Raw genomic sequence first — 57111 nt, 5'->3', positions numbered from 1 at the left:
AAACGCCCGGTTACATTCCGAACCCGGAAGCTAAGCCTTACAGCGCCGATGGTACTGCAGGGGGGACCCTGTGGGAGAGTAGGACGCCGCCGAACAATCATTCAAAAGGGTTGGACCCCGAACTTCGGTTCCGGGTCCAACCCTTTTTTGTTCTGCGTCACTTGACGTTCACGTTGCGCAACGAGCATCCACTGCATGAGTACTGCTGCACTGCTCAGGGCCGCTGGTGTCGGAGTGGGCGACGAGGTCGTCGTACCGGCCTTTGGGAACGTGGAAGTCGCCGAAGCCGTGGCGATGGCAGGGGCGCTGCCGGTGTTCGCCGACATAGATCCGGCGACGTACTGCCTGGAGCCGGCCGCGGTGGAGGCGGCTGTAACTCCGCGGACGGCAGCCGTCGTTGTCGTACACCGCTTCGGAAGGCCCGCCGACGTCGGGCGGTTGCACGCGCTCGGCCGCCGGCACGGGCTGTTGGTGCTGGAGCACGGGGAATCCGAGGCTCCGTACGACGAGATGGCTCGGCGGCGGGAGCGGGCGGCGTTCCTCGATGCCAAGTTGAGGGGCGTGCGGACGCCCGAGAGCGGAGTCGGGCACACCTATCAGCAGTACGTCGTGCGGGTGCCGGGGAACGGCAGGCCCGACCGGGACGCCTTCGCACGCGCCATACGGGGCAAGGGCGTTGAGTGCCGCGTACCGGTGAAGACCCCCGTGCACCGGATGCCCGAGTTCCGGCGCTGCGTGTCCCTGCCCGAGACCGAGCGGGCCGCCGACGAGACGCTCGCGCTTCCCGTGGACGCGTCGCTGACCAGACGGGACATGCAGCGGATCGCGGCGGCGTGCAACGCGCTGGGCGGGCTGCTCCAGCCGACCGGCTGAGCGGCGGTTGGGAGCACGGGCACGTTCGGGGTATGATCTATTCCGTTGGCGAGCGGAAAACCCCGCACACGGCAACAGGCCCCTATAGCTCAGTCGGTAGAGCGTCTCCATGGTAAGGAGAAGGTCAACGGTTCGATTCCGTTTGGGGGCTCGGACAGAAAGGCCCCGCCCATTCGGGCGGGGCCTTTCTCATGCCCTGTGGGGAGTGCCCTCCCCGTAGGGCAACTCACGCTAATCCGTGTGCAGGCCCGGTACGCGCATGGCGAGGATCGCCATGTCGTCGGACGGGGGTTCGGAGGCGAAGCGTTCCACCGCGCGCATGATGCGGGCCGCGACCGCGCCGGCCGTCAGTCCGGTGCAGGTGGTCAGAACGTCGGCGAGGCCGTCGTCGCCCAGCATGCGGGGACCCTCGCGGCGTTCGGTGACACCGTCGGTGACGCAGAGGAGCACGTCGCCGGGATCGAGGGTGACCGTCTGCTCGTACAGCTCCAGGTCCTCGATGACGCCGAGGAGGGGCTGCGGCTCCGCCGCCGGTTCGACCGTGCCGTCCTGGCGCAGACGGAGCGGGAGGGGGTGACCGGCGCAGACCACCTTCAGTTCCGCGCTGCCGTCGTCCTGCGGGCGCATCTCGCCGTAGAGGAGGGTGAGGAAGCGGCTGCGGGCGCCCTCGTCGAGGATCGCGGAGTTGAGGCGCTCCAGGACCGCCGGGCCGCTGAGGCCCTCGCGGGCCAGCAGTCGGAGCGCGTGCCGGGCGAGACCGGTCACGGCCGCCGCGTTGGGGCCGGTGCCGCAGACGTCGCCGATGGCGAAGCCGTACGCGCCGTCACTGATCGGGAAGAGGTCGTAGAAGTCGCCGCCGACCTCGTTGCCCTCGCCGGCCGCGCGGTAGATGACCTCGACCTCGACGCCGTCGATCGTCGGCAGCTCCGGCGGCAGGAGACTGCGCTGGAGGGACTGGCTGATGGCCGTGCGCTCCGAGTAGAGGCGGGCGTTGTCCAGCGCCAGGGCGGCTCGCCGGGAAAGATCCTCGGCGAGCTCCAGGATCTCCTGGCGGAAGTGCTCGTCGGTCGGCTTGCCGAGCGTCAGCATGCCGATGACCCGGTTGCGGGCGACCAGCGGCAGGACCACCGTCTCGCCGCCGACCGCGGCGGCCGTCGCGAGGGTCGGGCCGATGCCCGGGGTGACCTGACGGGTCGGACTGCCACTGAGGCCGAGGCTGCGCATGGAGGTGCGCAGGGCCGCCTGGTGGGCGACCTCCGCGGGGGCGGACCAGACGCGGGCGCCGGGCGTGGGGACCGGGTCGGGCGGGGCGATCTTCGACAGCAGGGACTTGATGCCGTCGATCAGCTCCTCGTCCTCGTGCAGCACGTAGGAGAGGTACGGCTCGGAGGCCTGGTCGGCGATCGTGTACACGGCGCACCAGGTGGCGAGGGTCGGCACCGTCATCTGGGCCATCAGGGCCAGGGTCTGGTCCCGGTCCAGGGTGCCGGCCAGCAGGTCGGAGGCCTCGACGAGGAAGCTGAGCGAGCCGCGGCGCAGGCGCTCCAGTTCGCCCAGACGGGCCGACTCGACGGCGAGCGCGATGCGGTCCGCCGCGAACTGCAGGCGCAGCGCCTCTTCGTTGGAGTATCTGCCGGGTGCCTCGGCGGCGACACCGAGGGAGCCGGTGAGACGGCCCTCCACCTTCAGCGGGACGGTGACGACCGAGCGCATGCCGGTGCTGTTGAGGAGCGGCACCGCGCCGGGGACGGCGGCCAGGTCCTCGTGGACGGCCGGCATGCGGGCGGAGCCGTAGCGGCCGGGGCCGGCCTCGACGGGGACGCGGGCGAAGCGCTGGCGGGCCGAGGGCAGGCCGGTGGAGGCGCGGACCTCCAGTTCCGTTTCGTCGTCGGTGGCGAGGAGCAGGAAGGCGGAGTCGCCGTCGAGCATGTCGCGGGCGCGTTCCACCGTGCGCTGGAGCAGCCCGTCGAGGTCGTCCGGGGCCGGGGAGCCGATGAAGACCTCGAAGGGGTCGGTGTTCTGGCCCTCGGAGGTGCCGGACTTGTCGGACGCGGGGCCGCGCAGCGGGGTCTGCAGAACCGCCCGTTCGTGGTCCCGTACGAGGAGGCAGACCGTTGACGGTTCGCCGTCGGTGTCCCGTACTCGCAGGTGGGAGGCGTACACGGGGATCACCCGGCCGTGGGCGCCCCTGATGCCGTAGCTGCCCTCCCAGCGGGAGAGCTGGAGCGCGTCGGCGATGCCGGTGCCGGTGCCCGGGGTGTGCGGCCAGGCCGCGAAGTCGGTCAGCGGCTTGCCGGTGACCTGCTCGGCGGAGTAGCCGAAGAGTTCCTCGGCGTCCTCGTTCCAGGCGCTGACGGAGCCGGTCCGGTCGATCTGGACGACGGCGACGCGGACCCGGGTGTCGGCGAGCGGGAGGAGGTGGGCCGGCAGGGAGGGGCCGGCGGACCGGGCGCCGACGGGACGCTCGGGAAGGTCGAGCTGGAACCACACGGTCTTGTGGGTGGGTGTGTAGTCCACGCCCCAGTGGCCGGCCAGGGCCGCGCAGAGCTGGAGCCCCCGGCCTCCCTCGCGGTCGGGGTTGCCCATGGTGATGGCGGAGCCCTGGAGCGGGATCTCCCGCTCCGGATACCGGTCGGCCACCTCGATCCGTACGCCGTCGTCGCTGCGCAGACAGAGCAGGTCGGCGGAGGTGCCGGCGTGGACCACGGCGTTGGTCACCAGTTCGCTGGTGAGGACCACGGCGTCGTCGACGATGTCGGCGAAGCCCCAGCCCTGCAGGGTGTCGCGGACGAAGGACCGGGCGCTCGCGACCGATCGCCCCACGGGCTCGAAGCTGGCGGCCGCGCGCGCGGTGATCACAGAACTCCTCGACCGGTTCTCGACGGGCATGGCTCCCTGGCCGGCGGGCTCGTGCCGCTGCTGCGGCAGGCCGTCAGCCGGCCGTGGGTCCGGGGGCTGCTCCCCCGGGATCAGTCCGGTGGTCATGTGTGCGGCCGCCCTCCGATGCCCGCTCGTTCCCGTGCCACCGCCCAGGCCGGGCGGACCGGCGTGGCTGGACAGCCGGATGCAAGGTTACTTACCTTCACGGTCCGAGCGAATGCCGGTCTGCTGTGTTTCCGTCGGGAGGTGTTCTCCGTCCGGCGGGTGTGCGGACGATGTGCGAAGCTGCCGGTCTGTTATGGCCTGGTTCGGCGAGGGTGAAACACTGGGCAGGCTTGTGGTGGAGGTCCGGGCGGGCCGTGTGCCTTCCGCCCCGGGTGGGCAGCAGCCCCCTTGGCGGCGCCTTTGGAACGTCGGGCAGGACATCGCGGTAGTACGGGAAGAGCACAGGAACATCGGGAACGCCCCTGGCGGTGTGCCCGGGCACAGCGGTAACGGTCGACCCCTGCGGGAGGGACACAGTGGAGTCTGGCGCAGCGACGCGGGGCACGAAGACGACGCGCGCGAAAGGCGGACAGTCCCTGAGCAAGCCGGGAAGGGCGCGGGGCGGGACCACGACCGTGGACACGGCGGCCCTGAACCGGTTGATGACGGCGCTGGTGGCGATGCGGGACGGGAACTTCCGCAAGCGGCTCACGGTGTCCGGCGACGGCGTGATGGCGGAGATCGCGGCGGTCTTCAACGAGGTGGCCGACCGCAATCTCCACCTGACGGGTGAGCTGGCGCGGGTGCGCCGCATGGTCGGGCGTGAGGGAAAGCTCACGGAGCGGCTGGAGACGGGGGCCTGCGAGGGTTCCTGGGCGGTCGCGATCGACAACTCCAACGCGCTGGTGGACGACCTGGTGCGGCCCGTCTCCGAGGTGAGCCGGGTGCTGTCGGCGGTGGCGGAGGGCGATCTGTCACCGCGCATGGAGCTGCGGACGCAGGCGGCACCGGAAGGGGCCGGGCATCCGCTGCGGGGCGAGTTCCTGAAGGTCGCGCGGACGGTGAACAACCTGGTCGACCAGTTGTCGACGTTCACCGACGAGGTCACGCGCGTGGCCAGCGAGGTGGGCACCGAGGGCAAGTTGGGCGGTCAGGCCCAGGTGCGCGGCATGTCCGGCTCCTGGAAGGACCTGACGGACTCCGTCAACACGATGGCGGAGCGGCTGACGGCGCAGGTGCGCGACATCGCGCTGGTGACGACGGCCGTCGCGCGCGGTGACCTGTCCCGCAAGGTCACCGTGCACGTCGAGGGCGAGATGCTGGAGCTGAAGAACACCGTCAACACGATGGTGGACCAGCTCTCCGCGTTCTCCTCGGAGGTGACACGCGTCGCGCGCGAGGTGGGCACCGAGGGCGCTCTGGGCGGCCAGGCGCAGGTGCCCGGGGTGGACGGGGTGTGGAAGGAGCTCACCGACTCCGTCAACACCATGGCCGGGAACCTCACCGCGCAGGTGCGCGGGATCGCCGAGGTGACGACCGCGGTCGCCAACGGCGACCTGTCGCGGAAGGTGACGGTGCCGGCGCGCGGCGAGGTCGCGCAGCTCGCCGAGACGATCAACCAGATGACCGAGACGCTGCGGATCTTCGCGGACGAGGTCACGCGGGTCGCCAACGAGGTCGGGGCCGAGGGACGGCTGGGCGGTCAGGCGAACGTGCCGGGGGCGGCGGGGACGTGGAAGGACCTGACGGACTCCGTCAACACGGTGTTCCGGAACCTGACCACTCAGGTGCGGGACATCGCGGCGGTGACGACGGCGGTCGCCAACGGTGACCTGTCGCAGAAGGTCACGGTGGACGTGGCCGGCGAGATGCTGGAGCTGAAGAACACCGTCAACACGATGGTGGACCAGCTGTCGTCCTTCGGCGCCGAGGTCACGCGCGTGGCGCGCGAGATCGGCGTCGAGGGTGAGCTGGGCGGCCAGGCGCAGGTGCCGGGGGCGGCGGGGACGTGGAAGGACCTGACGGACTCCGTCAACACGGCGTTCCGCAACCTCACCGGACAGGTGAGGAACATCGCCCAGGTGACGACGGCGGTCGCCAACGGTGACCTGTCGCAGAAGGTCACGGTGGACGTCTCCGGCGAGATGCTCCAGCTGAAGAACACCGTGAACACGATGGTGGACCAGCTGTCGAGCTTCGCCGACCAGGTGACGCGGATGGCCCGGGACGTGGGCACGGAGGGCCGGCTGGGCGGTCAGGCGCGCGTGGACGGCGTGTCGGGCACCTGGAAGGAGCTCACCGACTCCGTCAACTCGATGGCGTCCAACCTGACGGGACAGGTGCGCAACATCGCGCAGGTGACGACGGCCGTCGCGCGGGGTGACCTGTCGCAGAAGATCGACGTCGACGCGCGCGGGGAGATCCTCGAGCTGAAGAACACCATCAACACGATGGTGGACCAGCTGTCGTCGTTCGCCGACCAGGTGACGCGGGTGGCCCGGGACGTGGGCACGGAGGGCCGGCTGGGCGGTCAGGCGCAGGTGCCCGGGGTCGCCGGTGTGTGGCGGGACCTGACGGACTCCGTGAACGGCATGGCGGGCAATCTCACCGCGCAGGTCCGCAACATCGCCCAGGTGGCGACGGCGGTGGCGCGCGGTGACCTGTCGCAGAAGATCACCGTGGACGCGCGCGGGGAGATCCTGGAGCTCAAGAACACGCTGAACACGATGGTGGACCAGCTGTCGTCGTTCGCCCAGGAGGTCACGCGGGTGGCCCGTGAGGTGGGTACGGAGGGCATCCTCGGCGGTCAGGCCGAGGTGCAGGGTGTCTCCGGCACCTGGAAGGACCTCACGCAGTCGGTGAACGGCATGGCGAACAACCTGACCCTCCAGGTGCGCAACATCGCCGAGGTCACCACGGCGGTCGCCAAGGGCGACCTGTCGAAGAAGATCACCGTCGACGCCAAGGGCGAGATCCTGGAGCTGGTGACCACCGTCAACACGATGGTGGACCAGCTGTCGTCGTTCGCCGAGCAGGTGACCCGGGTGGCCCGTGAGGTGGGCACGGAGGGCATCCTGGGCGGCCAGGCGCACGTGCCGGGTGTCACGGGCATCTGGAAGGACCTGAGCGACAACGTCAACCTGATGGCGAAGAACCTGACCACCCAGGTGCGGAACATCTCCCAGGTGTCCGCGGCCGTCGCCAACGGCGACCTGACGCGGCAGGTCAGCATCGAGGCGCGCGGCGAGGTGGCGCAGCTCGCCGACACCATCAACATCATGGTGAAGACGCTGAGCGCGTTCGCCGAGCAGGTCACGAAGGTGGCCCGCGAGGTGGGCACGGACGGCATCCTCGGCGGGCAGGCGCACGTGCCGGGTGTGGCGGGGACCTGGAAGGACCTCACCGAGTCGGTGAACCAGATGGCGTCCAACCTGACCGGTCAGGTGCGCAACATCGCCATGGTGACGACGGCCATCGCCAAGGGTGACCTGACGAAGAAGATCGACATCGACGCGCGCGGGGAGATCCTCGAGCTGAAGACCACCATCAACACGATGGTCGACCAGCTGTCGTCGTTCGCCGAGGAGGTCACGCGGGTGGCCCGCGAGGTGGGCACCGAGGGGCAGCTCGGCGGCCAGGCACGCGTGCGGGACGTGGACGGCACCTGGCGGGACCTGACCGAGTCCGTGAACGAGATGGCCGGGAACCTGACCCGGCAGGTGCGTGCCATCGCGCGGGTGGCGACCGCGGTGACCCGCGGTGACCTGAACCTGAAGATCGACGTGGACGCGTCCGGGGAGATCCAGGAACTCCAGGACTACATCAACAAGATGATCGCCAACCTGCGCGACACCACGATCGCCAACAAGGAGCAGGACTGGCTCAAGGGCAATCTCGCCCGCATCTCCGCGCTGATGCAGGGCCGCCGCGACCTGGAGGACGTGGCCTCGCTGATCATGAGCGAGCTGACGCCGGTGGTGTCCGCGCAGCACGGCGCGTTCTTCCTCGCGATGCCGCTGGTCGACGGCGAGGACCTGAACGCCGCGGACGACGACCAGTTCGAGCTGCGCATGCTCGGCTCGTACGGCTACTCCATGGGGTCCATGCCGACGTCGTTCCGGCCCGGTGAGGGGCTCATCGGGACGGCCGCCGTGGAGAAGCGCACGATCCTCGTGCAGGACGCGCCCAGCGGCTACCTGAAGATCTCCTCGGGACTCGGGGAGGCACCGCCGGCACAGGTGATCGTGCTGCCGGTGCTGTTCGAGGGGAAGGTGCTCGGCGTCATCGAGCTGGCCTCGTTCACGCCGTTCACGCACATCCAGAAGGACTTCCTCAACCAGATCGCCGAGATGATCGCGACGAGTGTCAACACCATCTCGGTCAACACCAAGACCGAGCGGCTGCTCTCGCAGTCCCAGGAACTGACCGAGCAACTGCGCGAGCGGTCGGCGGAGTTGGAGCAGCGGCAGAAGGCGCTCCAGGCGTCCAACGCCGAACTGGAGGAGAAGGCCGAGCTGCTGGCCCGGCAGAACCGGGACATCGAGGTGAAGAACACCGAGATCGAGGAGGCGCGGCAGGTCCTGGAGGAGCGCGCCGAACAGCTCGCGGTCTCCATGCGCTACAAGAGCGAGTTCCTCGCCAACATGTCGCACGAGCTGCGGACGCCGCTCAACTCGCTGCTGATCCTGGCGAAGCTGCTCGCCGACAACGCGGAGGGGAACCTCTCCCCGAAGCAGGTCGAGTTCGCCGAGACCATCCACGGTGCCGGGTCCGACCTGCTGCAGCTCATCAACGACATCCTCGACCTGTCGAAGGTCGAGGCGGGCAAGATGGACGTCTCCCCGACGCGCATCGCGCTGGTCCAGCTCGTGGACTACGTGGAGGCCACCTTCCGGCCGCTGACCGCGGAGAAGGGCCTGGACCTGTCGGTGCGGGTGTCGCCGGAGCTGCCGGCCACGCTGCACACCGACGAGCAGCGGCTGCTCCAGGTGCTGCGCAACCTGCTGTCCAACGCGGTGAAGTTCACCGACTCCGGGTCGGTCGAGCTGGTCATCCGGCCCGCCCGGGACGAGGTTCCGCAGGCCATCCGGGAGCAGTTGCTGGAGGCCGGTTCGCTGACCGACCCGGACGCGGACCTGATCGCGTTCTCGGTGAGCGACACGGGCATCGGCATCGCGGCCGGCAAGATGCGGGTGATCTTCGAGGCGTTCAAGCAGGCCGACGGCACCACCAGCCGCAAGTACGGCGGTACGGGTCTGGGGCTGTCCATCTCGCGGGAGATCGCGCAGCTCCTCGGCGGCGAGATCCACGCGCAGAGCGAGCCGGGCCGCGGCTCGACGTTCACGCTGTACCTGCCGCTGCACCCGAGCGAGCTGCCCCCGAACGGCTACCAGCAGCCCATGCCCGCGCTGGAGGCCGGTGACCTGGTGGCCTCGGCCGAGCTGACCGGGCCGCAGGCCGAGACGCCGGCCGAGGTGAAGTCGTACCGGGACACCCAGAACGGTCCGGCCGCGCTGTTCCGGCGCCGCCGCAGGATCACGCTGGAGCAGCGGCCCGCTCCGGAGGCCGAGCAGTGGTCGGACGTGGAGCAGCAGGAGCCGGCTCCCCGGCCGTCGAGCCGCGGCATCCGTTTCGGCGGGCAGAAGGTGCTGATCGTCGACGACGACATCCGCAACGTCTTCGCGCTCACCAGCGTCCTGGAGCAGCACGGCCTGTCCGTGCTGTACGCGGAGAACGGCCGCGAGGGCATCGAGGTGCTGGAGCAGCACGACGACGTGGCGGTCGTCCTGATGGACATCATGATGCCCGAGATGGACGGGTACGCCACGACCACGGCGATCCGCCGGATGCCGCAGTTCGCCGGGCTCCCGATCATCGCGCTCACCGCGAAGGCGATGAAGGGCGACCGCGAGAAGGCGATCGAGTCGGGTGCCTCCGACTACGTGACCAAGCCGGTCGACCCCGATCACCTGCTGTCGGTGATGGAGCAGTGGATGCGGGGGGAGTGAGACCGGCGCCCGGAGGGGGCGCGAAGGTGACGGGAAGCTCCGGTCTTCACATGAAGTTGCTGACGCGGTGTGCGCGAAGTCGTGTAGAAGTACGGGAATCGGGGAACCTTCTGGTCTCCCGCTGCGTTTCTGCTACGTGCACAGTGACATCGCGGTGACAGGGTGTGGCGACGGGCGGGGTGCGGCTACGATGACCGGCACAAGGACGGGCGGCGCAAGGGAGTCGTCCCCTGGAGCGGTACCCACCGGTACGGCCCCAGGTCCTGCGGACAGGGGAGGCCCCAAGCCGGGGCGAGGAGGGCGGGCCATGGTGCAGAAGGCCAAGATCCTCCTGGTCGATGACCGGCCGGAGAATCTGCTCGCGCTGGAGGCGATCCTCTCGGCGCTCGATCAGACGCTGGTGCGGGCATCGTCCGGGGAGGAAGCGCTCAAGGCACTGCTCACGGACGATTTCGCGGTCATTCTGCTGGACGTCCAGATGCCGGGCATGGACGGTTTCGAGACCGCCGCGCACATCAAGCGGCGGGAGCGGACCCGGGACATCCCGATCATCTTCCTCACCGCGATCAACCACGGCCCGCACCACACCTTCCGGGGGTACGCGGCGGGGGCGGTCGACTACATCTCCAAGCCGTTCGACCCGTGGGTGCTGCGCGCGAAGGTCTCGGTCTTCGTCGAGCTGTACATGAAGAACTGCCAGCTGCGGGAGCAGGCGGCGCTGCTGCGGCTCCAGCTGGAGGGCGGCGAGAAGGACACGGCCGATTCCAAGGAGACGGCGGGGCTGCTCGCGGAGCTCTCGGCGCGGCTCGCGGCCGTCGAGGAGCAGGCCGAGGCGCTCACCAAGCAGCTCAACGACGAGTCGACCGACGCTGCCGCGGTGGCCACAGCCGCCCATCTGGAGCGCAAGCTCACGGGGTTGCGGCGGGCGCTGGACGCCCTGGAGCCCGGGACCGGCAGCGCGTCGTCGGTGCCGTCGCAGAACTGACGCCGAGGACAGGGGCGTTGGCCGGGCATCCGATGCGCCGTGGAGGTGAGACCGCGTCAACCGCGCGTCAATGTCACGCCTCGACAAGAGCGACACGAACGGGTGAAGCGTCCGCCACGCGTGTTCCCAACCGTCTCCCCCGGTAACCTCACCCCCATGGCCTCACGTCCCTCCGCAGCCAAGAAGCCGCCCGCGAAGAAGGCGCCCGCTTCCGCGAAGGCTCCGGCGAAGAAGGCCGCTGCCAAGAAGGTCCCGGCGAAGAAGGCTCCCGCCAGGAAGGCCGCGGCGAAGAAGCCCGCGCCCGCACCGGCCGCCCCGAATCCGACCAGCGGCGTCTACCGGCTCGTACGCGCCCTGTGGCTGGGCCTCGCGCACGCGGTGGGCGCCGTCTTCCGCGGCATAGGGCAGGGCGCCAAGAACCTCGACCCCGCGCACCGCAAGGACGGCCTGGCGCTGCTGCTGCTCGCCGTCGCCCTGATCGTCGCCGCCGGCACCTGGGCCGATCTGAAGGGTCCCGTGGGTGACCTCGTGGAGATCCTGGTCGCCGGGGCCTTCGGCCGGCTCGACCTGCTGGTGCCGATCCTGGTCGCCGTCATCGCCGTACGGCTCATCCGGCACCCGGAGAAGCCGGAGGCCAACGGACGGATCGTGATCGGTCTGTCCGCGCTCGTCATCGGCGTGCTCGGGCAGATCCACATCGGCTGCGGCTCGCCCGCGCGCGGCGACGGCATGCAGGCCATAAGGGACGCCGGCGGGCTCATCGGCTGGGGCGCGGCCACACCGCTGTCGGCGACCATGACCGACGTCCTCGCCGTGCCGCTGCTGGTGCTGCTCACCGTCTTCGGCCTGCTGGTCGTCACCGCCACCCCGGTCAACGCCATCCCGCAGCGCCTGCGGCAGCTCGGCGTGCGGCTCGGACTCGTCCGCGAACCCGAGCCGGAGGAGTTCGGCGAGGACGACGAGCGCTACGAGCAGCAGTGGCGCGAGTCGCTGCCCGCGAGCCGCCGCGGACGGCGGCCGGTGCCCGAGGAGTACGACCCGGACAGGGCGGAGCAGGAGGCGCTGTCCCGGCGCCGGGGCCGGCCCCGGCGGTCCGCGGTGCCGAGGCCCGCCATGGACCGGCCCATGGACGCCGTGGACGTGGCCGCCGCCGCTGCCGCCGCGCTGGACGGTGCCGTGCTGCACGGGATGCCGCCCTCGCCGATCGTCGCCGACCTGACCCAGGGCGTGAGCACCGGGGACCGGGAGCCGACCACACCGACGCCGGTGCCGGCCGCCCGCCCGCAGCGGGAGAAGCCGAAGACGGACAGGTCTCAGAGCGGGCCTCAGGACGGGCCTCAGGACGGGCCGAAGCGGGACAAGCCGCCGGCCGGCGTCCTGGACATGACCAAGGAGCCGCCGCGCGAACCCCGTGATCTGCCCGCCCGCGCGGAGCAGCTCCAGCTCTCCGGCGACATCACCTACTCGCTGCCCTCCCTCGACCTGCTCGAGCGCGGTGGCCCCAGCAAGACCCGCAGCGCCGCCAACGACGCCATCGTCGACGCGCTGCGGAAGGTCTTCACGGAGTTCAAGGTGGACGCCGCCGTCACCGGCTTCACCCGCGGCCCGACGGTCACCCGCTACGTCGTGGAACTCGGCCCGGCCGTGAAGGTCGAGCGGGTGACCGCGCTGACCAAGAACATCGCGTACGCCGTCGCCAGCCCGGACGTGCGGATCATCAGCCCGATCCCCGGCAAGTCCGCGGTGGGCATCGAGATCCCGAACACCGACCGGGAGATGGTCAACCTCGGCGACGTACTGCGACTCGCGGAGTCCGCCGAGGACGACGACCCGATGCTGGTCGCCTTCGGCAAGGACGTCGAGGGCGGCTACGTCATGGACTCCCTGGCGAAGATGCCGCACATGCTGGTCGCCGGCGCCACCGGCTCCGGAAAGTCGTCCTGCATCAACTGCCTGATCACCTCGATCATGATGCGGGCGACCCCGGAGGACGTCCGGATGATCCTGGTCGACCCCAAGCGCGTGGAGCTGACGGCGTACGAGGGCATCCCGCACCTGATCACGCCGATCATCACCAACCCCAAGCGGGCCGCCGAGGCGCTCCAGTGGGTCGTGCGCGAGATGGACCTGCGCTACGACGACCTCGCGGCCTACGGCTACCGGCACATTGACGACTTCAACCGCGCGGTGCGCGAGGGCAAGGTCAAGCCGCCCGAGGGCAGTGAGCGCGAGCTGCAGCCGTACCCGTACCTGCTGGTGATCGTCGACGAGCTGGCCGACCTGATGATGGTCGCCCCGCGCGACGTCGAGGACTCCATCGTGCGCATCACGCAGCTCGCGCGGGCGGCCGGAATCCACCTGGTGCTCGCCACACAGCGGCCGTCCGTCGACGTGGTCACCGGTCTGATCAAGGCGAACGTGCCGTCCCGGCTGGCGTTCGCCACCTCCTCGCTCGCGGACTCACGGGTCATCCTCGACCAGCCCGGCGCCGAGAAGCTGATCGGCAAGGGCGACGGGCTGTTCCTGCCGATGGGCGCGAACAAGCCGACGCGTCTGCAGGGCGCGTTCGTGACCGAGGAGGAGGTCGCGGCCGTCGTCCGGCACTGCAAGGAGCAGATGGCGCCCGTCTTCCGGGACGACGTCACGGTCGGGAGCAAGCAGAAGAAGGAGATCGACGAGGACATCGGCGACGACCTGGACCTGCTGTGCCAGGCGGCCGAGCTGGTCGTCTCCACCCAGTTCGGGTCGACGTCCATGCTCCAGCGCAAGCTGCGCGTCGGCTTCGCCAAGGCGGGCCGGCTGATGGACCTCATGGAGTCGCGGAACATCGTCGGACCGAGCGAGGGTTCGAAGGCCCGTGACGTTCTTGTGAAGCCTGATGAACTGGATGGCGTGCTGGCGCTGATCCGGGGGGAGTCTGAAGGGTAGGCGAACGGGAGGCGGTCGTCGCCTCCGGGCACCCGGGCGGTCGATCGTGACCCACCCGTTAGGGATCACCGGGCAACTGTTTCCCTTCGGTGTACGTCAAGTTGAGCGAAGCGACAAACCGCAGTCCCATCATCGGAATGTCGGGCCATTCCGATGGCGTACAAAGTCCTACCGCCCGGTTGCCCCATCCTCTTGTACCCCTCCTAGACTGAACCTCCAGCACAGGCGGCTACACGCTCGAAAGGCGCCCCCGTGTCCATCGGCAACTCCCCTGAAGACGAGCGTCCGTTCGAAGACGTTTCCGAGGAAGCCCGCCCTTCCGTCTCCGTCGGCCGAGCGCTGCGGCAGGCGCGCATCGCCGCCGGGCTCACCGTCGACGACGTCAGTACCGCCACCCGGGTCCGCATCGCCATCGTGCACGCCATCGAGGCGGACGACTTCGCCCCCTGCGGCGGCGACGTCTACGCGCGCGGGCACATCCGGACCCTGGCCAGGGCCGTGGACCTCGACCCTGCCCCGCTGATCGCCCAGTACGAGGCCGAGCACGGCGGCGGCCGTCCGGCCCCGACCCCGGCCGCCCCGCTGTTCGAGGCGGAACGGATCCGTCCGGAGCGGCGCGGACCCAACTGGACCGCGGCCATGGTCGCCGCGATCGTCGTCGTGATCGGCTTCGTCGGATTCACGATGGTCAAGGGCGACGACGACGGCGGCAAGGCGAACGTCGCCGACGGCGCCACGCCCAGCAAGCCGGCCGCCTCACCCACCCCGAAGTCCGAGAAGCCCGTCGCACCCGAGCCGGAACCGTCGGACAGCGCCATCGCCGCCGCGCCGCAGGACAAGGTGACGGTCCAGGTCAGCGCCGCCGACGGACGCAGCTGGATCTCCGCCAAGGACCACAACGGCCGGCAGTTGTTCGACGGACTGCTCAAGCAGGGCGATTCCAAGACCTTCCAGGACAGCACCAAGATCAATCTGGTCCTCGGTGACGCCGGCGCGATCGACCTGTTCGTGAACGGCAAGAAGATCGAGGACGACTGGCAGCCGGGCGCCGTCGAGCGCCTCACCTACACCAAGGGCGACCCACAGGCCGGATGACCCGGCACAAAGGGTGCTTCGTCGACGGGGTTGGCCATGATCGGCCAACCCCGTCGACGTGGGGCGTCAGCGGGACGAAGTAGTCTTGAGCCCATGCCTGAACGCCGTACCGTCGCACTCGTCACCCTTGGCTGCGCCCGTAACGAGGTGGACTCGGAGGAGCTCGCAGGCCGTTTGGAGGCGGACGGCTGGCAGCTCGTGGAGGACGCCGAGGAAGCGGACGTCGCCGTCGTCAACACCTGTGGCTTCGTCGAGGCCGCCAAGAAGGACTCCGTCGACGCCCTCCTGGAGGCCAACGACCTCAAGGGACACGGAAGAACCCAGGCCGTCGTCGCGGTGGGCTGCATGGCCGAGCGGTACGGCAAGGAACTCGCCGAGGCCCTCCCCGAAGCCGACGGCGTGCTCGGCTTCGACGACTACGCCGACATCTCCGACCGCCTCCAGACCATCCTGAACGGCGGCATCCACGCCTCCCACACCCCGCGCGACCGCCGCAAGCTGCTGCCGATCAGCCCGGCCGAGCGGCAGGACTCCGCCGCCGCCGTCGCCCTCCCGGGACACGGCCCGGCGGACCTGCCCGACGGCCTCGCCCCGGCCTCCGGCCCCCGCGCGCCGCTGCGCCGCCGGCTGGACGGCTCCCCGGTCGCCTCGGTGAAGCTCGCCTCCGGCTGCGACCGGCGCTGCTCCTTCTGCGCCATCCCGTCCTTCCGCGGCTCCTTCATCTCGCGCCGCCCCAGCGACGTGCTGAACGAGACGCGCTGGCTGGCCGAACAGGGCGTGAAGGAGATCATGCTGGTCTCCGAGAACAACACCTCCTACGGCAAGGACCTCGGCGACATCCGCCTGCTGGAGTCCCTGCTGCCCGAGCTGGCCGAGGTCGACGGCCTGGAGCGGGTGCGCGTCAGCTACCTCCAGCCGGCCGAGATGCGGCCCGGCCTGATCGACGTGCTGACCTCCACCCCGAAGGTCGCCCCCTACTTCGACCTGTCCTTCCAGCACTCCGCGCCCGACGTGCTGCGCGCGATGCGCCGCTTCGGCGACACCGACCGGTTCCTGGAACTGCTCGACACCATCCGGAGCAAGGCGCCCCAGGCCGGTGTGCGCTCCAACTTCATCGTCGGCTTCCCCGGCGAGTCCGCGGCCGACCTCGCCGAGCTGGAGCGCTTCCTGAACCACGCGCGGCTGGACGCCGTCGGCGTCTTCGGCTACTCCGACGAGGAGGGCACCGAGGCCGCGACGTACGACCGCAAGCTGGACGAGGACGTCGTCGCCGAGCGGCTGGCCCGGGTCTCCCGGCTGGCCGAGGAACTGGTCTCGCAGCGCGCCGAGGAACGGGTCGGCGAGACCGTGCACGTGCTGGTGGAGTCCGTCGGCGAGACGGAGGGCGTGTACGGCCGGGCGGCGCACCAGGCCCCCGAGACGGACGGCCAGGTGCTGCTCACGAGCGGCGAGGGGCTGGCCGTCGGCCGTATGGTCGAGGCGAAGGTGATCGGCACGGAGGGTGTCGACCTGGTGGCCGAGCCGCTGTTCCAGGGTTCGCCCGCGTGGAGTGAGGAGGCGGGCAGATGACGGGTGTCCCGGCATCGGCGGCGGGAGGCCCCTCCGGCGCGAGGAGGACGGCGGGCGCCGCCCCCGGAGGCCTGCCGGCGAGCGGCCGCACGGTCGCGCGGGAGGCACGGGGCACGGCTCCGGGATCGTCCGGCGGCGGACCGGCCCGGCGCGGTGCGTCCGGCCGTGGCCCGGCCGGCGCCCGGACGCACGGCGGCGAGGCGGCATCGGCCACCGCGTCCCGTGACGGCGCCGACGCCGGGGACGGGACCAGGCCCGCGCGCGGCGCGAAGGTCGTGGCGGCGGCCGTGAACCAGGCCAGCGTCTGGAACATCGCCAACCTGCTGACCATGCTCCGGCTGCTCCTGGTGCCGGCGTTCGTCATGCTGATGCTCGCTGAGGGCGGGTACGACCCGGCGTGGCGGTCGTTCGCCTGGGCGGCCTTCGCCATCGCCATGATCACCGACCTGTTCGACGGTCATCTGGCGCGCACCTACGACCTCGTCACCGACTTCGGGAAGATCGCCGACCCCATCGCCGACAAGGCGATCATGGGAGCGGCGCTGATCTGTCTCTCCTCGCTGGGCGATCTCCCGTGGTGGGTCACCGGGGTCATCCTCGGCCGGGAACTCGGCGTCACCCTGCTGCGTTTCCTGGTCATTCGCTACGGAGTGATCCCGGCCAGCCGAGGGGGCAAGCTCAAGACGCTCACCCAGGGCATCGCCGTCGGTATGTACGTACTGGCGCTGACGGGGTGGCTGGCCACGCTGCGGTGGTGGGTGATGGCCGCGGCGGTCGTGCTGACCGTGGCGACCGGAGTCGACTATGTGAAACAGGCCATTGTGCTGCGCAGGCGGGGAATCGCCGAGCGCGAGGCGGCGTTGGAGGAGACGGAAGCGTGAGTTCCGAGGCCACCGAGGTGGTGCGACTACTCACTGTGAACGGTGGAACGCTCGCCGTCGCCGAGTCGCTGACCGGTGGTCTGGTGGCGGCCGAGATCACTTCGGTGCCCGGGGCGTCCAAGGTCTTCCGGGGCTCGGTGACGGCGTACGCCACCGAACTCAAGCAGCGACTGCTCGGGGTGGACGCCACCCTGCTGGCGGAGCGCGGAGCGGTGGATCCGCAGGTGGCGGCCCAGATGGCGGCCGGCGTCCGCGAGGCGCTGGGCGCCGACTGGGGCATCGCCACCACCGGCGTCGCCGGTCCGGATCCCCAGGACGGCCAGGCCGTCGGCACGGTTTTCGTCGCCGTGGACGGCCCCTCGGGCACGGGAACGGGTTCCGCCCGCGGCGGAAAAGTGCGGCATCTGCGGTTGAACGGCGACCGCGCGGAAATTCGTATGGAGAGTGTACGGAGCGTACTCGCACTGCTTCTGAGGGAGCTTGCGGGCGAACAGACCGGGAATGAGCGGGCACAGGATACGGAACGGAACGGGGGGTTTTGATGTTTGCAGCCCTGAGTGAACACGACATCGCTCCCCGCACGGCCGCGGCGCAAGGCGGTACGGTGGGGCGAGAAGGATGCGGCTACGCGGTCCGAGGAGGGAGCCACCGATGATTCTGCTCCGTCGCCTGCTGGGTGACGTGCTGCGTCGGCAGCGCCAACGCCAGGGCCGTACTCTGCGCGAAGTCTCCTCGTCCGCCCGAGTCTCACTCGGCTATCTCTCCGAGGTGGAGCGGGGGCAGAAGGAGGCTTCCTCCGAGCTGCTCTCCGCCATCTGCGACGCGCTGGACGTACGGATGTCCGAGCTCATGCGGGAAGTGAGCGACGAGCTCGCTCTCGCCGAACTGGCCCAGTCTGCTGCAGCGACGCCCAGCGAGTCCGTACCCACGCCGGTTCGTCCGATGCTGGGTTCCGTTTCGGTGACCGGTGTGCCACCGGAACGGGTGACCATCAAGGCGCCCGCCGAGGCGGTGGACGTCGTCGCCGCGTGAGCGTGGTGTGCCGCGCACGCGCGGTGTGAAGGCAGTGGGATGCCCCGGTGGGGGCCCTTCCGGGAGATCCGGAGGGGTGCCGCCGGGGTTTTCGCGTGCCTGGGTCTTCTCCCGTGCGTTTGCCGGTGCGGCGCGCGGCGGTCATCGTTGAGGGACGAGGCGGGGGGCTGCTACGGAGGTGCGGATGTACGTCGTGAAGAGCCCGCTGTCCGACGCGAACCTGAAGACCGTGTCCGAGGCGCTGCAGGGTGCCCTGGTCGACCTGGTGGACCTCGCCCTGGTGGCCAAACAGATCCACTGGAACGTGGTCGGGCAACGCTTCCGTTCCGTGCACCTCCAGCTCGACGAGGTCGTGGCCCTGGCGCGTACCCACTCCGACACCGTGGCGGAGCGCGCCGCGGCACTGGGGGTCTCGCCCGACGGGCGCGCCGCGACGGTCGCCGTCGGCAGCGGCATCGGGGTGACGCCCGAGGGCTGGGTCGACGACACGGCCGCGGTGGGCGCGCTCGTGGAGGCGCTGGGCGCGGTGATCGCCCGTATGCGGGAGCGGGTCACGGCGACCGCCGAACCGGACCCGGTGAGCCAGGACATCCTGATCACGATCACCGCGGACCTCGAGAAGCAGCACTGGATGTTCCAGGCCGAGAACGGGTGACGTGACCTTCGAGGGCCGTGGGGCCCTCGTGGAGCGGCCCGGGGGGGCCGGACGCGCCCGTGTGCCCTTGGTGCGCCCTGTGTGCGGGGGCGAGCGGTCTCATGGCGTCGGCGCGGGGGTGGGGGCCGTGACGACGGGGCGGGTGCTGCGTCGGGGGGCCGTTCTGGGGTTCGGGGCGCTGTGGTGGTGGGCGGTGGCGCGGCTGCTGCTGGTGCCCGACGCCGGGGTGGTGGAAGGGGCGGTCGCGGCCGGCGGGTGGGGGCTCAGTCTGCTGCCGGTGCACTGCGTGCCCAAGTCGCGGGCGGAGGGGGCGCTCGCGGCGGGACGGTGGCGGCGGGCGTGGCGGATGGGCACCGTGCGTCGGTTCACCGACGGGGAGTGAACGGAGCCGGGCCCGGCTGGCAGGTGGGGCACCAGTACGTGGGGCGCTCGCGGGAGCCGTCGCCCTGGTCGGCGAGACGGATCGGGGTGCGGCAGCGCAGACAGGGGCGGCGGGCGCGGCCGTACACGAACAGGTCCTGGCCGCGGCGGCCCGTGGTGTTGCGGACCGGGCGCTCGCGGTTGGACTCCAGCAGTTTCCGGGCGAGCACCGGAAGCTTCGCGGAACGGTCGGCGGGCAACTCTCCCACGGGGAGCCAGGGGGTGACGCCGAGGAGGAAGCACAGCTCGCTCTTGAAGATGTTGCCGATTCCGGCGAGGTTCCGCTGGTCCGGCAGGGCCTCGCCGAGGGGGCGGGCCGGGTCCTTCAGGAGGTTGGCCAGTGCGAGGCCGGGGTCCCAGTCCGGGCCGAGGAGGTCGGGGCCGAGGTGGCCGACCGCGCGGTCCTCGTCGGTGGTGCGCATCAGTTCCAGGACGGGGAGCCGGTAGCCGACGGCCGTACGGTCGGCGTTGCCGAGGATCGCGCGGATCTGGTGGGCGGGGCCGCCGTTCCAGCGCTGCCCGGGCGTGTACACCCGCCAGGAGCCGTCCATCCTCAGGTGCGAGTGCAGCGTCAGTCCGCCTTCGACGCGGGTCAGCAGGTGCTTGCCGCGCGGGGTGACGTCCAGCACGGTGCGGCCGGTGAGGTCGGCCGTGGCGAACCTCGGCACCCGGAGGTCGCTGCGGGTCAGCACCTGGCCGGCCAGGGCGTCGTGCAGCCGCCTCGCGGCCTGCCAGACCGTATCTCCTTCGGGCATGCGTCAAGGGTGGCACGCCGGGCGGCGGGGGCGCTCGGGTGGGCGTGTGGTGGTGGGCCGGGGGTGCGGGCGTGGTCGTCGGGAAGGGCGGCGTGGCCCGTGGTTCGCAGGAGGGGGCAAGGGGGTGTCGTGGGCTCCGTCGGCGCGTGTGGGGCGTCCGGTCGGTGGAGGCCGGGATCCGTCGGGGTGGCGGTGGGTCAGGCGCGCAGGCGGAGTCCTCTGGGGGTGGCGACGAAACCCGCGGTCTCCAGGAGGGTGCCCAGGGGGGAGGTCAGCGCCGAGGTGCCGTTGACGCGCTCCACCGTGACCGTGCCCAGGGAGCCCGCGCGGGCGGCCGCGGCGAGGGCCTCGGCGGCGGCCGGGAGGCGTGGGTCGTCGGCGGGATCTCCGTCGGAGCCGGCGGGCCAGGCCAGCAGCGTCTTGCCGCCGCGCTCCATGTAGAGCGTCAGCTCGCCGTCCACCAGCACCACCAGGGAGCCCGCCTTGCGGCCGGGTTTGTGCCCGGCGCCGGTCGGCGGCTCGGGCCATCCCAGAGCGGCACCGTAGGCGTTCGCCGGGTCGGCGGCGGCCAGGACCACGGCGCGTGCGGCGTGGTCCTGGCCGGTACGGCGGCCGGCGAAGGGGTCGTACGCGGGACGCCCGCCGTTACGCCGGGGCGCAGGGGACTGCGGGGCCAGGTCGCGCGGGGAGACGTAGTCGCCCGGCGAGAGACGGGGGTACGGCGTGTCGTCCGGGCCGGGGAAGCCGTCGTGCGCGGAGGTGACGCCGAACGGGTCGGGCAGGTCGGGGCCGGGGGCGGCCGGGAGGCCGTCGCTCCGCTCGCGGGCGTTGGCCGCCGCGCGGAGGCGGTCCACGGCCCCGTCCATCGCGAACTGGGCGGCGCCCAGGCCCTCCACCACATAGCCGCGACGCGCCTGGCCCGTCTCCTCGAAGGCGGACAGCACCCGGTACACCGCCGAGAAGCCGCCCTCGACACCCTCCGCGGAGACGGCGCCCCGGGTCACCACACCGTGCCGGTCGAGCAGGGTGCGGGCCAGGGCGTGGGCGCGGACCGTGGCATCCGTGTTCGTGTCCGGGAGCAGGGACCAGCGGCCGGCGACGGTCGGCGGGCCGGTGCGGGAGGCACCGCGGGCGGACGCCGTGAGCGAGCCGTAGCGCCCGCGCGGGACGGAGCGCTTCGCGCGGTGGGCCGTGGCGCCCGCGGTGCGGCCCGAGCCCAGCAGGGAGCGCAGGGGGGAGAGCGTGTCGTTGGTCAGCCGCCCGGACCAGGCGAGGTCCCACAGGGCGTCGGCCAGTTGGGGATCGGTGGCCTCGGGGTGCGTGGTGGCGCGGACCTGGTCGGCGATCTGGCGGAAGAACAGGCCGTAGCCGCCGGAGAGGGCGTCCAGGACGGACCGGTGGAGGGCGGTCGGCTCCAGGGGGTGCGGGGGCGGCAGCAGCAGCGGGGCCGTGTCCGCGAGGTAGAGGGAGACCCAGCCGTCCTTCCCGGGCAGCGAACCGGCGCCCGCCCACACCACCTCCCCGGCGGCCGTCAGCTCGTCCAGCATCGCCGGGGCGTAGTCCGCCACCCGGGACGGCAGGACCAGCTTCTCCAGGGCGGACGCGGGTACGGACGCGCCCTGCAACTGCTCGACGGCGCGCACCAGGCCGTCGACGCCGCGCAGGGAGTGTCCCTTGCCGATGTGCTGCCACTGGGGGAGGAACTGGGCGAGCGCGGGCGGCGGCACCGGCTCCAGTTCGTGCCGCAGCGCGGCCAGGGAGCGGCGGCGCAGCCGGCGCAGTACGGCCGCGTCGCACCACTCCTGTCCGATCCCGGCCGGGTGGAACTCGCCCTGGACGACCCTGCCCGCCGCAGAGAGCCGCCGCAGGGCGCCCTCGGTGACCGCCACACCCAGACCGAAACGGGCCGCCGCCGTCGCCGACGTGAACGGGCCGTGGGTGCGCGCGTACCGCGCGAGGAGGTCGCCGAGGGGATCCTTGACCGGCTCGGTGAACGCCTCCGGCACGCCGACCGGCAGCGCCGTGCCCAGCGCGTCGCGCAGCCGGCCGGCGTCCTCGATCGCCGCCCAGTGGTCGGTGCCGGCCACCCGCACCCGGATGGCGCGCCGCGCGGAGGCGAGCTCCCGTGCCCACTGCGGCTCGGCGCCCCGCTCGGAGAGTTCGGCGTCGGTGAGCGGGCCCAGCAGCCGCAGCAGGTCGGCCACGCCCTCCGCGTCCTTGACGCGCCGGTCCTCGGTGAGCCACCGCAGCTCGCGCTCCAGCTCGGTCAGCACCTCCGCGTCGAGCAGCTCGCGCAGCTCCGCCTGGCCGAGCAGCTCGGCCAGCAGCCGTGAGTCCAGCGACAGGGCGGCGGCGCGGCGCTCGGCGAGCGGGGAGTCGCCCTCGTACAGGAACTGGGCGACGTATCCGAAGAGGAGGGAGCGGGCGAAGGGGGACGGTTCGGGAGTGGTGACCTCGACCAGGCGCACCTTGCGCGCCTCCAGGTCACCCATCAGCTCGACGAGCCCGGGCACGTCGAAGACGTCCTGGAGGCACTCGCGGACGGCCTCGAGGACGATCGGGAACGAACCGAACTCCCCGGCCACCTGGAGCAGCTGTGAGGCGCGCTGACGCTGCTGCCACAGCGGGGTGCGCCGGCCGGGGTTGCGGCGCGGCAGCAGCAGCGCGCGGGCCGCGCACTCGCGGAACCGGGACGCGAACAGCGCCGAGCCGCCCACCTGGTCGGTGACGACCTGGTCGACCTCGCCCTTGTCGAAGACGACGTCGGCCGCGCCCACGGGGGCCCGGTCCGCGTCGTACTCGGTGCCGGCCTTCACCGGCTCCTGGTCGAGCAGGTCGAGGCCCATCAGATCGGCGTCCGGCAGGCGCAGCACGATGCCGTCGTCGGCGTGCATCACCTGGGCGTCCATGCCGTACCGCTCGGAGAGGCGGGCGCCGAGCGCGAGCGCCCACGGGGCGTGCACCTGGGCGCCGAACGGGGAGTGCACGACGACCCGCCAGTCGCCCAGTTCGTCGCGGAAGCGCTCCACCACGATGGTGCGGTCGTCGGGGACGTGGCCGCAGGCCTCGCGCTGCTCGTCGAGGTAGGACAGGACGTTGTCGGCGGCCCAGGCGTCCAGTCCCGCCGCCAGGAGCCGCAGCCGGGCGTCGTCCTTGGACAGTGAGCCCACCTCGCGCAGGAACGCGCCCACCGCGCGGCCGAGTTCCAGCGGGCGGCCCAGCTGGTCGCCCTTCCAGAACGGCAGCCGGCCCGGCACGCCCGGCGCGGGGGAGACCAGGACGCGGTCGCGCGTGATGTCCTCGATGCGCCAGGAGCTGGTGCCGAGGGTGAAGACGTCACCCACGCGGGACTCGTAGACCATCTCCTCGTCCAGCTCGCCGACCCGTCCGCCGCCCTTCTTGGGGTCGGAGCCCGCCAGGAACACCCCGAAGAGGCCCCGGTCGGGGATCGTGCCGCCGGAGGTGACGGCCAGGCGCTGGGCGCCGGGGCGGCCGGTGATCTCGCCCGTGACCCGGTCCCACACCACGCGCGGGCGCAGCTCCGCGAACGCGTCGGACGGGTAGCGGCCGGCGAGCATGTCCAGGACGCCCGTGAAGGCGGACTCGGGCAGGGACGCGAAGGGCGCCGCGCGGCGGACCGTCGCGAGCAGGTCGTCGAGCTGCCAGGTGTCCATGGCCGTCATGGCGACGATCTGCTGGGCCAGCACGTCCAAGGGGTTCGCGGGGACGCGCAGGGACTCGATGGCGCCCGTGCGCATCCGCTCGGTGACCACGGCGGCCTGCACCAGGTCGCCCCGGTACTTCGGGAACACCACGCCCGTGGAGACCGCGCCCACCTGGTGCCCCGCGCGGCCGACGCGCTGGAGCCCGGAGGCGACGGACGGCGGTGACTCGACCTGGATCACCAGGTCGACGGCGCCCATGTCGATGCCCAGCTCCAGGCTGGAGGTGGCGACCACCGCGGGCAGCCGGCCCGCCTTGAGGTCCTCTTCGACCAAGGCGCGCTGCTCCTTGGACACCGAGCCGTGATGGGCGCGCGCGATGACCGCGGGCGCTCCCTGGGCGGCCCCGGAGCCGCCCATCAGCTCGGCGGGGGAGTGGTGCTCGTCCAGGGGCTCTCCGGTGGCCCGCTCGTAGGCGATCTCGTTGAGCCGGTTGCACAGCCGCTCCGCGAGGCGGCGGGAGTTCGCGAACACGATGGTCGAGCGGTGCGCCTGCACCAGGTCGGTGATCCGCTCCTCGACGTGCGGCCAGATCGACGGGCGCTCGGCCCCTTCCGAGCCGTCGGCGACCGGGGAGCCGCCCAGCTCGCCCAGGTCCTCGACCGGCACCACCACGGACAGGTCGAACTCCTTGCCGGACTCCGGCTGGACGATCTCCACCTTGCGGCGCGGGGAGAGGAACCGGGCGACCTCGTCGACCGGGCGCACCGTCGCCGAGAGGCCGATACGGCGGGCCGGACGGGGCAGCAGCTCGTCCAGCCGCTCCAGGGTGAGCGCGAGATGCGCGCCGCGCTTGGTGCCGGCGACCGCGTGCACCTCGTCGAGGATCACCGTCTCCACGCCCGTCAGCGCCTCGCGCGTGGCGGACGTCAGCATCAGGAACAGCGACTCGGGCGTGGTGATCAGGATGTCCGGCGGACGGGTGGCCAGGGCGCGCCGCTCGGCGGGCGGGGTGTCGCCGGAGCGGATGCCGACCTTCACCTCGGGCTCGGGCAGCCCCAGGCGCACGGACTCCTGGCGGATGCCGGTCAGCGGGCTGCGCAGATTGCGCTCGACGTCGACGGCCAGGGCCTTCAGCGGCGAGACGTACAGGACGCGGCAGCGCTTCTTGGGGTCGGCGGGCGGCGGCGTCGAAGCGAGCTGGTCCAGGGCGGCGAGGAAGGCGGCCAGGGTCTTCCCGGAACCGGTGGGGGCGACCACCAGCACGTCCGAACCCTCCCCGATGGCCCGCCACGCGCCGGCCTGGGCGGCGGTGGGCGCGGAGAACGCCCCCGTGAACCAGCCGCGGGTCGCGGGGGAGAAGCCGTCCAGGGCTCGGTGCGGATCGCTGACCATGCGTCCATCGTGCACCCGGCCACTGACAATCGGGCCGAGCCGGGGGCGGGCGGGGGTGGCCGGGGGCCGCGTGACAATGGCCGTATGGCGGAATCCCGGAGGGAACGGGCGCGGCACTGGCGGTACGACGAACTGCCCGGTGTCGATCTGCTGCGTGCCCGGTACATACGGAAGACGTTCGTCCGGCACACCCACGAGAACTTCGTGATCGCCGCCATCGCCGACGGGGCGGAGGTCTTCCACCACGGCGGCGGCGACGTGTACGCGGGCGCCGGCTCCCTGGCCCTGGTGAACCCGGACACCCCGCACACCGGCCGGGCGGGTGTCCCCGAGGGCTGGCGGTACGGGGCGGTGTACCCCTCGCCCGAGGTGGTGGGCGCGATCGCCGCCGAGACCACCACGCTGCGCGGCACACCGGGGTTCGTGACGCCGGTGCTCGACGATCCGTACACCGTCCGTCTGGTGCACCAGGTGCTGCGGGCCACCGACGAGGGCAACGCGCTCGCCGCCGACACCCTGCTCCGGGTCGCGGTGACCCGGCTGCTGCGGCTGAACGGCGGGACGCTGCCGCGACGCGAGGTGCGCACGGCGGGCGCCGGGATCGCGGCACGCGCGCGTGCCGTGCTGGAGGAGCGGATGGCGGATCCGCCGACGCTGGAGCGGCTGGCCGCCGAGCTGGGCACCGGCCCGTTCGCGCTGCTGCGCGCCTTCCGGGACACCTACGGGATGCCACCGCACACCTGGCTCACCGACGCGCGCGTGCGGCGGGCACGGCGGCTGCTGGACGCGGGGACGGCGCCCTCGGAGGCGGCCGTCGCGGTCGGGTTCACCGACCAGCCGCACCTGAACCGGCACTTCGGCCGGATCGTCGGCGTGCCCCCGGGCGCCTACCAGCGCGAGCGCAAGAACGTACAAGACGCGCGGGGAAGCACGCCCGTACAGTCCGGGGCGTGACAGCGGAACGGACAGAAGTGCTCGCGGACGTACGGGACGACGGAGGAGGAAAGCCGGACGGTGCCGTCGTACGGGACGCCCTCGGCGTCGGGGTCGCCGTCGGACTCTCCGGGTTCGCCTTCGGCGTGACCTCGGCGGGCAGCGGGCTCACCCTGCTCCAGACCTGTGCGCTCAGCCTGCTGGTGTTCACCGGCGCCTCCCAGTTCGCGCTGGTGGGGGCGTTGGCGGCGGGCGGAGGGGCGTTCACGGCCGCCGCGGGGGCGTTCTTCCTGGGGGTGCGCAACGCGTTCTACGGGCTGCGGCTGTCGCAGTTGCTGGCGCTGCCCCGCGCGGTGCGGCCGTTCGCCGCGCAGTGGGTGATCGACGAGACGACCGCCGTCTCGCTCGCCCAGCCCGGCCGGCGCAGCGCGCGCATCGGGTTTCTGGTGACCGGGCTCAGCCTGTACCTCCTGTGGAACCTCACCACACTGCTCGGCGCACTGGGTGCCGAGGCCATCGGGGACACCGACGCGTGGGGGCTGGACGCGGCCGGCCCCGCGGTCTTCCTGGCGCTCCTCGCGCCGATGCTGCGCACCGGTACCGAGCGGACCGTCGCCGGGCTCGCCGTCCTCCTGGGGCTGGGGCTGCTGCCCGTGCTGCCGGCCGGTGTGCCGGTCCTGGTGGCCGCGCTCGCGGCACCGGCCGTCCTGTGGGCGCGGGGCAGGAAGAGCGCCTCGCGCGGTGACACGACGGTGGAGGGGGACCGTTGAACATCTGGATCGCGATCGTCGTGACCGCCGTCGGCTGCTACGCCGTCAAGCTCGCGGGGCTGCTGGTGCCCGCCGGGGTCCTGGAACGGCCCCTCGTCAGGCGTCTCGCCGCGCTCCTTCCGGTCGCCCTGCTCGCCGCGCTGACCGCCCAGCAGACCTTCTCCGACGGCCAGACCCTGGTCGTCGACGCACGGGCGGCGGGTGTGGCGGCCGCCGCCGTGGCGCTGGTTCTGCGCGCTCCGTTCCTGGTCGTCGTCGGAGCCGCGGTCGTGGTGACGGCGGGGGTGCGGGCACTGGGCGGGTGAGGTGGCGGGCACGGCGTCGCCGGACACCGTGCCCGGGGGCGGGTTTCGCTCACCCGCGCCTGCGGGGACGGCCCGGTTCGGGGCCGCCCCCGCAGGCGGGATACTGGGTGCATGCGGTTGACGGTTTTCTGGGAGCGGATGACGGAGCACTTCGGCGCGGGCTACGCCGACACCTTCGCGCGCGACCATGTCATGTCCGAGCTCGGCGGGCGCACCGTGCACGAGGCGCTGGCGGCCGGCTGGAGCGCCAAGGACGTCTGGCAGGTGGTCTGCGGGGTCATGAACGTCCCCGCGGAGAGGCGCTGATCGTCACAGAGACCGTCGGGAGCGCACGGCCGCCGCCGGCGTGGGCGAGACTTGGTCCGTGGCACCCACTGACGAAACCGGGCAGGCGGCCCGGCACCCCACCACGCCCGGCGCGCCGCCGCCCGCCGGGCCCCCGACTGCCCCCATATCCGGGCCGGGCGCCCGCATGCCGCGCTGGCTGCCGCGCGCCATGGTGCTCGCCCTCGCGCTGTACGCGGTGTTCCAGCTGGGCAGCTGGGCCTTCCACCAGCTCATCGGCCTGCTGATCAACGTTCTCATCGCGTTCTTCCTGGCGCTCGCCGTCGAGCCCGCGGTGAGCTGGATGGCCGCGCGCGGGGTACGCAGGGGCCTGGGCACCTTCCTCGTCTTCCTGGGCGTGCTGATCGCGGCGGCGGGCTTCGTCACGCTGCTCGGGTCCATGCTGGCGGGACAGATCGTCAAGATCGTCGAGGACTTCCCGGACTACCTCGACTCGGTGATCAACTGGGTCAACACGCACTTCCACACCGAGCTGCGGCGCGTGGACATCCAGGAGGGCCTGCTGCGCTCCGACTGGCTGCGCAACTACGTCCAGAACAGCGCCACCGGTGTCCTGGACGTCTCCGCGCAGGTCCTCGGCGGTCTCTTCCAGCTGCTGACCGTCGGTCTGTTCTCGTTCTACTTCGCCGCCGACGGGCCTCGGCTGCGGCGCACCGTCTGCTCCCTGCTGCCGCCCGCCCGGCAGGCCGAGGTGCTGCGCGCGTGGGAGATCGCGGTGAACAAGACGGGCGGCTACCTCTACTCGCGCGGACTGATGGCACTGGTCTCCGGCCTGGCGCACTACGTCCTGCTGGAGTTCCTCGAGGTGCCCTACGCGCCCGTCCTCGCCGTGTGGGTGGGTCTGGTGTCGCAGTTCATCCCCACCATCGGCACCTATCTCGCGGGCGCCCTGCCCATGCTGATCGCCTTCACGGTCGATCCCTGGTACGCCCTGTGGGTGCTGATCTTCGTGGTGGTCTACCAGCAGTTCGAGAACTACGTGCTGCAGCCCAAGCTGACCTCCAAGACCGTCGACATCCACCCGGCGGTCGCCTTCGGCTCGGTCGTCGCGGGCACCGCCCTGCTCGGTGCCGTGGGCGCGCTGATCGCCATCCCCGCCGTCGCCACCCTCCAGGCGTTCCTGGGTGCGTACGTGCGGCGGTACGACGTCACGGACGACCCCCGTGTACTCGGGCACCGAGGCCCCGGCGACGGGCCGGGCATCCTCATGCGCGTCCGTCATCGATGGGCCCGCCGGCCGGGCGCGGGGCGGTCACGCGGCGGAGACACCGGGGCCTCCTGAGGGCGGCCGCACCACACGGAACACAGGACTGTGGTGCCGTGTGGTGCGCTTGACATGAAAATCGAACATCCATTCTCATGGAAGTGCCGATGAGGCTCAACGGCGGGCGTTATGTCCCAGTTAGGGAAGAAATGTACCCGCGTTATCCACAGGCCGGAGGTGCGTCGGGGCGCGTTGTCAGTGGCAGGCGTTAGCGTCTTTGACGTGAAGCGATCGAATCAAGCAAATCGGGTGGAACCCATGGCAGGAACCGACCGCGAGAAGGCGCTCGACGCCGCGCTCGCACAGATTGAACGGCAATTCGGCAAGGGCGCGGTCATGCGCATGGGCGACCGGACGAACGAGCCCATCGAGGTCATCCCGACGGGATCGACCGCGCTCGACGTGGCCCTCGGCGTCGGCGGCCTGCCGCGCGGCCGTGTGGTGGAGATCTACGGACCGGAGTCCTCCGGCAAGACGACCCTGACCCTGCACGCGGTGGCGAACGCGCAGAGGGCCGGCGGCCAGGTCGCCTTCGTGGACGCGGAGCACGCCCTCGACCCCGAGTACGCGAAGAAGCTCGGCGTCGACATCGACAACCTGATCCTGTCCCAGCCGGACAACGGCGAGCAGGCCCTGGAGATCGTGGACATGCTGGTCCGCTCCGGCGCCCTCGACCTCATCGTCATCGACTCCGTCGCCGCGCTCGTCCCGCGCGCGGAGATCGAGGGCGAGATGGGCGACAGCCACGTGGGTCTGCAGGCCCGCCTGATGAGCCAGGCCCTGCGGAAGATCACCAGCGCCCTCAACCAGTCCAAGACCACCGCGATCTTCATCAACCAGCTCCGCGAGAAGATCGGCGTGATGTTCGGCTCCCCGGAGACCACGACCGGTGGCCGCGCGCTGAAGTTCTACGCCTCGGTGCGCATCGACATCCGTCGCATCGAGACCCTGAAGGACGGCACCGAGGCGGTCGGCAACCGCACCCGCTGCAAGGTCGTCAAGAACAAGGTGGCGCCGCCCTTCAAGCAGGCCGAGTTCGACATCCTCTACGGCCAGGGCATCAGCCGCGAGGGCGGCCTGATCGACATGGGCGTGGAGCACGGCTTCGTCCGCAAGGCCGGCGCCTGGTACACGTACGAGGGCGACCAGCTCGGCCAGGGCAAGGAGAACGCCCGCAACTTCCTGAAGGACAACCCCGACCTCGCCAACGAGATCGAGAAGAAGATCCTGACGAAGCTGGGCGTCGGCGTACGGCCCGAGGAGCCCGCCGCCGAGCCGGGCGCGGACGCCACGAGCACCGCCGCGGCCGAGCCGGCCGTGGTGCCGGCCCCGGCGGCCAAGGCCACCAAGTCCAAGGCCGCGGCGGCCAAGAGCTGACCCGTGACGCGACGAACCGACTGGGCCGAGTACGAGTTCGCCGCCTCCGGCGCCCCGCGGGGGAGGGGCACCGAGGGCGGCGACGGCTCAGCCGTGGACGGTGACGCGGTGTACGACGGCATCGCCGACGGGGGCGGCCCCCGCGACGGTGGCGGTGCACGGGCGGGCGGCCCGCGTGACGGCGGGCCGCGCGGCGGACGCGGGCGCAGACGCCGGACCTTCGGCGAGGCGGTCGCGGAGGACGGGGACGCCTCCTCCTCGTCGAGGGCCGAGCGGGAGGAGCCTCCGGCGGACCCGGTCGAGCGGGCGCGGGCGATCTGCCTGCGCCTGCTCACCGGGACCCCGCGCACCCGGAAGCAGCTCGCCGACGCCCTGCGCAAGCGGGAGATCCCGGACGAGGCCGCCGAGGAGGTGCTGTCCCGGTTCGAGGAGGTCGGACTGATCAACGACAGCGCCTTCGCGGACGCCTGGGTGGACTCCCGGCACCACGGCCGGGGACTCGCCCGGCGCGCGCTCGCCCGGGAGCTGCGCACCAAGGGGGTCGATCCCACGCTGATCGACGCGGCCGTCTCCCGGCTCGACTCCGAGCAGGAGGAGGAGACCGCCCGGGAGCTGGTCGCCCGCAAGCTGCGCGCCACCCGCGGACTCGACCGCGACAAGCGGCTCCGCCGCCTCGCGGGCATGCTCGCCCGCAAGGGCTACTCCGAGGGCCTCGCCCTGCGCGTCGTCCGGCAGGCGCTGGAGGAGGAGGGCGAGGACACGGAGTTCCCCGGCGACGAAGGGTTCTGAGTCGGCGCGGGGGAACGGGGCCCGCCCCGGCTGCTCCCGGTGCCATGCCCTACGCGGGCCTCGGTGCCACCGGCGGCCCCGGTCTTCCGTCGTCCCGGATCCGTGGCCCGGCGGAGAGCCCGGCACCCGGCCGCTGCCCGCGCGACGCCTGTGCGGGCGTGGGTGCCACCGGTGGTCCAGTGTTCCGCCAGGCCCGGAAACCGCCCAGCGGACATGTGGCCCGTCGGCATCACAGTGGCGACACCGCACCCGGCCGCCGCGCCGGCGCGGCACCTTGCGCGAAACGGGCCCTCTGGGCAGCCAAGCCCGGAAGCCGCCGATGAGGGCGGTGGCTTCCGCCCGTCTCGGCGGCGGCACCGTACCGGTCGCCGTCCGCGCGACGCCTACGCGGGCGCAGGCACCACCGGCAGGCCTGCCTCCCGCCAGGCCTGGAAGCCGCCCACCAGATCCGTGGCCCGGTGCAGACCCAGGCGGTGGAGGGACTCCGCCGCGAGGCTGGAGGCGTAGCCCTCGTTGCAGATCACCACGATCCGCAGGTCGTGGCTCGTGGCCTCCGGGAGGCGGTGGCTGCCCCGCGGGTCCAGGCGCCACTCCAGTTCGTTGCGTTCGACGACGAGGGCTTCGGGAATGAGCCCGTCCCGGTCCCGCAGCGCGGCGTAGCGGATGTCCACCAGCAGTGCCTCACCGGCCCGTGCGGCCTCGTACGCGTCCCGGGGGCCGACGCGTTCGTAACCGGCACGCACCCGCTCCAGCAACTCGTCGATGCCAACGCTCACTGCCAGTCCTCCGGGCGTTCGACCTGCTCCAGGCGGAGAACAAGGCCGCTGCGGCTGTAGCGGCGGATCCGTGGCAACGGCGGGTAGTAGGCGTGCACGGAGACCGCGTGCCGGTCCGGGGACTCGTTGAGGACCTCGTGGACGTGATGCCGGCCGAAGGCGCGCCCCTGCCCGGTCCCCAGCCGTCGTTCCCGGTCCACGCCGTCCGTGAGTTCCAGGGTCTTCCAGCCGTCGGTGGGCAGCCGCGCGGCGAGCGAGTTCTCCTTCAGCTCGCCCGACGCGGTCATGAAGGCACCGACGGAGTCGGCGTGGTCGTGCCAGCCGGTACCGGTGCCGGGCGGCCAGCCGATCAGCCAGGCCTCGCTGCCACCGGGCCCGTCGAGCCGCACCCAGGTGCGCCCCTCGGGATCGAGCGGAAGGGCGGCGATCAGTTCGGCGTCGGCGACGGTACGCCGTACGAAGTCGAGGAGGTCCGCCTGCGTGGGTGCGGAGACGGGAGCCGGAACAGGGGAGGAGACAGACATGTGCACCGTCCTGGAGAAGGTTCGCGGAGGCGCGCGACCACTCGGACGAGATGGAGAGCGGCGCGCGGGGAAGGGTGAGAGACGCGAATCAGCAGGACGGGCGACACACGCAGCCCGCATAGCGGACGAGGTCCATATGGACCCTCCGCCACAGGTGCACGCAGGTGTCGGTCACGAGCGGAGTACACCACGGGGCCGCGCGCCGGTTCAACTCGTCGTCACCCTGTGGACCGTGGGGTGACGACGATTCGACCGGACGGCCGCTCAGCGCGACCCGGCCCCCGCGTCGGCCCTGGCCTCCGCCTCCGTGGTGGCGGGCCCGCCGACCGCCGCTTCCGCCGCCGCGTACAGATCCGCCGGGCGGACCCCGCTCAGCGCCGTCACCAGGTGACCGTCGGGGCGTACCAGGAGCACGGTGTGGGCCGCCGCCCCCGGATAGCTCTCGGCGACCAGCAGTTCGGCCCGGTGCGGCAGCGTCGAGACGGCCGCCGCCAGCCGGGGCATGATCCCGGCGGACACCCAGTGCCGCCGCTCCCACACGCCAGTACCGGGCGCGATCAGCACCACCAGCAGCGCACCCCGGCCGAACCGGTCCCGCAGCCGGACGAAGGTGCCGTCCTCCGCCGTGACCCGTACGTCCGTCACCGCGGAACCGGGAGCCGTTCCGATGGGAACCTCCCCTTCGAGGCGGCCGGGAGCGAGCGGGGAGCCGGCGTACGTCCCCGGCGCGCCCAGCGGGCCCCGCCCCAGGTGGCCGTCCATCAGCAGTGTGTCGTGTCCCCGCGCGGACCCGGGAACGTAGGAGCGCAGTCCGCCGCCGCGCACCAGCGGCAGCGCCTGGTCGGCGGCGCGCAGCCGGGCGGCGACGATCGCCCGGCGCTCGGTCTGGTAGCTGTCGAGCAGCGCCTCGTGCGGGCCGTGGTGCCAGGCCAGCGCCAGCTTCCAGGCGAGGTTGTCGGCGTCGCGGAGCCCCTCCTCCAGCCCGTGCGTGCCCAGCGAGCCGAGCAGATGGGCCGCGTCCCCGGCGACGAACACCCGGTCGGCCCGCCAGCGCCGGGCCAGCCGGTGGTGGACGGTGTGCACCCCGGTGTCCAGCAGTTCGTACGGCGGGGTCGGACCGCCGGTCCAGCCGGCCAGGGTCTCCCGGACGCGGCCCAGCAGCAGCTCGGGCGTGACCAGGTCCTTGCCCGGAGGCAGCAGCCAGTCCAGGCGCCACACCCCGTCCGGCAGCGGGCGCGCGGTGATCTCCCCGGCCGAGGGACCGGACGTGCGCCACGGCGGCGTGCGGTGCAGCAGCGCCTCGTCGTACCAGGGAAGCTCGGTGCGCAGGGCGGCCACGGCGTGACGTTCCACCGCGGTGCGGCCGGGGAAGCGGATGTCCTGGAGTTTGCGCACGGTCGAGCGCGGGCCGTCGCAGCCGACCAGGTAACTGCCGCGCCACCAGGTGCCGGTGTCGCCGCGGGTATGGGCGGTGACGCCCGAGGGGTCCTGCTCCATGGCGTCCAGCCTGCTGTTCACGGCGATCCTGACGAGCCGTTCGCCGGCGAGGGCCGCGCGCAGCGCATCCGTCAGGACGTGCTGGGCGATGTGCAGGGGTGCGGGCTCGGTGTCGCCGAAGGCGACCTCGGCCGTCACCTGCTTGCGCCGCATCGACCGCCATCCGGCCCAACGGACACCGGCGTGCGCGAGCGGCACGCCGGTCAGCCGCTCCATGAGCGCGGCGGTCTCCTCGCGCAGGACGACGGTGCGCGCTGGGCGGGGTTCGTCCTTGCCCGGTCCTTCGTCGAGGACCACGCACGGCACGTCCTGGCGTGCCAGCGCCAGCGCGAGCGTGAGCCCGACGGGCCCCGCTCCGACGATGATCACCGGGTCCACGGCGCGGCGCCCCCTGCTCGAAGTGACGCCCGAAGAGGCGTGGAGGAACAGGAAGATGGAGCAGGGTGCACGATCACAGAACGTATGCAACCTATTGCCGGTGCTTGCGTCAAGTGACCGAAGGACAGTGGCGATCATGAAATGGGGAGGGGCCGGTCACACCACTTGACTGTTCATCACACGAGTCCGGGATGTACGGCTCCTCCGTACCGCCGACGACATCCGGCAACTCGACATGACTGTGGCCCGCCGGGATGCGGCGGGCCACAGTCATGTCGTGCGTCAGGCGTGCGTCACTTCTCCGCACCGGTCCCGTGGATGCCTCCGACCTCGGCCGCGTTGAGGTCGTCGACATCCTCCGGGCCGAGCACCGCGCCGGTGCTGCGCTTGCTGCGGCGCAGGCGCTTTTCGAGCCAGGAGGCGAAGGAGGTGAGGATGAAGTTGAGGACGATGAAGATGACCGCCACCACGATGAAGCTGGGGATGACGTTGGCGTAGTTGGCCGCCAGCGTGGCGCGCGAGTTCAGCAGCTCGGTGAAGCCGAGCATCACGCCGCCCAGCGCGGTGTCCTTCACGATGACGACCAGCTGGCTGACGATCGCCGGGAGCATCACCGTGACCGCCTGCGGCAGCAGGATGCTGCTCATCGTCTGGCTCTTGCGCAGGCCGATCGCCTGGGCGGCCTCCGTCTGCCCCTTGGGCAGGGCGAGGATGCCGGCCCGGACCACCTCGGCGAGGACCGAGGCGTTGTAGAGCACCAGACCGGTGACGACCGCGTACAGGGGCCGGTCCTCGCTGGTGACGTCCGTGGAACGGGCGAAGAACTCGTTGGCGAACAGCATCAGCAGCAGCACCGGGATGGCGCGGAAGAACTCCACCACCGCGCCGGCCGGGATGCGCACCCAGCGGTGATCGGACATGCGTGCGATGCCGAGGACCGCGCCCAGTGGGAGGGCGATGACCATGGCCAGCGCCGCGGCCTTCAGCGTGTCGGCGAGGCCGGGCAGCAGATAGGTCGTCCACGCCTCGGACTGCGTGAACGGCTTCCACAAGGACCACTCCAGCTGGCCCTTGTCGTCCAGCACCTGCCAGACCCACCACAGCAGCAGGGCGAGCAGGACGAAGAAGACGACCGAGAAGACCAGGTTGCGCCGCTTGGCCTTCGGGCCGGGGGCGTCGTAGAGAACAGAAGTCATCGCTTCACCGCCAGGCGCTTGCTCAGCCAGTTGAGGAACAGGCCGGTGGGCAGGGTCAGTACCACGAACCCGAAGGCGAAGACCGCGCCGATGAGCAGCGTCTGTGCCTCGTTCTCGATCATTTCCTTCATCAGGAGCGCGGCCTCCGCCACACCGATGGTGGCCGCCACGGTGGTGTTCTTGGTCAGCGCGATCAGCACGTTGGCCAGGGGGCCGATGACCGAGCGGAATGCCTGCGGCAGCACGACGAGCGACAGCACCTGGCTGAAGCTCAGTCCGAGGGCCCGTGCCGCCTCGGCCTGCCCGACGGGCACCGTGTTGATGCCGGAGCGGATCGCCTCGCACACAAAGGCCGCGGTGTAGGCGACGAGGCCGAGCACGGCCAGTCGGAAGTACTTGAGCTCGAAGTCGTCCGGCGCGCCCATCGCCAGGCCGAAGATGTCGGCGAGGCCGAGTGACGTGAAGACGATGATGACGGTCAGGGGAATGTTCCGGACGATGTTCACGTAGGCGGTGCCGAAGCCACGCATCAGCGGTACCGGGCTGACCCGCATGGCCGCCAGCAGAGTGCCCCAGATCAGGGATCCGATGGCCGAGAAGACGGTGAGCTGCACCGTGACCCAGAAAGCGCCCAGCAGGGACGGGTCGTCATAGTCAGAAATAAAGTCGAACACGATCTCCCGCGCTTCCGGGTGTGTGGTCTACGGGGCGGACGCGGCGCGCCGCCGTCCTGATCGCGACGGACGGCGGCACGCCTTCTGGACCCGCGTTGCGGTCCTGGGCTTACTTGACGATGTTGCCGATCTGCGGAGCCGGCTCGTTCTTGTACTCGGCCGGGCCGAAGTTCTCCTCGACCGCCTTGTCCCAGGACTTGTCGCTGACCATCTTCTCCAGGGCGTCGTTGATCTTGTTCACGGTCTCGGTGTCGCCCTTCTTGACACCGATGCCGTAGTTCTCGTTGCTCAGCTTGAGGCCGGCGAGCTCGAACTTGCCCTTGTACTGGTCCTGCGCGGCGTAGCCGGCGAGAATCGAGTCGTCAGTCGTCAGCGCGTCCACAGCTCCACTCTGCAGGGCGGAGAGGCACTCCGAGTAGCCGCCGCGCTCAGTCAGCTGCGCATCCGGCGCGAAGTCCTTCTTGACGTTCTGCGCCGACGTCGAGCCGGTAACCGAGCACAGCTTCTTGTCGTTCAGGTCGGTGGCCTCGGAGATGTCCGAGCCCTTCTTCACCAGCAGGTCCTGGTGGGCCAGCAGGTACGGGCCGGCGAAGTCGACCTTCTCCTTGCGCTCGTCGGTGATGGAGTAGGTCGCCGCGATGAACTTCACGTCCCCGCGCGAGAGCGCGTTCTCGCGGTCGGCGCTCTTGGTCTCGACCCACTCGATCTGGTCGGGCTCGTAGCCGAGCTCCTTGGCGACGTAGGTCGCCACGTCCACGTCGAAGCCCTCGTAGCCCTGCGGCGTCTTCAGGCCCAGACCGGGCTGGTCGTACTTGATACCGATCTTGATCTTGTCGCCGCCGCCCCCGGAGGAACCGTTGTCGCCGCTGTCGTCGCCGCCACAGGCGGTGGCGGTCAGGGCGAGAGCGAACACGACGGCCGAGGCGGCGGTGACCTTGCGGAGCTTCATGGTGCACATCCTTTGACTCTGATGAAGTGATGCGGCCCGGGCGGTGTCCGGTGACGCGGGTCGGCGGGGCGCGGGGTGCGCCTCAGTGGTGAAGGATCTTCGACAGGAAGTCCTTGGCGCGGTCACTGCGCGGATTGCTGAAGAACTGGTCCGGCGAGGCCTGTTCGACGATGCGACCGTCCGCCATGAACACCACGCGATTCGCCGCCGAGCGGGCGAATCCCATCTCGTGCGTGACGACGATCATGGTCATGCCCTCGCGGGCGAGCTGCTGCATGACCTCCAGCACCTCGTTGATCATCTCCGGGTCGAGCGCCGACGTCGGCTCGTCGAAGAGCATGACCTTGGGCTCCATCGCCAGGGCCCGCGCGATGGCGACACGCTGCTGCTGGCCACCGGAGAGCTGCGCGGGGTACTTCTCGGCCTGCGCGCCCACGCCGACCCGGTCGAGCAGGGCACGGGCCCGCTCCTCGGCCGCCTTCTTGTCCTTCTTGCGGACTTTGACCTGGCCCAGCATCACGTTCTCGAGCACGGTCTTGTGCGCGAAGAGGTTGAAGGACTGGAAGACCATGCCCACGTCGGCCCGCAGCCGGGCGAGCTCCTTGCCCTCGTGGGGCAGGGGCTTGCCGTCGATCGAGATCGACCCGGAGTCGATCGTCTCCAGACGGTTGATGGTGCGGCACAGGGTGGACTTCCCGGACCCGGAGGGTCCGATGACCACGACGACTTCGCCACGGGCGATCGTCAGGTCGATGTCCTGGAGTACGTGCAACGCGCCGAAGTGCTTGTTGACGCTCTTCAGGACGACCAGATCGCCGGTCGCGGCCACATCTTCCTTGGCCACCGATACTTCGGTCATCGCTCTCAGGCTCCGTCCTCCTCGGTTTCGGAGGACAGTAGTAACCCGTTAGACCTGCGTCATCACATCTGAGGGGAATCTGAGCATCACGATCCGATAGCAATCGGACACCTGTCGTAGCACTTGTGAGCAGGGGTGATTTCGGCCGGGTAACGGTACGGAAGAGCAACCGGAACCCTCTTGACGCCGTCCTCGTTCATCGGCGTCACTGCAAGGTGCACGCGCCCGCGTGCGCGTTTTTGTACACATGAAGAGCGTACGGCCGATGAACCAAAGGGGGCCCTGGTGAGACTGCTTCTCGTCGAGGACGACAACCACGTCGCCGCCGCCCTGTCGGCGGTGCTGGCGCGGCACGGGTTCGACGTCACCCATGCGCGCAGCGGCGAGGAGGCGCTCCAGGCGCTCGTCCCCGAGGGGGAGGGCTTCGGCGTCGTCCTGCTCGACCTGGGGCTGCCCGACCAGGACGGCTACGAGGTCTGCGGCAAGATCCGCAAGCGCACCGGCACGCCGGTGATCATGGTCACCGCGCGGTCCGACGTGCGCTCCCGCATCCACGGCCTCAACCTCGGCGCCGACGACTACGTGGTCAAGCCGTACGACACGGGGGAGCTGCTCGCGCGGATCCACGCCGTCAGCCGGCGCACCGTCCACGAGGACGCCACGGGCGGCACGGAGACCGAGCTGCGGCTCGGCCCGGTCCGCATCGAGCTGCCGACCCGCCAGGTCACCGTCAACGGCTCGGCCGTCCAGCTCACCCGCAAGGAGTTCGATCTGCTCGCCCTGCTCGCCCAGCGGCCGGGGGTCGTCTTCCGCCGGGAACAGATCATCAGCGAGGTGTGGCGCACGAGCTGGGAGGGGACCGGGCGCACCCTGGAGGTGCACGTCGCCTCCCTGCGCGCCAAGCTCCGCATGCCCGCCCTCATCGAGACCGTGCGCGGCGTCGGCTACCGGCTCGTCGCGCCCACGGCGTAGCGGGGCCGGGTGCACACACGTCTGCTTCCGCTGCTCATCGTCCTGATGGCGGCCGTCCTGCTGGCCCTCGGCGTCCCGCTGGCCGTCAGCCTGGCCGGCGCGGAGCAGCAGAACGTCGTCGTCGACCGGATCGACGACACCGCGCGCTTCGCGGCCCTCGCCCAGTTCGTCACCGAGCCCACCGACCCGTCCGGCGTGGACATCAACGAGCGTCGCGAGACGCTCAGCAGCGAGCTGCACAGCTACCACAGGGTGTACGGCATCCGCGCGGGCGTCTTCTACCTCAACGACTCGCCCATGGCGCACGCGCCGGACGACTGGTTCCTGCCCAGCGAGGGCGAGGTGCGCGACGCCTTCGAGGAGGCGCTGCTCAGCCGCCGCAGCCACGACCCCGAGCAGGTGTGGCCCTGGCAGCGGCGCAGCCTGGTGGTGGCCTCACCGGTCATCCGGGACGGCGACGTCGTCGCGGTCGTGGTCACCGACTCGCCCACCGGGCCGATGCGCTCCCGCATCCTCCGGGGCTGGCTGGTCATCGCCGCGGGGGAGGCGGCCGCGATGCTGCTCGCGGTCGGCGCGGCGCTGCGGCTGACCGGCTGGGTGCTCAAGCCCGTACGGATCCTGGACGCCACCACCCACGACATCGCCACCGGACGGCTGAAGTCCCGGGTCGCGGCGGCCGGCGGACCGCCGGAACTCAGACGGCTCGCCCGGTCGTTCAACGAGATGGCGGACAACGTCGAGAGCGTGCTGGAGCAGCAGCGGGCCTTCGTCGCCGACGCCTCGCACCAGCTCCGCAACCCGCTCTCGGCGCTGCTGCTGCGCATCGAGCTGCTCGCCCTGGAGCTGCCCGAGGGCAACGAGGAGATCGCCTCCGTGCAGGCCGAGGGCAAGCGCCTGGCGCAGGTCCTGGACGACCTGCTCGACCTCGCGCTCGCCGAGCACAGCGAGGCCAGCCTCCAGATCACCGACATCGGCGCCCTGGCCGCCGAGCGCGTCGCGGCCTGGGCGCCCACCGCCGAGGCCAAGGGCGTCCGCCTGACCGGCACCTGCCCGGCGACCACCGCGTGGGCCGACCCGGTGGCGCTGTCCAGCGCCCTGGACGCGGTCATCGACAACGCGGTGAAGTTCACCCCGGAGGGTGAGACCGTCGAGGTCACCGTCGCCTCCAACGGTGACATGTCCACCGTCGTCGTCACCGACAACGGTCCGGGACTGACCGAGGAGGAGCTGACCCGCGTCGGCGACCGCTTCTGGCGCAGCGGGCGGCACCAGAACATCAAGGGCTCGGGCCTGGGCCTGTCCATCACGCGGGCGCTGCTCGCGGCGGGTGGCGGCTCGATCGCGTACGAGCGTCACGAGCCGCACGGACTGCGGGTGACCGTGACGGTGCCGAGGAACGCTCCCGCGGGTGAGGCGACGGCTCAGGGCTTGACGGACCGGTAGTACCGGCGGGCGCCCTCGTGCAGCCGGAGCGGGTCGGTGTAGATCGCGGTGCGTACGTCGACCAGCTGGGCGGAGTGGACGTGTGCCCCGATGTTGTCCCGGCTCTTGAGCACGATGCGGGTCAGCCACTCGGTGAGCCGGGGATCGGCGTCCGCCCGGGTGATCAGGAGGTTGGACACCGCCATCGTCGCGACGGGCGCGCCGGGCCGGCTGCCCGGGTAGGCGGACTCCGGCATGTTGGTGACGCGGTAGTAGCGCGTGGCGCCGCCCTGTTCGTGCAGCTTGGAGACGAGATCGGCGTCGATCGGCACGAACCGGAGCGCGGACTGCTCGGCGAGTGTCTTCAGGCCGTCCGTGGGCAGTCCGCCGGACCAGAAGAAGGCGTCCAGGCCGTGCCCGAGCCGCTCCGGGCCGTTGTCGATGCCGTCGGAGGAGGGCTCGATGTCCGTCTCCGGGTCGATGCCGGCCGCCCGGAGCACCCGGTTGGCGATGAGCCGGACGCCCGACTTGGGCGGCCCTATGGCGACCCGCTTGCCGCGCAGGTCGGCGACGGTCTTGATGCCCGAGTCGGGCGCGACGGCGAGCTGCACGTAGTCGTCGTACAGGCGCGCCACCCCGCGCAGCCGGTCGGCGCCCGGCCGGTCGCTGAGCCGGTACGTCTCCACCGCGTCGGCCGCGGCGATCGCGAAGTCGGCCTCCCCGGTCGCCACGCGGCGCACGTTCTCCTGCGACCCGGCACTCGTCTTCAGGCGTACGTCGAGGTCGGGCATGTGCTTGCCGAGTGAGCTGCGCAGGAGTACGCCGTACTTCTGGTAGACCCCCGCGCGGGTGCCCGTGCTCAGGGTGATCGTCCCGCCCGGGGGCTCCTCCTCCCAGGGCGCCAGCCACCACAGCAGCAGTCCGAGTACGACGAGACCGGCGGCGGTGCCCCGCAGGGCCCGTCGCCTGCCGATCCGGGACAGCGTGTGGGACATGCGCGCGATCCTGCCAGCCGGGGTGGCCGCTGACCAGGGCGGAGCTCACAGCGGGCCGGGGAGTGTCCGTGGTGGCCGCTACAGTCGCGGGCATGAGTTCCTCGCCCGCCGATCTGGTCCGTGAATTCCACCGTGCCTTCGGGCTGGACGCCCGCGACGTACCGTCCGAGGTCTCACCGGAGCTCGGTGCCCATCGTGGTGAGCTGCTCGCCGAGGAGGCGCGGGAGGTGGCGGAGGTGTCGGTGGCGGGGCCGCTGGACCGGCTGGCGCACGAGCTGGCCGATGTGGTGTACGTCGCGTACGGCACCGCGCTGGTGCACGGGATCGACCTCGACGCGGTGATCGCGGAGGTCCACCGTTCCAACATGAGCAAGCTGGGGCCCGACGGGCAGGTCAGTCGTCGTGCCGACGGCAAGGTGCTGAAGGGTGACCACTACGAGGCGCCGGATGTGGCGGGGGTGCTGCGGCGGCAGGGGTGGGTGCCGGGTGGGGCTGCTTGAGCGGCGCCCCGGGGTACGTCGTCCCGCGTGGCTGCTGGGCGGGGTACGTCGTCCGGCGTGGTCGCTGGGCGGGGGTGGGTCGCGCTGCCCGGCGCTTGCGGGGTGCCTCCCCCACTCTCGGCTCCGCTCGAGCGGGGGGACCCCCACCGCCCACCCGTGCCGCCCTGGGGGTACCTCCCAGGCCCTTGAGGCACTGGGGGAGGCATGACTGCCCGCAGTGGCGGCGGTGCGGGCGCCCGCAGTTGCGGTGGTGCGAGTGCCCGCGGCTATGCGGTGGTGACCACGGTGCGGCCTGTTTCGTGGGCGTAGAGGGGGGTGCGGTCGTGGAGGGCGGCGTGGACCGCCATGTGGGCGTCCCTGCGGCGCTGGGCGGGGCCGTCCGGGAGGTGGAGGATGCCCGCGTTGCCCCGTGAGCCGCGCTGGATCTCGGCGGTGCGCGGGATGCGCAGGGACTCGTAGCGGGCCAGGCGCTCCGGGATCGCCGGGGCGGGCGCGTCCGCCAGGCAGGCGGCCAGGTCCATCGCGTCCTCGATCGCCTGGTTGGCGCCCTGTGCCATGAACGGCAGCATCGGATGGGCCGCGTCCCCGAGGAGCGTGATGCGGTCCGTGGACCAGGCGCGCAGCGGTGGACGGTCGTACAGGGCCCACAGGTGGGTCGAGCCGACCGCCGCGACGACGTCCGCGACGAGCCCCGTCCAGCCGCCGAAGACCGCGCGCAGCGCGTCGGGGTCGCCCGGCCGGGACCAGGACTCGCGCGGCGGGGCGCCGGTGGTCAGCGGCACGGTCGCGGCGTAGCTGAGGTACGCGCCGGACGCCACGGGATAGCAGACGAAGTGCCCGCCGGGCCCGAGCCACAGCCGTACCAGCCGTTCGCGGGCCCCCGCCGGCAGCGCGTCCGCCGGGACCAGGCCGCGGTAGATGCCCAGACCGGAGAAGACCGGCGCGTCGGTGCGCAGGGTCTCGCGGACCGTGGAGTGGATGCCGTCCGCGCCGATCACCACGTCCGCCTCGCGGACCGTACCGTCGTCGAAGGCGAGCCGTACGCCCGTACCGTCCGCCGTCTCCTCCGCCGCCCGCAGCCGTTCGCCGAGGCGCAGCCGGTCCCGGTCGGTCAGGGAGAGCAGCGCCTCGTGCAGATGAGCCCGGTGGATCGTCAGGTACGGCGCCGCGAACATCCGCTCGCACTCCGCGCCGAGCGGTGTGCGCGCAATGGGCCGGCCGTTCCAGCCGCGCACCTCCATCGCCTCGACGCGCACCCCGTGCTCCTCCAGCGCGGGGCCGAGGCCCAGCCGCAGCAGCGGGCGGACCGCGTTGGGCGAGAGCTGCACGCCCGCGCCCACCTCGGACAGCACGCGGGTCTGCTCGTGGACCACGTACGGCGTACCGTTCGCGGCCAGCGCGCCGGCCAGGGCCAGCCCGCCGATGCCGGCGCCGACGACGGCGACCCGTGGCCGCTGCTCCCGGCCGGTGGCGTTCCCGGTGTCACCGGGCCGCCGCCGCGCTCCGCTCTCGCTCCCCAACCGCACGTCTGGACCGCCTTCCGCGTCTTCGCCCCACGCCCGTTCACCGTCACGATGGGTGCGCGGCGTGAGCGCACCGTCATCGGTCGTGTGCCGAGCATGTGCCGCGCCGCACCGTGCGGCAACGGCCCGCCGGTCCGTCACTGACAACTGTCGCCGCTTGCGTGACGGACGTCATCGGTCCCCCCGCCGACCCTGCTGCCGGGCCCCCCACGGCCCTAACTTCCAGAAGGAGACAGCCACTACCCCTGGGAGGCACGCGGTGACACGGGAACGACGACGGGAGCGGCCGCGGTGACCGCGGTGGCCGTTGACGGCCTGCTCAAGAAGTACGGGGACCACGAGGCCGTGCGCGGCGTGGACTTCGCCGTCGAGGAGGGCGAGATCTTCGCGCTCCTCGGACCGAACGGCGCCGGAAAGACCACCACCATGGAGATCCTGGAGGGCTTCCGGCAGCGGGACGGCGGCAGCGTACGGGTCCTCGGCCGCGACCCCGGAGACAAGGCCGACGGGCGGTGGCTGCGCGGGCGGATCGGACTCGTGCTCCAGGACATCGCCGTGGAGCCGTACCTGTCGGTGCGCGAGACCGTCGCCCGCAACGCGGGCTACTACCCCGCCCCCCGCGACACCGACGAGGTCATCGGCCTGGTCGGGCTGCGGGAGAAGGAGCGCGCGAAGGTCAAGGACCTGTCCGGAGGGCAGAAGCGGCGGCTCGACCTCGCCCTGGGCGTGATCGGCGACCCGAAGCTGCTGTTCCTGGACGAGCCGACCACCGGCTTCGACCCGGGGGCCCGCCGCGGCGCCTGGGAGGTCGTCCGCAACCTGCGCGACGCCGGTACGACGATCATGCTGACCACGCACTACATGGACGAGGCGCAGGCGCTCGCCGACTCGGTCGCGGTGATCGCCGGCGGGCGGATCGTCGCCTCCGGCACCCCGGACACCCTGGGCGGACGGGACAGCGTGCCGGCCCGGATCCGGTTCGCGCTGCCGGCCGGCGCCGCCATCGGCGACCTGCCGATCCCGGTCAGCGACGCCGAGGACGGCCTGGTCACCGCCGAGGCGAAGGAGCCGACGGCGGTCCTGCACCGGCTCACCTCCTGGGCGCTGGAGCGCGGCACACCGCTGGAGCGGCTGACCGTGGAACAGCCCACCCTGGAGGACGTCTACCTGGGGCTGACCAGTTCGTACGCACAGCAGGACGCCTCGTCCCCGTCCGTCGGACGGGGCGAGACCCCGGCGGCCCGCGGGCGCCGGGGGCGCCGACCCGGACGGAGCAGCCGATGACCAGCACCCTTCCCTCCACGACCGCCACCACCGGCAGGCGCTCCCCGCGCCCCGGTGCCGAACGGCCGGACGAACGGGGCTCGTTCGCCCTGCTCGTCCACCAGATCCGCTACGAGCAGCTGTCGTTCTGGCGCAATCCGCAGTCGATGGTGTTCACCTTCGTCCTGCCCGTCGTGATCATCGCGATCTTCGGCGCCGTGTTCGGCGGCGGCCAGGGCGAGGACTTCTTCTTCGGCATGAGCGGCATGCAGTACTACACGCCGACCATCGCCGCCGTGTCCGTACTGGGCGCCTGTTACGGCCAGTTGGCGATCGTGCTCGCCATGCGCCGGCAGACCGGCGTCCTCAAGCGGCTGCACGCCACCCCGCTGCCCGCCTGGGTGTACTTCGCGGGCCTGCTGGTGCACTGTGTCGTCGTGAGCGTCGTCGACGTCGCGCTCGTCATCGGCATCGGGCGCCTGTACGGGGTGCCGTGGCCCACCCACTGGGCCGCGCTCGCGGTCACCCTGGCGTTCGGCGCGGCCGCCTTCTGCGCGCTCGGCGTCGGGGTCGCCTCGCTCATCCGCAACTCCGAGGCGGCGCCCGCGGTCGTGCAGTTCATCCAGTTCCCGCTGGTGTTCATCTCCGGCAGCTACTTCCCCATCCACTCCGGCGCCCTCAACGAGATCGCCGGACTGCTCCCGGTGAAGCCCTTCAACGACGCCATGCTGGCGTCCTTCACACAGGGCGCCGGCTTCCAGTGGAAGGAACTCGCGGTGCTCGCGGCCTGGGGCGTCGTCGGCGCCCTGATCGCGGTGCGCCGCTTCCGCTGGGACCCGCGCCCTGAGTAGAGCCGGACGACCGCTCCGGACCACCACATCGAGGGGGCCTCCGTGAGGCCCCCTCGCGGCTCTCCAGGAACCCCCACGACGTTTGAAAGGACCCCCACCATGTCCACGAACCGCACCGCCCGCCCGCGGACCGTCGACGCCCCGGCCGGCAACTGGCACCTCGAACCCGCCGACTCCACCGTGGAGTTCACCGGCCGCCACTTCTTCCTCCTGCCCGTACGCGGCTCACTGCCCGTGCGTTCGGGCCGCGCCGAACTCGCCGCCGACGGCACCCTGGCCGGCCTGGGCGCCGCGGTCGGCGTCGCCGGCTTCGAGAGCGGCAACCCGCGACGGGACACGGCCGTGCGCGGTCCGCGGTTCCTCGACGCGGAGCGCCACCCGGAACTGCGCTTCACCGGCGAGCGCCTCACCACAGGACCGGGCGTCACCGGACTGCTGGAGGTCAAGGGCCGCAGGACGCCGGTGACGTTCACGGTCGACGAGCTGACCACCGACGGCGAGCGGGCCACGGTACGGGCCACCGCCCGCGTCGACCGGCACGCGTGCGGTGTCGGCGCCATGCGGGGCCTGGTCGGGGCGGAACTCCTGGTACGGGTGAAGGCCGTCTTCGTACGCCGATCGTGAGCCGCACCGCGCACGCACGCGGAACGAGGCCCGGCCGGAGGGGGAATCCGGCCGGGCCTCCGCGTCGGCACCCACGGGGTGCGGGGGTCACCCCACGGGTGCCGGGCCGGGCGCCGGCTGCCGCACCGGGAAGACGTGGGACAGCCAGGCGTAGGTGCGCAGCTCCTCCAGCAGGCTCAGGCCCAGCCGGTTGTGCAGCATGTGGGCGTGGGAGAAGAGGATCATGCCGGGATGGGTCGTCGTATGCCGCCGGACGTCGTCGGCATGCGCCGCCAGCCCCTCGTACCAGCCGGTGAACGGGCCGTGCGCCCCGGGCGTGATCCGCACCGCGTCCGGGTCCTGGCCGACGTGGGTGATCCGGTCGAGCAGGGCGTCGGGATGGCCCGCGTCGGACGCCCAGGCCCGCCAGGCGTCCAGGCCCCGCGCGAAGTAGTGGGCGCGCTCCACGGGACCGCCGAGGGCGACGGCGGCGGACAGCGTGCCGCGCAGCGCCAGCCGGGCGCGCCGCGCCTCGTCGGTGATGCCCGGGGCGAGCCGCAGCACGAGTTCGCTGGACAGGTGGAACAGGGACTCGGCGGCCGGCATGAGGGCGTGACCGCCGTAGCGTTCGAACTCGGGGTCGTAGTCGGCCCGGTGGACGCCGGGCGGCAGCAGCGCCCGGACGGAGGAGTTGACGCCGGTCTCGCCCGCGGCGGCGAGCCGGGCCGCGCTCTCCTCGTAGGCGTCGGCGGCCAGCGGCTCCTCCCCGGGCGCGAGCCGGCCCGCCGCGGCGAGCCGGTCGCGCAGGGCGTGCTCGACGTCCGCGCGGGTGCCCGGGGCGAGGTCCGCGATCCGCAGCCGCAGATGGGGACCCGACTGCCAGTAGCGGATGAAGAACCACTCGGTGCCGGGCGGCAGTGCGCGGACCGTGGGCCCGATGACCTCGGTGAGGACGCGGTCGTGGGCGCCGCGGGCGGTGGTGGCGAGGTGGAGGTGCCAGGCGTTCCATCGCCGGGGTGCGGTGGTGGACTCGGTCATGGGCGGGCTCCCTTGTCGTCCGGAGGGTGTGCGGAGAAGTGGGCTCAGGTGCGCAGGTCGAGCTGGTCGCCCCCGGTCTCGCGCGGTACCCCCACCACCGCCGACAGGACGATCGTCTCGTCCTCGGCCAGGCCGACGACCTCCTTGGTGGGGATCTCCTTGAACGCCCGGACGGGCCGCGCGAAGAGACCGGCCGCCGCCGCCGCCAGGCACAGCCCGTGGACGGCCCAGCCACAGGCGATCTGGGCGGCGCCCCAGCCGGCGGGGCCGAAGCGGGCGAACAGTTCGCGAGGGCGGACGGAGAAGAAGACGGTGAGCGGGGCCTTGGCGATGCCGCAGCCGTTGACGGGCGACAACCCGTAGCCGTAACTCGCCTCCAGCCCCGCGGGGGCGGTCGGATCGGCCCTCCGCAAGTGTGCCGCGCCCTTCTCGAAGCGGTGCACCCCGGCCGCGTACCCCTCGACGTGCTGCACCACGGCGGTGACCGTGACCGCGTCGAAGGCGGCGGCCGGCACCGGGTGCGGTGGCGGGACACCGAGCCAGGCGAGGGCGGCGGCCAGGTGCCGGGCCGGGACCGGGGCGGGGTGCGGTGCCGAGTCCATGCCGTGCAGGGCGCGCGGCATACGGCCGGAGTGGCGCCGCCACAGCAGCTCCGCCCAGTCGGGCACGACCGGGCTGTCCGGCAGGCCGGCCGGGACGGCCGTGGTGAGAGGCGCCGCGCCCGCCGGGTACGTCTGCTCCCGGTTCACGCGTACGACGTCCGTCAGCGAGGGATCGCCGCCGGGCACCGGCGCGTCCCGCCCGGCCCCCGCCGCGGGACCGGGACCGGGACCGGCCACGTCGACGAGCCAGGGCAGCGACCACTCCCAGGTCCGCTCGAGACCCAGCTCGCGCAGGACCTCCGGTCCGCCGTCGGCGGGCGGGGTGAGGGTCGCCGGCACCCCGAACAGTTCGAGGCCGAGGCTCAACGCCCGCAGCACCATGCCGGTTTCGATGGAGACGAGCGACCCGCGGAACCACTGGTACGCCACCGGGATCGCGGTGTAGCGGCCGGTGAGCGCGATACGGGTGGGCGGCGCCGCGGTGTCCGGTCCGGTGAGGGCGTGGCGGGCCGGCTCCAGCAGCCGCCACGCCGAGCCGTCACCGTCGCCCACGAAGGCGTGGACGGGGAAGAGACAGCGCGGCGAGGCGTACGGCCGGTGCTCGTTGTACGGGTTCTCCGGTTCACGGCGCACGGGACCGAACGTCGCCGTCAGGGCGTGCGCCAGGGCGTCGGGCGCCGCCGGACCGGAGGCGGCCGGGACGCGCGGATACGCGAGCGCCGACAGCCGCTCGGTGGTGCCCGTCGGCAGCACCCTGCCCGGCCCCGCCGGGCGCGGTGGCTCCGGCGGTACGTGGCTGTCGGGCGGGGGCGTGTCCGCCCAGGTCCAGGGCGGCGGCTCCGGACGGTCGTCGCCCGCGCCGTACGCGTACCAGAGCGGCTCGCGCGCGATGCTGTTGTCCCCCGCGGGGCCCGGCAGGTCGACCGGGGCGCGCCGGGTCCACTCCGGGGCGGGGGCCGTCACGGGAACGGGTGGGGGTCGTAGGGGACCGCCCGGTGCTCCTGGTCCGTGCCGCGCAGCGCGGCCCGCAGCCGGGGCAGTCCGTCCAGGCGCTGCTGGGCGTGGCCGAAGCACATCGGCACGATGCCGGGGACGACCGCGCGGACGACCGCGATACCGGCGTCCGCGTGCTCCCGGCTGGTCTGGTCGACGACGACGACGCGGTCCAGGCCCGCGTCGGCGAACAGCGAGGCGACGTACTCGAGCGTGCCGCGCACGTCGCCGCCCGCGGCCCGCTCCAGCCGGCCGGGCCAGTCGGGGAAGGCCTCCTCCGGCGTGACGGCCGGGCCGCCGAGCCCCGCCAGGGCGCGGTCGCGGGTCTCGGGGATCGAGGAGAACCGCACATGGTCCTCCAGCTCCTCCACCCGCCACGGGTCCTCGGCCATCCGCTCGGCCTGCTCACGGGTCCAGTCGACCGGGTTGGTGACGAGCTGGGCCACCTCGCGCAGCGCCCCGCGGATCGCCGACTCCGGTTCGGCGCCGGAACCGGCGGAGGAGAAGGTGGCGGGGAACGGGTTCTTCTCGTTGACGGCGATGACCCACACCACCGGCAGACCGATGTCACGGGTGGCGACGAGGAGGTGGACGTCGAATCCGCGCGCCCGGATCAGCTCGACCATGGCCCGGCTGGTCGGGTCGGTGAGGGAGGCGACCGGGATGTGGGGGAGCGGGGCGGCCCGGAACCAGGACGTCAGGAACGCGTCCCGCTCCGCGAGCTCGAACAGCGAGTGCAGCGCGGCCTCTTCGTAGTTGGCGCCGACCGCGCAGCCGCTGGAGCAGTCGAAGAAGTAGTGCCGCCGGTTCGCGGCGCCCGCCACGCGCGCCGCCCGGCGGTCCCGGCGGAACGCGTACTCGTACTGGTAGAAGGCGTGGTCCGCCGGGACGAGGAGCGGACGGCCGTCGGCCAGGTCGTGCCCCCAGGCCCAGTCCATCGGGGTGTCGGCCGTGAACGGCGTCGCCCTGCTCGTCGGATGGGCGAGCTGCTCGGCGGTGTAGCGGCCGAGGGTGTCCGGGTCGACGGCGTGGCCGGCGACCTCGCGGTAGGAGCGCCGGGTCACCAGGGGGATGTCGTAGGGGTAACCGCCGAGCCGTTCGTACGCCTCCAGGACGGCGACCGGTTCGGTCTCGGCGAACGTACGGGCCCGGCCGTGACCCATCGCCGGGGCGTCGGCGACGACGGCCATGCTCATCGCGAACGGGGCGTGGGACTCGCGCAGGACGGCCCGGACCGGTCCGAAGCGCTCGTCGACCAGGCGGTCGCGCAGGAAGCCGGGCTCGACGAGCCGGCTCGCGGCGGTGCGGGTGGCGTCGCCGGGGACGGCCGGACGCGAGCGGAGGGTACGGGGCGGCGGGGGCCCGGTGCTGACCAGGTCCTCGGGGGCGGGACCGCAGGCCGGGCAGTGGAAGCTGCGCGCGACGCGGTGGCGGCGGGTGCCGCGCACGGTCACCGAGTAGGCCTCACCGGGGGCGAGGGGACGGTCCGCCAGGTGGTCCAGGCCGGTGCGCAGGAGTTCGGGCAGCAGCGGCGCGGGGGCGGCAGGGACCCGCGTGGCCCGGGTGAGGTCGCCGACGAGCGGGTGGTCGAGGACGGTGCGCTCACGCACCTCGGCGCAGGCGGCGCAGCCGGACGCGGTGCCCGGCACCCACAGCGGACCGACCATCACCTCGTCGTCGTACAGGCGTACGGAGAGGTGGGGGCCGTCCGCCGCGACGACCGGGCCGCGTTCCCAGGCGAGGTCCCAGCCGAGGTTGACGGAGACGGTCGCCCCGGTGGCGCGGGCCAGTCCGGCGAGGGCGGGCAGCCAGTCGTCGTGGGCCGTCGCGGGCAGCGCGGGGCCCGCCTGGACCGGGTTCTCGATGGTGGTCGGGTCAGTGGTCGGCATCGGTGGGCTCCTGGGCCGTCCGGGCGGTCACCGGGCCGTGCCAGAAGGGGAGTTCGCCGAGCACGGGGTCCGTGCGGCGGGCCTGTCCCCGGATCGTGGCGAGCGCGGTGAGCTGCCTCCTCAGTGCGGTGCGGGCGGTGTCGTCGGCGGTGAGCAGGGCGTCGGTGGACAGGGCGGCGACGGCGCCGTCGGCCTGGGCGGCGGCGAGCGCCGTGCACAGCGCGGCGTACGTCGCGTCGGCGGCCGTGGGTCCCCAGCCGGCGCCGAGCGACCGGCCGTCGGCGGTGACCTCGGCCAGCGGCCAGTCGACTCCGGCGGTCCGGGCCAGGGCGAGTACGGGAACGGCCGGGCCGAGCCGCGCGCGCAGGGCGGCGAGGATGCGCTCGCCCTCGGCGTGCAGCGGGGGAGCGGCGTCGGTCAGGTGCTCGAACCGGTCCCGGCGCTCGGCGAGCCGCCGCAACGCGCCGTCCAGCAGCCAGTGTTCACGGGTGAGGCCGGCGGCGCCGCCGACGCGGTCGCGCAGGGCGGCCAGGGCGGTGGCGACGGTCGCCGTCTCCTGGTCCGCCGCCCAGGCGGTGACCGTGTCCGTGCGGTCCGTGCGGTGCTCCGCCGCGCGCAGGGCGAGGGGCATCTGCGGCAGGTGCTCGCCCTGCGCGGAGGCGAAGAGTCCGGTCCAGCGGGCGGTGAGGGCGGCGGCCTCCTCCAGTGCGGCCGCCGGTTCGGGGAGGGGTTCGGCGGGGGCGTCGTCGAGCCGGACCACGACCGCTTCGTCCACGGGGCCGCCCGTGACGGTGACGCGGTCGGCGGTCAGATCGGGGCCGTGCACGACACGGGCCTCGCCGGGCTCCGCGACACCCGTGAGGGTGTCGGCCAGGAGCTGGGCGGCGAGGGCTCCCGCGAGGGAGTGGGCGACGGGCCCGGCCGCGGGCTCGACGCCCTCGGCACCGGCCCAGACCCCGGCCCGGTCCCGGAACGCCGCCCAGACGGCGGGCGACACCCCGACCGGCCCGACGAGGACCGGCCCCGGGCCGAGCAGCACGGGCACGTGGAGCGTCCCGTGCCGCTCGGTCCAGGTCCCGTCACCGGTGAGGAACTCGATGACGGCACGGGGCGAACCACCGGCCCCCGGAAAGTCCACCGCCGGGCCGCCGACGGGAATCACCGTCCGCCCCCCGCGCACCGCCGGATCGCCGGCGGGGGTCGTGGTGCCGGTCTCGTGCGCCGCCGGGTCGCCGGCGGGGGTGAGGGTTTCGGACGTGCGCGCCGCCGGGGCGCCGGCGGGGGTCAGGAGGGCGGGGTCCGCGTACATCGCCGGGTCGCAGACCGGGACGAGGGGGGTCGTCGTTCCGTCGGTCGGTGGCGTGGTGGTCACGCCGGCCCGGCGCAGGCCGCGGCGGGCGGGGGCCGTCGCGGTGTCCGGCCCCCGCAGTTCCACCCGGGCCCGGCGCAGACGGGCGAACGCCGCGTACGGGTCGTCGAGGCGGGCGGTCAGGCGGGCCAGGGTGTCGGCGTAGCGGGCGCGCACCTCGGCCGGGGGCTCCGGCTCGGTGAACGCGGCCGGGTCGAGCAGCAGGCCGTTCTCCCGCAGCCGGGCGACGAGATGCCGTACGGCCGGACGGGCACGCTCCGTGCCGAACTCGGCGACCAGGGCGTCCTCCGTCGTCCCCGCCTCCAGCAGCGGTACGCAGCCGTCCGCCACCGCGTACACGAGGTCCGAGCCGCTCAGCACGAACCGCCCGCGCGTGCCGCTGAAGTAGACCCCACCGGGTACCGGTGCGTAGTGCAGTCCGGGCCGGGCCCGCAGCGGGGTGTCCGTCCCCGGGGCCGTCGTGGCCGGGGCCCTGTCCAGATCGGTCACCGTCACGACCGAGCTCCTTCCGCTTCCGTGTGGTTGGCCGGGTCGTACACGAACCGTCCGCCGGCCGTGCGCCCGACCTCGAGCACCCATTCCGTCGCGTGCGTGCCGTCGGTGACGCCGGGCAGCGCCTCCTCCAGATAGCTCGCCCCCTCCCCGCGGCGCTCCAGCATCCGCGGCAGCACCCGCACCGCGAGGGCGCTGGACAGGTCCACGTACTGCGGCTTCTGCTGGAGCCGCTTGGACTGGACGTCCGGTGCGCCGACCGACAGCGGGCCCTCGTCCTCGGGCGCCGACTTGATGACGACCTCGTCGGGGACCCCGTGCCGGGCCCGCCACGCCGTCAGCGCGAGCAGCCGCTCGTGCTCGTCGGGCCCGGCGGCCACCGCCGTGTCCAGCTCGGCCCCGCCGTACCAGCGGCGGCGGCCGATGAGGACGTCGCCGACCGCCATGCGCGGCGCGGTGCGGGTGTGCTCGCCGTCCCACGGGGTCGCCGCGTGCCAGGAGTTGGGCAGACTGTTGAAGAGCCGGCCGCTGATCGCGAGCCCGGAGGCCACCGACAGCGGGGGCGGGAACAGGCCCGGATGGCCCGTGCCGAGCGGCAGCACCCTCAGGGGCGCGCCGTCCGCGTCCTCGACCCGCAGCGAGTCCGTCTCCGGGTCGTGGGCCAGCCGCAGCGTGAACCAGTCCTCCGGGGTGAGGCCGCCCGGCAGCACCGGCGCGTGTGCGTTGACGTTGAGGCGGTGCAGACCGAGGTCCTCGGTGACCCGGGCGCCGTCGTGACCGTAGAAGCGCCGCAGGTGGGCGGCGAGCCTCGGCAGCGCCCGGCCGCCCTGGCGGCGGTCGGCCTCCAGGAAACGCGCGTACAGCATGCCGTGGCCCGGCAGGCCGTCGTTGAGGACGAGCCTGCCGCCGGCCTGCTGGAGCAGCACGCCGTAGATCAGCGGGTCCCGGCGGAAGCGGTCGGGCAGCGACCGGGTCAGTTCCGCGACGTCCGCCGCGGTGAGGCCCAGGGTGTCCTCGCCGGCCCGGGCGGTCTTGGTGAGGAGCGCGTGCACCTCCTCGGACAGCTCGCGGCGCAGCAGGTACATGCGCTCCAGCGAGCCGTCCGCCGGGCCGATGCCGGTCAGCGCGGCCGGCTCGCCCGAGCCCCGCGGCCCGTACACGGCGGCCATCGCGGCGGCCCGCCGGGAGACCTCCCCGACGACGAACGGCGCGTGCTCGGCCAGCGGCACGTTCGCCCCGGCCCCGAACCGCTCCGTGAACGCGGCGGTCATCAGGACCCGTACGTCGTGCAGCCAGTCGAAGACCGACAGCAGCTCCACGGCGGGCCCGAGGTCGGTCAGCGGGGCGTGCCAGTCGGAGGTGACCACCTTCAGCGGCGGCATGACGTAGTCCTCCTCGACCGTGATGTGCGCCGGGCGGCCCACGGCCTGGCTGAACCGGCCGAGGTCCCCGCGCAGCCCGGCCAGGACCGCGCCCCGTTCCCCGGCGGGCGCCCCGGCCACCCGGGGCAGTCCGGCGCGGACCCGGTCGGCCGCCTCCGCGACGGCCGTGTCCCGCGCCGCCGAGAGCAGGTCGTCGTAGTCGGCGGCCGCCGCGCGGTCCTCCGGCTGGGTGAAGGTGCACAGGACGCCCTGCCGGAGCGCCTGCCGTACGCGCCGGCCGGCGTCCTCGGCGGAGCAGCCGGCCCGCGCGGCGACGTGCGCGACCACGGCGGGGAAGCGGCGCGGCCCCATGGACAGCGCGTCGAGCAGGTCGGCGACGGGCCCGTCGAGCGGCAGCGCGAGCCGGTGCATGCCCTGCCCGGAGAACTTCAGGAAGAACAGCTTGCCGCTCTCCGGGTCGGGTGCCGAGGTGGGCGGCAGTCCCACCCACAGGTCCGTGAGATCGGCCCCGTCGGCGGTGGGCAGGCCGCCGAGCACGTAGTGCAGCATCACCCGGTCCAGGCCCGGTACGGCCAGCGCGCCGGTGAAGGGCACGTCGCCGGGGCGTACGGCCTCCGGATCGCCGGCGGGGGCGGGTTCGGCGATGCCCACCGCGGTGAACCGGGAGAGCGGACTGGTGCGCACCATGGACCGGGTGACGTACTGGATCAGTCCGCGTTCCGACTTGCGGGTGCGGGCGTTGACCTTGCCGGGTCCCCCGACCGCCGCGCGGTAGCGCTCGGCCTCCTGGTGCACCTCGGGGGCGACGAGGGCGAGCGAGCGCAGCAGGTCGTCGTCGCCGAGCAGGCCCGCCAGGACGGCCCGTTCGCGGTCGGCGGCGGCCGGGTAGCCGGCGGTGACCGTGGCGCGCAGCCGCTCCCGCTCGGCCTGGACGGCCAGCCAGCGCGCCACCGACGGGAGTTCCGCCACGCGGCCCTCGGGGGCCTTGCGGGGCGCGCGGCCGTTGTGGATCGCCCGGCGCAGCGCGATCAGCTCGCGGCGCTCGGCGTCCGACTCCACGGCACCGATCCGCTCGTACAGCTCCTGCGAGCAGACCTCGGCGGCCTCGGCCAGTTCGGCCTCGGCGGCGGCGAGGCCGGCGAGCAGCCGGCGCAGCTCCGGATCGGCGAGGCGGGCCCTGCGCAGCGGGTTGACGCGCAGGAACCACTGGGGTTCGGGGCTGGTCATCGCGGGGCTCCCGTCGGTTTCGTGGTGCGGGCGGTGTGCGGGCGCTCCAGACGCTCGCGCCAGCTGCTGCCGAGCACGTCGTCGACCGTCTCGGCGATCGCGAAGCACATGTAGTAGCGCTGCATCGGTGACACGGTGAGCAGGGGAAGCTGCTGGTAGAAGAGGTTGGTCAGCAGGCGGAACGCGGCGAAGAACGGTGAGGGCGTGCTGATCGCCCCGGACCCGTGCACGGTGCGGTGGAAGTCGGTGTCCGGCTGCTCGCCGCGCGGCACCGTGGTCACGGCCCCGGGCGGTCCCATCCGTCCCCGGTCGACGCCGTCGGTCACCGAGTCGAGCAGGCCGGCGGTGAGGGTGCCCGAGGCGACCGCGCTGTCCAGCACGCCGGCGCCGTAGGCGAACGCCGTGCGCCACCGGGCGGCCGCGGGGGACACCTCACCGCTCAGCCGCTGTTCGACCACCGCGCGGAGCAGCGGCGCCTCCTTGGCGAGCCGCTCCTGGAAGACGGGCCGCATGTCCTTGCGGGGAGCCGCCCAGGCGAGGAACGCCTCCGCGTGCGACCGGGGGGAGAACACCCCGTACCCCGGGCCGAGGGCGTGGGTGTCGGCGAGCGCGGCGAACGCCTCCGCGAGCAGCACCGTGCCGCTGCCGGGCTCCTCGGCCAGGCTCTCGATCATCGGCAGCACCGGCACGGCGAGGGCGCCGTTCACGACGGTGCGCAGCGGATCGAGGCGCGGCTCGAGGGAGCGCAGGGCCGGGTCGTCGGGAGCGACGGGCAGGACCGCGCCGTGGTCGCGCAGCGGCAGGTACGGGGGCTCCACCGCCTCGAGCCGGCCGAACTCGCGGGCCTGCTCGAGGTAGGCCTCCTCGGTCAGCGCCCGTGCCGGGTCGAGGGGGCCCGCGTGGAGCCCGGCCGCGACCGCCGGCCAGTCGGCGGCGCCGGCGGCCGGGGCGAGCAGATCGATGTGGGGTCCGTGCAGCCAGCCGCGGCGGACCTGGACGCCGGGCACGCCCCCCTCGCTCAGTTCGCGGGCGGCCGGTACGACGTACCGGGCCAGCCAGGCCGGCGTCACCGGCATCCGAGTGTGGAGTCGCACCCCCGTCAGGTCGGCGGAATCCGGCCTCACGGCAATACGCTCCGGAGCGTCAACCACCATGTCCTTCGCACCTTCCGAGACGAACGGGAAATGAATTCGGGAATGTGCTCCACATCATTGGCGCCCGGAATGCGCGGTGGAAGTGAAGAGGGGGTCACGGCTTACATACGTCACGGTTCTCGTGACACAGGGCGCCCTTTTCCGGGAAATCCGGGAGGCGTGCGCTCCGCGGCAAAGTCTCGGAATGATCAATTCCGTTTGAGTGGGCCGACGGGCTGGCCGAAAGGCATCTGGCAACCGCGATGATCGTTGTACTCTCCGCCAATGACGACTGATCCCCCCACCACCGGCCCGGCCCCGTCCGCCACGGACGCCGAGTGCCTGGAACTCACCCGGAAACTGCGGCGCCGGGGAACCCTCGTGCTCTCCGTGTTCGGCCTGCTGTGGGCCTTCGCCGGGGCCTCCGGAACCGGTTCGGCGACGGACGCCGTGCCGGTGTCCATAGAGGTGGCGGCCCTCGTGGTCACCGCGGCGGCGGTCTACCTGGGGCACCGCAAGGACGCCGCGCCCTCGCCCCGCACGGTGAGCCTCCCGGAGAACTGGGCGCGCGGGGTGGGTGTCGTCAACGGCATCGAGGTGCTGGCCGTCTTCGCCGTCATCGCGGGTTCCAACGCCGCCGGCCGCCCCGAGCTCATCCCGGTCGGCATCGCCCTCGTCGTGGGACTGCACTTCTTCCCCCTCGCGCGCCTGTACGACCAGTGGCAGTACCGGTGGACGGCCGGACTGATGACCGCCGTGGCGGTCGTGGGCGCGGTGTTGGTCGTGGCCGGCCTGTCGGACGAGAGCGTGCTGGTCACGGTGGGCCTGGCCTGCGCGGCGGTGCTCTGGGCCTCCGCGTACCACCTGGCCGTACGGGGCTGAGGGCCGCCGAACCGATCGGGGCCGACGGGCCGCCCCGGAAACGAACGCAAGGATGTGCCGACCGGCCAGGGGGCCGGCGGCGCATCCTTGTGCGTTCACACGGTCGTGCTCAGGCGCTCACGCGCGTTCAGCAGGCCGAGCAGGTGCTGGACGAGGAGGACGAGGTGCCGATCGAGCCGCTGGAGGCGCCCATCTCGGGCAGCGCCACGCCGTCGG

44 protein-coding genes, 1 tRNA gene, 1 rRNA gene and 1 pseudogene are annotated in these 57111 nt (G+C 72.5%); 27 read left to right on the top strand and 20 right to left on the bottom strand.

Annotated elements, in window-relative coordinates:
• The 3 genes from rrf to ACF1DX_RS12640 all read left to right on the top strand — a co-directional run.
• A 5S ribosomal RNA gene (rrf, locus tag ACF1DX_RS12650) occupies positions 1-95 on the top strand; the annotation flags it as partial.
• A gap of 100 nt (positions 96-195) precedes the next feature.
• Positions 196-873, top strand: coding sequence for a DegT/DnrJ/EryC1/StrS family aminotransferase (locus ACF1DX_RS12645; protein WP_344567191.1), 678 nt, complete (start codon positions 196-198; stop codon positions 871-873).
• Between the two features lie 78 nt (positions 874-951).
• Positions 952-1024 (top strand) — tRNA-Thr (locus tag ACF1DX_RS12640).
• An 80-nt stretch (positions 1025-1104) separates the two neighbouring features.
• Here the strand turns inward: ACF1DX_RS12640 and ACF1DX_RS12635 are convergent.
• Positions 1105-3858 carry a SpoIIE family protein phosphatase gene (locus ACF1DX_RS12635; protein WP_391791169.1) on the bottom strand — a complete coding sequence of 918 codons (2754 nt, stop codon included), beginning with the start codon at positions 3856-3858 and terminating at the stop codon, positions 1105-1107.
• A gap of 416 nt (positions 3859-4274) precedes the next feature.
• Between ACF1DX_RS12635 and ACF1DX_RS12630 the strand changes: the two genes are divergently transcribed.
• The 10 genes from ACF1DX_RS12630 to ACF1DX_RS12585 all read left to right on the top strand — a co-directional run bounded on the left by ACF1DX_RS12630 (position 4275) and on the right by ACF1DX_RS12585 (position 19273).
• Positions 4275-9746, top strand: coding sequence for a HAMP domain-containing protein (locus ACF1DX_RS12630; RefSeq protein ID WP_391791168.1), 5472 nt, complete (start codon positions 4275-4277; stop codon positions 9744-9746).
• 307 nt (positions 9747-10053) lie between these two features.
• On the top strand, positions 10054-10731 hold the full coding sequence (locus tag ACF1DX_RS12625) for a two-component system response regulator (RefSeq protein ID WP_391791167.1): 678 nt from the start codon (positions 10054-10056) through the stop codon (positions 10729-10731).
• Positions 10732-10887: 156 nt separating this feature from the next.
• On the top strand, positions 10888-13659 hold the full coding sequence (locus ACF1DX_RS12620; RefSeq protein ID WP_391791166.1) for a DNA translocase FtsK: 2772 nt from the start codon (positions 10888-10890) through the stop codon (positions 13657-13659).
• 252 nt (positions 13660-13911) lie between these two features.
• On the top strand, positions 13912-14754 hold the full coding sequence (locus ACF1DX_RS12615) for a helix-turn-helix domain-containing protein (protein ID WP_391791165.1): 843 nt from the start codon (positions 13912-13914) through the stop codon (positions 14752-14754).
• Positions 14755-14847: 93 nt separating this feature from the next.
• Positions 14848-16323: a 30S ribosomal protein S12 methylthiotransferase RimO gene (rimO, locus tag ACF1DX_RS12610; RefSeq protein WP_391791164.1), complete on the top strand. Its 1476-nt coding sequence runs from the start codon at positions 14848-14850 to the stop codon at positions 16321-16323.
• Entirely contained in the window at positions 16320-17204 is an 885-nt protein-coding gene (pgsA, locus tag ACF1DX_RS12605) for a CDP-diacylglycerol--glycerol-3-phosphate 3-phosphatidyltransferase (RefSeq protein WP_391791163.1), read from the top strand. The genes rimO and pgsA overlap by 4 nt, the downstream gene beginning before the upstream one ends.
• Entirely contained in the window at positions 17201-17746 is a 546-nt protein-coding gene (locus ACF1DX_RS12600; protein ID WP_391791162.1) for a CinA family protein, read from the top strand. Before pgsA ends, ACF1DX_RS12600 begins: the two co-directional genes overlap by 4 nt.
• 109 nt (positions 17747-17855) lie before the next feature.
• Positions 17856-18236, top strand: a complete 381-nt coding sequence (locus ACF1DX_RS12595; RefSeq protein WP_030825954.1) for a helix-turn-helix domain-containing protein — start codon at positions 17856-17858, stop codon at positions 18234-18236.
• Positions 18237-18420: 184 nt separating this feature from the next.
• Positions 18421-18891: a Dps family protein gene (locus tag ACF1DX_RS12590; protein WP_391791161.1), complete on the top strand. Its 471-nt coding sequence runs from the start codon at positions 18421-18423 to the stop codon at positions 18889-18891.
• A gap of 127 nt (positions 18892-19018) precedes the next feature.
• Positions 19019-19273, top strand: a complete 255-nt coding sequence (locus tag ACF1DX_RS12585; protein WP_391791160.1) for a hypothetical protein — start codon at positions 19019-19021, stop codon at positions 19271-19273.
• Here the strand turns inward: ACF1DX_RS12585 and ACF1DX_RS12580 are convergent.
• Entirely contained in the window at positions 19257-20066 is an 810-nt protein-coding gene (locus ACF1DX_RS12580) for an Fpg/Nei family DNA glycosylase (RefSeq protein WP_391791159.1), read from the bottom strand. The two genes, ACF1DX_RS12585 and ACF1DX_RS12580, sit on opposite strands and share 17 nt — an antisense overlap.
• A gap of 197 nt (positions 20067-20263) precedes the next feature.
• A complete protein-coding gene (locus ACF1DX_RS12575; protein ID WP_391791158.1) occupies positions 20264-25123 on the bottom strand; it encodes an ATP-dependent helicase in 4860 nt (1619 codons plus the stop codon).
• Positions 25124-25207: 84 nt separating this feature from the next.
• Between ACF1DX_RS12575 and ACF1DX_RS12570 the strand changes: the two are divergent.
• From ACF1DX_RS12570 to recX, 7 genes and pseudogenes are all read left to right on the top strand, one after another.
• A pseudogene (locus ACF1DX_RS12570) lies at positions 25208-26044 on the top strand (AraC family transcriptional regulator); the annotation flags it as partial.
• A 29-nt stretch (positions 26045-26073) separates the two neighbouring features.
• Positions 26074-26826: an AzlC family ABC transporter permease gene (locus ACF1DX_RS12565; RefSeq protein ID WP_391791157.1), complete on the top strand. Its 753-nt coding sequence runs from the start codon at positions 26074-26076 to the stop codon at positions 26824-26826.
• The gene (locus tag ACF1DX_RS12560) at positions 26823-27131 is read left to right on the top strand and encodes an AzlD domain-containing protein (RefSeq protein ID WP_391791156.1); all 309 of its coding nucleotides are present in this window, start codon (positions 26823-26825) and stop codon (positions 27129-27131) included. Before ACF1DX_RS12565 ends, ACF1DX_RS12560 begins: the two co-directional genes overlap by 4 nt.
• A 111-nt stretch (positions 27132-27242) precedes the next feature.
• On the top strand, positions 27243-27437 hold the full coding sequence (locus ACF1DX_RS12555) for a DUF3046 domain-containing protein (protein WP_391791155.1): 195 nt from the start codon (positions 27243-27245) through the stop codon (positions 27435-27437).
• A gap of 58 nt (positions 27438-27495) precedes the next feature.
• Positions 27496-28758: an AI-2E family transporter gene (locus ACF1DX_RS12550; protein WP_391791154.1), complete on the top strand. Its 1263-nt coding sequence runs from the start codon at positions 27496-27498 to the stop codon at positions 28756-28758.
• Between the two features lie 240 nt (positions 28759-28998).
• Positions 28999-30117, top strand: coding sequence for a recombinase RecA (gene recA / locus ACF1DX_RS12545; protein ID WP_391791153.1), 1119 nt, complete (start codon positions 28999-29001; stop codon positions 30115-30117).
• A gap of 3 nt (positions 30118-30120) precedes the next feature.
• Positions 30121-30906 carry a recombination regulator RecX gene (recX, locus tag ACF1DX_RS12540; RefSeq protein WP_391791152.1) on the top strand — a complete coding sequence of 262 codons (786 nt, stop codon included), beginning with the start codon at positions 30121-30123 and terminating at the stop codon, positions 30904-30906.
• Between the two features lie 383 nt (positions 30907-31289).
• Here recX and ACF1DX_RS12535 read toward each other — a convergent pair whose 3' ends face one another.
• The 8 genes from ACF1DX_RS12535 to ACF1DX_RS12500 all read right to left on the bottom strand — a co-directional run bounded on the left by ACF1DX_RS12535 (position 31290) and on the right by ACF1DX_RS12500 (position 37759).
• Complete coding sequence (locus tag ACF1DX_RS12535; protein WP_391791198.1) at positions 31290-31688, bottom strand: rhodanese-like domain-containing protein; 399 nt, start codon at positions 31686-31688, stop codon at positions 31290-31292.
• Complete coding sequence (locus ACF1DX_RS12530; protein WP_391791151.1) at positions 31679-32206, bottom strand: cysteine dioxygenase; 528 nt, start codon at positions 32204-32206, stop codon at positions 31679-31681. The genes ACF1DX_RS12535 and ACF1DX_RS12530 overlap by 10 nt, the downstream gene beginning before the upstream one ends.
• An 88-nt stretch (positions 32207-32294) precedes the next feature.
• Positions 32295-32366, bottom strand: a complete 72-nt coding sequence (locus ACF1DX_RS12525) for a putative leader peptide (protein ID WP_311710492.1) — start codon at positions 32364-32366, stop codon at positions 32295-32297.
• A 104-nt stretch (positions 32367-32470) separates the two neighbouring features.
• Positions 32471-34081 (bottom strand): FAD-dependent monooxygenase, encoded by a 1611-nt coding sequence (locus ACF1DX_RS12520; protein WP_391791150.1) that lies wholly within the window; start codon positions 34079-34081, stop codon positions 32471-32473.
• A gap of 293 nt (positions 34082-34374) precedes the next feature.
• A complete protein-coding gene (locus tag ACF1DX_RS12515; RefSeq protein ID WP_391791149.1) occupies positions 34375-35277 on the bottom strand; it encodes an amino acid ABC transporter permease in 903 nt (300 codons plus the stop codon).
• Positions 35274-35951: an amino acid ABC transporter permease gene (locus ACF1DX_RS12510; RefSeq protein ID WP_391791148.1), complete on the bottom strand. Its 678-nt coding sequence runs from the start codon at positions 35949-35951 to the stop codon at positions 35274-35276. Before ACF1DX_RS12510 ends, ACF1DX_RS12515 begins: the two co-directional genes overlap by 4 nt.
• A 109-nt stretch (positions 35952-36060) precedes the next feature.
• Positions 36061-36900, bottom strand: a complete 840-nt coding sequence (locus ACF1DX_RS12505; RefSeq protein WP_391791147.1) for a glutamate ABC transporter substrate-binding protein — start codon at positions 36898-36900, stop codon at positions 36061-36063.
• A gap of 82 nt (positions 36901-36982) precedes the next feature.
• Entirely contained in the window at positions 36983-37759 is a 777-nt protein-coding gene (locus ACF1DX_RS12500) for an amino acid ABC transporter ATP-binding protein (protein ID WP_391791146.1), read from the bottom strand.
• A gap of 285 nt (positions 37760-38044) precedes the next feature.
• Between ACF1DX_RS12500 and ACF1DX_RS12495 the strand changes: the two genes are divergently transcribed.
• Both ACF1DX_RS12495 and ACF1DX_RS12490 read left to right on the top strand, forming a co-directional pair.
• Positions 38045-38731, top strand: a complete 687-nt coding sequence (locus tag ACF1DX_RS12495) for a response regulator transcription factor (protein WP_391791145.1) — start codon at positions 38045-38047, stop codon at positions 38729-38731.
• A 9-nt stretch (positions 38732-38740) separates the two neighbouring features.
• The gene (locus ACF1DX_RS12490; RefSeq protein WP_391791144.1) at positions 38741-40174 is read left to right on the top strand and encodes a sensor histidine kinase; all 1434 of its coding nucleotides are present in this window, start codon (positions 38741-38743) and stop codon (positions 40172-40174) included.
• Here the strand turns inward: ACF1DX_RS12490 and ACF1DX_RS12485 are convergent.
• Positions 40153-41148: a TAXI family TRAP transporter solute-binding subunit gene (locus ACF1DX_RS12485; RefSeq protein WP_391791143.1), complete on the bottom strand. Its 996-nt coding sequence runs from the start codon at positions 41146-41148 to the stop codon at positions 40153-40155. The genes ACF1DX_RS12490 and ACF1DX_RS12485 overlap by 22 nt on opposite strands.
• A gap of 92 nt (positions 41149-41240) precedes the next feature.
• Here ACF1DX_RS12485 and ACF1DX_RS12480 point away from each other — a divergent pair, with 92 nt between their 5' ends.
• The gene (locus ACF1DX_RS12480) at positions 41241-41648 is read left to right on the top strand and encodes a MazG nucleotide pyrophosphohydrolase domain-containing protein (protein ID WP_391791142.1); all 408 of its coding nucleotides are present in this window, start codon (positions 41241-41243) and stop codon (positions 41646-41648) included.
• Between the two features lie 266 nt (positions 41649-41914).
• Here ACF1DX_RS12480 and ACF1DX_RS12475 read toward each other — a convergent pair whose 3' ends face one another.
• Complete coding sequence (locus ACF1DX_RS12475; protein ID WP_391791141.1) at positions 41915-43174, bottom strand: FAD-dependent monooxygenase; 1260 nt, start codon at positions 43172-43174, stop codon at positions 41915-41917.
• Positions 43175-43462: 288 nt separating this feature from the next.
• Here ACF1DX_RS12475 and ACF1DX_RS12470 point away from each other — a divergent pair, with 288 nt between their 5' ends.
• The 3 genes from ACF1DX_RS12470 (at position 43463) to ACF1DX_RS12460 (ending at position 45909) form a co-directional block, all read left to right on the top strand.
• Positions 43463-44455 carry an ABC transporter ATP-binding protein gene (locus tag ACF1DX_RS12470; RefSeq protein WP_391791140.1) on the top strand — a complete coding sequence of 331 codons (993 nt, stop codon included), beginning with the start codon at positions 43463-43465 and terminating at the stop codon, positions 44453-44455.
• The gene (locus ACF1DX_RS12465; RefSeq protein ID WP_391791139.1) at positions 44452-45285 is read left to right on the top strand and encodes an ABC transporter permease; all 834 of its coding nucleotides are present in this window, start codon (positions 44452-44454) and stop codon (positions 45283-45285) included. The genes ACF1DX_RS12470 and ACF1DX_RS12465 overlap by 4 nt, the downstream gene beginning before the upstream one ends.
• A gap of 99 nt (positions 45286-45384) precedes the next feature.
• Positions 45385-45909, top strand: coding sequence for a YceI family protein (locus tag ACF1DX_RS12460; protein WP_391791138.1), 525 nt, complete (start codon positions 45385-45387; stop codon positions 45907-45909).
• An 87-nt stretch (positions 45910-45996) separates the two neighbouring features.
• Here the strand turns inward: ACF1DX_RS12460 and ACF1DX_RS12455 are convergent, their stop codons facing one another.
• From ACF1DX_RS12455 to ACF1DX_RS12430, 6 genes are read right to left on the bottom strand one after another with little or no spacing between them, the layout of a single operon-like run.
• Positions 45997-46926, bottom strand: coding sequence for a thiopeptide-type bacteriocin biosynthesis protein (locus ACF1DX_RS12455; RefSeq protein WP_391791137.1), 930 nt, complete (start codon positions 46924-46926; stop codon positions 45997-45999).
• Positions 46927-46970: 44 nt separating this feature from the next.
• The gene (locus tag ACF1DX_RS12450) at positions 46971-48491 is read right to left on the bottom strand and encodes a nitroreductase family protein (RefSeq protein WP_391791136.1); all 1521 of its coding nucleotides are present in this window, start codon (positions 48489-48491) and stop codon (positions 46971-46973) included.
• Entirely contained in the window at positions 48488-50410 is a 1923-nt protein-coding gene (locus ACF1DX_RS12445; RefSeq protein ID WP_391791135.1) for a TOMM precursor leader peptide-binding protein, read from the bottom strand. Before ACF1DX_RS12445 ends, ACF1DX_RS12450 begins: the two co-directional genes overlap by 4 nt.
• Positions 50397-52274 carry a hypothetical protein gene (locus tag ACF1DX_RS12440; protein ID WP_391791134.1) on the bottom strand — a complete coding sequence of 626 codons (1878 nt, stop codon included), beginning with the start codon at positions 52272-52274 and terminating at the stop codon, positions 50397-50399. Before ACF1DX_RS12440 ends, ACF1DX_RS12445 begins: the two co-directional genes overlap by 14 nt.
• Positions 52271-54880: a lantibiotic dehydratase gene (locus ACF1DX_RS12435; protein ID WP_391791133.1), complete on the bottom strand. Its 2610-nt coding sequence runs from the start codon at positions 54878-54880 to the stop codon at positions 52271-52273. Before ACF1DX_RS12435 ends, ACF1DX_RS12440 begins: the two co-directional genes overlap by 4 nt.
• Positions 54877-56004, bottom strand: coding sequence for a hypothetical protein (locus tag ACF1DX_RS12430; protein ID WP_391791132.1), 1128 nt, complete (start codon positions 56002-56004; stop codon positions 54877-54879). Before ACF1DX_RS12430 ends, ACF1DX_RS12435 begins: the two co-directional genes overlap by 4 nt.
• Positions 56005-56298: 294 nt before the next feature.
• On the opposite strand from ACF1DX_RS12430, the gene ACF1DX_RS12425 reads away from it, so the two are divergent.
• Positions 56299-56895, top strand: a complete 597-nt coding sequence (locus ACF1DX_RS12425; RefSeq protein WP_391791131.1) for a DUF7010 family protein — start codon at positions 56299-56301, stop codon at positions 56893-56895.
• Between the two features lie 127 nt (positions 56896-57022).
• Here the strand turns inward: ACF1DX_RS12425 and ACF1DX_RS12420 are convergent, their stop codons facing one another.
• Positions 57023-57103 carry a thiopeptide-type bacteriocin gene (locus ACF1DX_RS12420; RefSeq protein WP_234392585.1) on the bottom strand — a complete coding sequence of 27 codons (81 nt, stop codon included), beginning with the start codon at positions 57101-57103 and terminating at the stop codon, positions 57023-57025.
• Positions 57104-57111 lie beyond the last annotated feature (8 nt).

Origin of the sequence: Streptomyces sp. NPDC014676 (genome assembly GCF_043084105.1) — a bacterium.
Taxonomy (GTDB): Bacteria; Actinomycetota; Actinomycetes; order Streptomycetales; family Streptomycetaceae; genus Streptomyces.
The sequence above is the reverse complement of the archived record's forward strand: the minus strand, read 5'-3'. Positions and strand labels throughout refer to the sequence as shown.

Excerpts from the sequence above, each read along its gene's own strand:
- ACF1DX_RS12645 (WP_344567191.1), top strand. The coding sequence starts at position 196 with ATGAGTACTGCTGCACTGCTCAGGGCCGCTGGTGTCGGAGTGGGCGAC.
- ACF1DX_RS12635 (WP_391791169.1), bottom strand. The coding sequence starts at position 3,858 with ATGACCACCGGACTGATCCCGGGGGAGCAGCCCCCGGACCCACGGCCG.
- ACF1DX_RS12625 (WP_391791167.1), top strand. The coding sequence starts at position 10,054 with ATGGTGCAGAAGGCCAAGATCCTCCTGGTCGATGACCGGCCGGAGAAT.
- ACF1DX_RS12620 (WP_391791166.1), top strand. The coding sequence starts at position 10,888 with ATGGCCTCACGTCCCTCCGCAGCCAAGAAGCCGCCCGCGAAGAAGGCG.
- rimO (WP_391791164.1), top strand. The coding sequence starts at position 14,848 with ATGCCTGAACGCCGTACCGTCGCACTCGTCACCCTTGGCTGCGCCCGT.
- pgsA (WP_391791163.1), top strand. The coding sequence starts at position 16,320 with ATGACGGGTGTCCCGGCATCGGCGGCGGGAGGCCCCTCCGGCGCGAGG.
- ACF1DX_RS12595 (WP_030825954.1), top strand. The coding sequence starts at position 17,856 with ATGATTCTGCTCCGTCGCCTGCTGGGTGACGTGCTGCGTCGGCAGCGC.
- ACF1DX_RS12590 (WP_391791161.1), top strand. The coding sequence starts at position 18,421 with ATGTACGTCGTGAAGAGCCCGCTGTCCGACGCGAACCTGAAGACCGTG.
- ACF1DX_RS12580 (WP_391791159.1), bottom strand. The coding sequence starts at position 20,066 with ATGCCCGAAGGAGATACGGTCTGGCAGGCCGCGAGGCGGCTGCACGAC.
- ACF1DX_RS12575 (WP_391791158.1), bottom strand. The coding sequence starts at position 25,123 with ATGGTCAGCGATCCGCACCGAGCCCTGGACGGCTTCTCCCCCGCGACC.
- ACF1DX_RS12555 (WP_391791155.1), top strand. The coding sequence starts at position 27,243 with ATGCGGTTGACGGTTTTCTGGGAGCGGATGACGGAGCACTTCGGCGCG.
- recA (WP_391791153.1), top strand. The coding sequence starts at position 28,999 with ATGGCAGGAACCGACCGCGAGAAGGCGCTCGACGCCGCGCTCGCACAG.
- ACF1DX_RS12530 (WP_391791151.1), bottom strand. The coding sequence starts at position 32,206 with ATGTCTGTCTCCTCCCCTGTTCCGGCTCCCGTCTCCGCACCCACGCAG.
- ACF1DX_RS12515 (WP_391791149.1), bottom strand. The coding sequence starts at position 35,277 with ATGACTTCTGTTCTCTACGACGCCCCCGGCCCGAAGGCCAAGCGGCGC.
- ACF1DX_RS12505 (WP_391791147.1), bottom strand. The coding sequence starts at position 36,900 with ATGAAGCTCCGCAAGGTCACCGCCGCCTCGGCCGTCGTGTTCGCTCTC.
- ACF1DX_RS12500 (WP_391791146.1), bottom strand. The coding sequence starts at position 37,759 with ATGACCGAAGTATCGGTGGCCAAGGAAGATGTGGCCGCGACCGGCGAT.
- ACF1DX_RS12485 (WP_391791143.1), bottom strand. The coding sequence starts at position 41,148 with ATGTCCCACACGCTGTCCCGGATCGGCAGGCGACGGGCCCTGCGGGGC.
- ACF1DX_RS12480 (WP_391791142.1), top strand. The coding sequence starts at position 41,241 with ATGAGTTCCTCGCCCGCCGATCTGGTCCGTGAATTCCACCGTGCCTTC.
- ACF1DX_RS12465 (WP_391791139.1), top strand. The coding sequence starts at position 44,452 with ATGACCAGCACCCTTCCCTCCACGACCGCCACCACCGGCAGGCGCTCC.
- ACF1DX_RS12460 (WP_391791138.1), top strand. The coding sequence starts at position 45,385 with ATGTCCACGAACCGCACCGCCCGCCCGCGGACCGTCGACGCCCCGGCC.
- ACF1DX_RS12455 (WP_391791137.1), bottom strand. The coding sequence starts at position 46,926 with ATGACCGAGTCCACCACCGCACCCCGGCGATGGAACGCCTGGCACCTC.
- ACF1DX_RS12445 (WP_391791135.1), bottom strand. The coding sequence starts at position 50,410 with ATGCCGACCACTGACCCGACCACCATCGAGAACCCGGTCCAGGCGGGC.
- ACF1DX_RS12435 (WP_391791133.1), bottom strand. The coding sequence starts at position 54,880 with ATGACCAGCCCCGAACCCCAGTGGTTCCTGCGCGTCAACCCGCTGCGC.
- ACF1DX_RS12425 (WP_391791131.1), top strand. The coding sequence starts at position 56,299 with ATGACGACTGATCCCCCCACCACCGGCCCGGCCCCGTCCGCCACGGAC.